This is a genomic window from Flavobacterium sp. B183 (assembly GCF_023539155.1).
GTDB classification, from domain to species: Bacteria; Bacteroidota; Bacteroidia; order Flavobacteriales; family Flavobacteriaceae; genus Flavobacterium; species Flavobacterium tructae.
The window spans coordinates 5,361,931-5,419,601 of the sequence record NZ_CP097434.1 but is presented as its reverse complement, the minus strand read 5'-3'; the positions used below and the strand labels follow the sequence as shown (position 1 = coordinate 5,419,601).

The 57,671-nt window shown below is 35.2% G+C and carries 51 protein-coding genes and 1 pseudogene (2 of these 52 only partly in view); 27 read left to right on the top strand and 25 right to left on the bottom strand.

Annotated elements, in window-relative coordinates:
* On the bottom strand, positions 1-1,013 hold the 5' portion of the coding sequence (gene purB, locus M4I44_RS22255; RefSeq protein ID WP_017495141.1) for an adenylosuccinate lyase. 334 nt of this gene lie to the left of the window's left edge; the window shows 1,013 of its 1,347 coding nt (coding positions 1-1,013); the start codon lies at positions 1,011-1,013; the stop codon falls past the left edge of the window.
* Positions 1,014-1,255: 242 nt separating this feature from the next.
* A complete protein-coding gene (locus tag M4I44_RS22250) occupies positions 1,256-1,948 on the bottom strand; it encodes an NAD-dependent deacylase (RefSeq protein WP_017495142.1) in 693 nt (230 codons plus the stop codon).
* A 175-nt stretch (positions 1,949-2,123) separates the two neighbouring features.
* Here M4I44_RS22250 and cysC point away from each other — a divergent pair.
* The 4 genes and pseudogenes from cysC (at position 2,124) to M4I44_RS22225 (ending at position 5,170) form a co-directional block, all read left to right on the top strand.
* A pseudogene (cysC, locus tag M4I44_RS22240) lies at positions 2,124-2,656 on the top strand (adenylyl-sulfate kinase).
* A 123-nt stretch (positions 2,657-2,779) separates the two neighbouring features.
* Positions 2,780-3,460: an aspartyl/asparaginyl beta-hydroxylase domain-containing protein gene (locus M4I44_RS22235; protein ID WP_249966144.1), complete on the top strand. Its 681-nt coding sequence runs from the start codon at positions 2,780-2,782 to the stop codon at positions 3,458-3,460.
* 13 nt (positions 3,461-3,473) lie between these two features.
* The gene (locus M4I44_RS22230) at positions 3,474-4,442 is read left to right on the top strand and encodes a sulfotransferase family protein (protein WP_249966143.1); all 969 of its coding nucleotides are present in this window, start codon (positions 3,474-3,476) and stop codon (positions 4,440-4,442) included.
* Positions 4,443-4,507: 65 nt separating this feature from the next.
* Positions 4,508-5,170 carry an RNA methyltransferase gene (locus M4I44_RS22225; protein ID WP_017495146.1) on the top strand — a complete coding sequence of 221 codons (663 nt, stop codon included), beginning with the start codon at positions 4,508-4,510 and terminating at the stop codon, positions 5,168-5,170.
* Between the two features lie 329 nt (positions 5,171-5,499).
* On the opposite strand, the gene M4I44_RS22220 is transcribed toward M4I44_RS22225, so the two are convergent.
* From M4I44_RS22220 to M4I44_RS22175, 10 genes are all read right to left on the bottom strand, one after another.
* Entirely contained in the window at positions 5,500-6,321 is an 822-nt protein-coding gene (locus tag M4I44_RS22220) for a YARHG domain-containing protein (RefSeq protein WP_017495148.1), read from the bottom strand.
* A 62-nt stretch (positions 6,322-6,383) separates the two neighbouring features.
* Positions 6,384-6,950: a DUF2306 domain-containing protein gene (locus M4I44_RS22215; protein ID WP_157495776.1), complete on the bottom strand. Its 567-nt coding sequence runs from the start codon at positions 6,948-6,950 to the stop codon at positions 6,384-6,386.
* 275 nt (positions 6,951-7,225) lie between these two features.
* Complete coding sequence (locus M4I44_RS22210) at positions 7,226-8,185, bottom strand: hypothetical protein (RefSeq protein ID WP_026109839.1); 960 nt, start codon at positions 8,183-8,185, stop codon at positions 7,226-7,228.
* Between the two features lie 166 nt (positions 8,186-8,351).
* A complete protein-coding gene (locus M4I44_RS22205; protein ID WP_249966142.1) occupies positions 8,352-9,392 on the bottom strand; it encodes a cytochrome-c peroxidase in 1,041 nt (346 codons plus the stop codon).
* A gap of 228 nt (positions 9,393-9,620) precedes the next feature.
* Positions 9,621-10,424, bottom strand: a complete 804-nt coding sequence (locus M4I44_RS22200) for an MbnP family protein (RefSeq protein WP_026109841.1) — start codon at positions 10,422-10,424, stop codon at positions 9,621-9,623.
* 279 nt (positions 10,425-10,703) lie between these two features.
* Positions 10,704-11,048 carry a hypothetical protein gene (locus M4I44_RS22195; RefSeq protein ID WP_051041428.1) on the bottom strand — a complete coding sequence of 115 codons (345 nt, stop codon included), beginning with the start codon at positions 11,046-11,048 and terminating at the stop codon, positions 10,704-10,706.
* Positions 11,049-11,259: 211 nt separating this feature from the next.
* Positions 11,260-14,601, bottom strand: coding sequence for a preprotein translocase subunit SecA (gene secA, locus M4I44_RS22190; protein ID WP_017495155.1), 3,342 nt, complete (start codon positions 14,599-14,601; stop codon positions 11,260-11,262).
* Positions 14,602-14,688: 87 nt separating this feature from the next.
* The gene (locus M4I44_RS22185; protein ID WP_007138072.1) at positions 14,689-14,910 is read right to left on the bottom strand and encodes a DUF2795 domain-containing protein; all 222 of its coding nucleotides are present in this window, start codon (positions 14,908-14,910) and stop codon (positions 14,689-14,691) included.
* Positions 14,911-15,096: 186 nt separating this feature from the next.
* A complete protein-coding gene (locus M4I44_RS22180; protein WP_089076597.1) occupies positions 15,097-15,666 on the bottom strand; it encodes a cob(I)yrinic acid a,c-diamide adenosyltransferase in 570 nt (189 codons plus the stop codon).
* Between the two features lie 69 nt (positions 15,667-15,735).
* Positions 15,736-16,440, bottom strand: a complete 705-nt coding sequence (locus tag M4I44_RS22175; RefSeq protein WP_249966140.1) for an ABC transporter ATP-binding protein — start codon at positions 16,438-16,440, stop codon at positions 15,736-15,738.
* 303 nt (positions 16,441-16,743) lie between these two features.
* Between M4I44_RS22175 and M4I44_RS22170 the strand changes: the two genes are divergently transcribed.
* Positions 16,744-17,403, top strand: coding sequence for a DUF6565 domain-containing protein (locus tag M4I44_RS22170; protein ID WP_017495158.1), 660 nt, complete (start codon positions 16,744-16,746; stop codon positions 17,401-17,403).
* A 76-nt stretch (positions 17,404-17,479) separates the two neighbouring features.
* On the opposite strand, the gene M4I44_RS22165 is transcribed toward M4I44_RS22170, so the two are convergent.
* The 4 genes from M4I44_RS22165 to M4I44_RS22150 all read right to left on the bottom strand — a co-directional run bounded on the left by M4I44_RS22165 (position 17,480) and on the right by M4I44_RS22150 (position 21,813).
* Positions 17,480-18,331 (bottom strand): alpha/beta fold hydrolase, encoded by an 852-nt coding sequence (locus tag M4I44_RS22165; RefSeq protein WP_249966139.1) that lies wholly within the window; start codon positions 18,329-18,331, stop codon positions 17,480-17,482.
* A 49-nt stretch (positions 18,332-18,380) separates the two neighbouring features.
* Entirely contained in the window at positions 18,381-19,172 is a 792-nt protein-coding gene (locus M4I44_RS22160) for a class I SAM-dependent methyltransferase (RefSeq protein WP_249966138.1), read from the bottom strand.
* 159 nt (positions 19,173-19,331) lie between these two features.
* Positions 19,332-19,790, bottom strand: a complete 459-nt coding sequence (locus M4I44_RS22155) for an FKBP-type peptidyl-prolyl cis-trans isomerase (RefSeq protein WP_017495161.1) — start codon at positions 19,788-19,790, stop codon at positions 19,332-19,334.
* A 160-nt stretch (positions 19,791-19,950) separates the two neighbouring features.
* On the bottom strand, positions 19,951-21,813 hold the full coding sequence (locus M4I44_RS22150; RefSeq protein WP_249966137.1) for an ABC-F family ATP-binding cassette domain-containing protein: 1,863 nt from the start codon (positions 21,811-21,813) through the stop codon (positions 19,951-19,953).
* A gap of 158 nt (positions 21,814-21,971) precedes the next feature.
* Between M4I44_RS22150 and M4I44_RS22145 the strand changes: the two genes are divergently transcribed.
* The 4 genes from M4I44_RS22145 to M4I44_RS22120 all read left to right on the top strand — a co-directional run bounded on the left by M4I44_RS22145 (position 21,972) and on the right by M4I44_RS22120 (position 29,941).
* Positions 21,972-23,114: an AraC family transcriptional regulator gene (locus M4I44_RS22145; RefSeq protein ID WP_249966136.1), complete on the top strand. Its 1,143-nt coding sequence runs from the start codon at positions 21,972-21,974 to the stop codon at positions 23,112-23,114.
* Between the two features lie 60 nt (positions 23,115-23,174).
* Positions 23,175-24,020: an alpha/beta fold hydrolase gene (locus M4I44_RS22140; RefSeq protein WP_249966135.1), complete on the top strand. Its 846-nt coding sequence runs from the start codon at positions 23,175-23,177 to the stop codon at positions 24,018-24,020.
* Positions 24,021-24,599: 579 nt separating this feature from the next.
* Positions 24,600-28,940: a PKD domain-containing protein gene (locus tag M4I44_RS22125; RefSeq protein ID WP_305881775.1), complete on the top strand. Its 4,341-nt coding sequence runs from the start codon at positions 24,600-24,602 to the stop codon at positions 28,938-28,940.
* A gap of 11 nt (positions 28,941-28,951) precedes the next feature.
* On the top strand, positions 28,952-29,941 hold the full coding sequence (locus tag M4I44_RS22120) for a PorP/SprF family type IX secretion system membrane protein (protein ID WP_249966134.1): 990 nt from the start codon (positions 28,952-28,954) through the stop codon (positions 29,939-29,941).
* Positions 29,942-29,991: 50 nt separating this feature from the next.
* On the opposite strand, the gene M4I44_RS22115 is transcribed toward M4I44_RS22120, so the two are convergent.
* Positions 29,992-30,957: a T9SS C-terminal target domain-containing protein gene (locus M4I44_RS22115; RefSeq protein ID WP_249966133.1), complete on the bottom strand. Its 966-nt coding sequence runs from the start codon at positions 30,955-30,957 to the stop codon at positions 29,992-29,994.
* 159 nt (positions 30,958-31,116) lie between these two features.
* Here M4I44_RS22115 and M4I44_RS22110 point away from each other — a divergent pair, with 159 nt between their 5' ends.
* Complete coding sequence (locus tag M4I44_RS22110) at positions 31,117-32,535, top strand: undecaprenyl-phosphate glucose phosphotransferase (RefSeq protein WP_249966132.1); 1,419 nt, start codon at positions 31,117-31,119, stop codon at positions 32,533-32,535.
* A gap of 6 nt (positions 32,536-32,541) precedes the next feature.
* Here M4I44_RS22110 and M4I44_RS22105 read toward each other — a convergent pair whose 3' ends face one another.
* The gene (locus tag M4I44_RS22105; protein ID WP_249966131.1) at positions 32,542-33,279 is read right to left on the bottom strand and encodes a tyrosine-protein phosphatase; all 738 of its coding nucleotides are present in this window, start codon (positions 33,277-33,279) and stop codon (positions 32,542-32,544) included.
* 115 nt (positions 33,280-33,394) lie between these two features.
* Here M4I44_RS22105 and M4I44_RS22100 point away from each other — a divergent pair, with 115 nt between their 5' ends.
* Positions 33,395-34,579 carry a DUF5009 domain-containing protein gene (locus M4I44_RS22100; RefSeq protein WP_249966130.1) on the top strand — a complete coding sequence of 395 codons (1,185 nt, stop codon included), beginning with the start codon at positions 33,395-33,397 and terminating at the stop codon, positions 34,577-34,579.
* A gap of 127 nt (positions 34,580-34,706) precedes the next feature.
* Here M4I44_RS22100 and M4I44_RS22095 read toward each other — a convergent pair whose 3' ends face one another.
* Positions 34,707-35,096 carry a hypothetical protein gene (locus M4I44_RS22095; RefSeq protein WP_249966129.1) on the bottom strand — a complete coding sequence of 130 codons (390 nt, stop codon included), beginning with the start codon at positions 35,094-35,096 and terminating at the stop codon, positions 34,707-34,709.
* An 11-nt stretch (positions 35,097-35,107) separates the two neighbouring features.
* Positions 35,108-35,689 (bottom strand): hypothetical protein, encoded by a 582-nt coding sequence (locus M4I44_RS22090; RefSeq protein WP_249966128.1) that lies wholly within the window; start codon positions 35,687-35,689, stop codon positions 35,108-35,110.
* 219 nt (positions 35,690-35,908) lie between these two features.
* On the opposite strand from M4I44_RS22090, the gene M4I44_RS22085 reads away from it, so the two are divergent.
* From M4I44_RS22085 to ftsY, 10 genes are all read left to right on the top strand, one after another.
* Positions 35,909-37,072, top strand: a complete 1,164-nt coding sequence (locus tag M4I44_RS22085) for a glycosyltransferase family 2 protein (protein ID WP_249966127.1) — start codon at positions 35,909-35,911, stop codon at positions 37,070-37,072.
* An 84-nt stretch (positions 37,073-37,156) separates the two neighbouring features.
* Positions 37,157-38,470, top strand: a complete 1,314-nt coding sequence (locus tag M4I44_RS22080) for a dihydrolipoamide acetyltransferase family protein (protein ID WP_070907463.1) — start codon at positions 37,157-37,159, stop codon at positions 38,468-38,470.
* 217 nt (positions 38,471-38,687) lie between these two features.
* Complete coding sequence (locus M4I44_RS22075; protein ID WP_017495175.1) at positions 38,688-39,458, top strand: 3'-5' exonuclease; 771 nt, start codon at positions 38,688-38,690, stop codon at positions 39,456-39,458.
* Between the two features lie 91 nt (positions 39,459-39,549).
* Entirely contained in the window at positions 39,550-40,161 is a 612-nt protein-coding gene (locus M4I44_RS22070; protein ID WP_017495176.1) for a fumarylacetoacetate hydrolase family protein, read from the top strand.
* On the top strand, positions 40,161-40,505 hold the full coding sequence (locus tag M4I44_RS22065; protein ID WP_017495177.1) for an Hpt domain-containing protein: 345 nt from the start codon (positions 40,161-40,163) through the stop codon (positions 40,503-40,505). Before M4I44_RS22070 ends, M4I44_RS22065 begins: the two co-directional genes overlap by 1 nt.
* 124 nt (positions 40,506-40,629) lie before the next feature.
* On the top strand, positions 40,630-41,883 hold the full coding sequence (locus tag M4I44_RS22060) for a CinA family nicotinamide mononucleotide deamidase-related protein (RefSeq protein WP_249966126.1): 1,254 nt from the start codon (positions 40,630-40,632) through the stop codon (positions 41,881-41,883).
* Positions 41,884-41,954: 71 nt separating this feature from the next.
* The gene (gene rpmB, locus M4I44_RS22055) at positions 41,955-42,191 is read left to right on the top strand and encodes a 50S ribosomal protein L28 (protein WP_008468080.1); all 237 of its coding nucleotides are present in this window, start codon (positions 41,955-41,957) and stop codon (positions 42,189-42,191) included.
* A gap of 27 nt (positions 42,192-42,218) precedes the next feature.
* Positions 42,219-42,401, top strand: coding sequence for a 50S ribosomal protein L33 (gene rpmG / locus M4I44_RS22050; RefSeq protein ID WP_017495179.1), 183 nt, complete (start codon positions 42,219-42,221; stop codon positions 42,399-42,401).
* Between the two features lie 50 nt (positions 42,402-42,451).
* Positions 42,452-42,604: a DUF4295 domain-containing protein gene (locus M4I44_RS22045; RefSeq protein ID WP_008468081.1), complete on the top strand. Its 153-nt coding sequence runs from the start codon at positions 42,452-42,454 to the stop codon at positions 42,602-42,604.
* 168 nt (positions 42,605-42,772) lie between these two features.
* The gene (gene ftsY, locus M4I44_RS22040) at positions 42,773-43,726 is read left to right on the top strand and encodes a signal recognition particle-docking protein FtsY (protein WP_017495180.1); all 954 of its coding nucleotides are present in this window, start codon (positions 42,773-42,775) and stop codon (positions 43,724-43,726) included.
* 271 nt (positions 43,727-43,997) lie between these two features.
* Here ftsY and M4I44_RS22035 read toward each other — a convergent pair whose 3' ends face one another.
* Positions 43,998-45,068, bottom strand: coding sequence for a serine hydrolase (locus M4I44_RS22035; RefSeq protein WP_249966125.1), 1,071 nt, complete (start codon positions 45,066-45,068; stop codon positions 43,998-44,000).
* A gap of 263 nt (positions 45,069-45,331) precedes the next feature.
* On the opposite strand from M4I44_RS22035, the gene M4I44_RS22030 reads away from it, so the two are divergent.
* Both M4I44_RS22030 and M4I44_RS22025 read left to right on the top strand, forming a co-directional pair.
* Complete coding sequence (locus tag M4I44_RS22030; RefSeq protein WP_017495183.1) at positions 45,332-45,772, top strand: hypothetical protein; 441 nt, start codon at positions 45,332-45,334, stop codon at positions 45,770-45,772.
* The gene (locus M4I44_RS22025) at positions 45,753-46,049 is read left to right on the top strand and encodes a DUF721 domain-containing protein (protein WP_017495184.1); all 297 of its coding nucleotides are present in this window, start codon (positions 45,753-45,755) and stop codon (positions 46,047-46,049) included. The genes M4I44_RS22030 and M4I44_RS22025 overlap by 20 nt, the downstream gene beginning before the upstream one ends.
* Positions 46,050-46,199: 150 nt before the next feature.
* On the opposite strand, the gene M4I44_RS22020 is transcribed toward M4I44_RS22025, so the two are convergent.
* The 3 genes from M4I44_RS22020 to bshC all read right to left on the bottom strand — a co-directional run bounded on the left by M4I44_RS22020 (position 46,200) and on the right by bshC (position 49,801).
* Entirely contained in the window at positions 46,200-46,619 is a 420-nt protein-coding gene (locus tag M4I44_RS22020; RefSeq protein ID WP_017495185.1) for a nucleoside-diphosphate kinase, read from the bottom strand.
* Between the two features lie 212 nt (positions 46,620-46,831).
* Positions 46,832-48,103: an acyltransferase family protein gene (locus tag M4I44_RS22015; RefSeq protein WP_249966124.1), complete on the bottom strand. Its 1,272-nt coding sequence runs from the start codon at positions 48,101-48,103 to the stop codon at positions 46,832-46,834.
* 108 nt (positions 48,104-48,211) lie between these two features.
* On the bottom strand, positions 48,212-49,801 hold the full coding sequence (gene bshC, locus M4I44_RS22010) for a bacillithiol biosynthesis cysteine-adding enzyme BshC (RefSeq protein WP_249966123.1): 1,590 nt from the start codon (positions 49,799-49,801) through the stop codon (positions 48,212-48,214).
* Between the two features lie 343 nt (positions 49,802-50,144).
* Here bshC and M4I44_RS22005 point away from each other — a divergent pair, with 343 nt between their 5' ends.
* From M4I44_RS22005 to M4I44_RS21990, 4 genes are all read left to right on the top strand, one after another.
* The gene (locus M4I44_RS22005) at positions 50,145-51,422 is read left to right on the top strand and encodes an MFS transporter (protein WP_249966122.1); all 1,278 of its coding nucleotides are present in this window, start codon (positions 50,145-50,147) and stop codon (positions 51,420-51,422) included.
* Positions 51,423-51,530: 108 nt separating this feature from the next.
* Positions 51,531-51,785, top strand: coding sequence for an autorepressor SdpR family transcription factor (locus tag M4I44_RS22000; protein WP_070907456.1), 255 nt, complete (start codon positions 51,531-51,533; stop codon positions 51,783-51,785).
* A gap of 3 nt (positions 51,786-51,788) precedes the next feature.
* Positions 51,789-52,451 carry an SdpI family protein gene (locus M4I44_RS21995; RefSeq protein WP_249966121.1) on the top strand — a complete coding sequence of 221 codons (663 nt, stop codon included), beginning with the start codon at positions 51,789-51,791 and terminating at the stop codon, positions 52,449-52,451.
* 54 nt (positions 52,452-52,505) lie between these two features.
* On the top strand, positions 52,506-53,882 hold the full coding sequence (locus M4I44_RS21990; protein ID WP_249966120.1) for a S9 family peptidase: 1,377 nt from the start codon (positions 52,506-52,508) through the stop codon (positions 53,880-53,882).
* A gap of 41 nt (positions 53,883-53,923) precedes the next feature.
* Here the strand turns inward: M4I44_RS21990 and M4I44_RS21985 are convergent, their stop codons facing one another.
* Positions 53,924-57,671, bottom strand: partial view of a T9SS type B sorting domain-containing protein gene (locus M4I44_RS21985; RefSeq protein WP_249966119.1) — the 3' portion only. The gene runs 329 nt beyond the window's last position; the window shows 3,748 of its 4,077 coding nt (coding positions 330-4,077); its start codon lies off the right edge, out of view; the stop codon is at positions 53,924-53,926.

Below are 57,671 nucleotides of genomic sequence, written 5' to 3'. Positions count from 1 at the left end.
GTTAAATCACGCTGCAATCTAGAAACCGGTAATTTTGCGGCTAAATGCTCAAAAATAGCATTCGCAATTCCTAAGTTTCCTTCTGAATTTTCGAAATCAATTGGGTTTACTTTATGTGGCATAGCAGAGGAACCAATTTCTCCTGCTTTGATTTTTTGTTTGAAATAATCCATCGAAACATACGTCCAGATATCACGATCTAAATCGATGATGATCGTATTGATTCTTTTTAAAGCATCGAAAAATGCAGCAAAATGGTCATAATGTTCGATTTGAGTGGTAGGGAAGGAGTGGTGTAAGCCAAGATCCGTTTCTACAAATTTATTACCAAACTGTTTCCAGTCGATCTGTGGGTAAGCTACATGATGTGCGTTGTAATTTCCGGTTGCACCACCAAATTTAGCCGCAAACGGAATATTAAATAACAAACGCATTTGTTCTTCTAAACGCTCTACAAAAACTAAAATTTCTTTTCCTAAACGAGTAGGCGAAGCAGGTTGTCCGTGTGTGCGTGCCAACATTGGAATAGCAGCCCATTCTACGCTTAGTTCTTTCAATTTAGAAATTAAAGCAATTAACGAAGGCATATAAACCTGCTCAAACGCTTCTTTTGTTGAAAGTGGAATCGCAGTGTTGTTGATATCCTGAGAAGTTAATCCGAAGTGAATGAATTCTTTGTATTGAGATAAACCCAGTTTTTCGAAAGCATCTTTGATAAAGTATTCTACGGCTTTTACGTCGTGATTGGTTACTTTTTCGGTTTCTTTAATCCAAAGAGCATCTTCAGTAGAGAAATTTTTATAGATGTTTCTTAAACTTTCAAATAGATCAGGATTTACGTCTGAAAGCTGTGGCAAAGGTACCTCGCATAAAGCGATGAAATATTCAATTTCAACCAGTACACGGTATTTGATTAAAGCTTCCTCAGAGAAAAATGGTGCTAATGAAAGGGTTTTATTTCTATATCTTCCGTCAATTGGAGATATAGCATTCAATTCGTTTAAAGTAGTCATTGTTATGTTGTTTGTTCGAAAGGCACAAATATAAACAGAATTTGTGGATAAAAAAGAGTTAAAAGTTAGATGTTGGATGTAAGATGTTAATTGTGAAATGTTAATTGTGAAATGTTGGAGGCTGGATGTAAGATGTTACTCTTTGCTCTTTACTCTTTACTCTTTGTTCTTTGTTCTTTCTTCTTTGCTCTTTCTTCTATTGACTAAGGACTAGGGACTAATAACTAAGTACTAATCAAAAACTAGAGCCCGGATTTTAAGCGATCTCTCAATGCCGCCACGCCTTTTGAGGCTACTTCGGCAATTACTTCTACTTTATTACGAAGGTTTGGAATGCTGATTGGATTTGGATCAATATAGAAAACAGGTGTGACAGAAGGCGTGTATGAAATTAATCCTGCCGCAGGATATACTTGTAACGATGTTCCGATAACGGCAAAATAATCGGCGGTTTCGGTAATGTCGATGGCTTCTTCAAGAGCAGGAACATCTTCGCCAAACCATACAATATGAGGACGCAGCTGATGTCCGTTTTGATCCAGATCACCGGTATAGAGATCTTCTGTCCAGTCTAAAATTAAGTTGCGATTTTGTGTGCTTCGTACCTTTAGTAATTCTCCATGTAAATGCAGGACTTTGGAGCTTCCGGCACGTTCGTGCAGATTGTCTACATTTTGAGTGATGATGTGCACATCAAAATCACGCTCTAATTCAGCTAGAATAGTATGCCCTGAATTGGGTTCTACTTCCTTAAGCTGTTGGCGTCTTTTGTTGTAAAAGTCCAGAACCAATTCCTGATTTTTCCTCCAGCCTTCAGGAGTGGCAACTTCCATCACATCATGACCTTCCCATAAACCATCACTGTCACGAAAAGTTTTGATCCCGCTTTCGGCACTAATTCCGGCTCCGGTTAAAACCACTAATTTTTTTTTCATTGTATTGTAATTAAAGGATAAAAATAGTGATTTCTCCATTTAGTTTCAGAATAGTGGCATTACCATTATAATTTTTTTGATAGTTTAGATAACCGATAAAAGCGTATTTATACTTATTGTTTCGGTCTTACAAATTATCTAGTTTTAGTGAGCAATAAAAGAAAAGAGTTTTAAAATGATTTTAATACAATTTACGGGATTATCGGGTTCGGGTAAAACAACATTAGCTGAAAATGTTCGACAGCTTTTAATAGAAAAAAGTATAAAGTCGAGATAATTGATGGTGATGTATATCGGAAAACCATCTGTAAAGATTTGGGGTTTTCTAAAGAAGACCGCTGCGAAAATGTCAGACGTCTTTTTAATGTCGGACGAAATTTTGTTGTATCGGACACGATCGTTTTGATGTCAGTTATAAATCCGTATGAAAACCTGAGAAACGAATTGCGCAATCATGAATTTGTCAGAACCGTATATTTAGATTGTTCGATCGATAATTTAATCGAAAGAGATCCTAAAGGACTGTATAAAAAAGCATTATTATCGGATAATGATCCTGATAAAATAAAGAATTTTACCGGAATAAGCGATATTTTTGAAACTCCGTTACAGCCAGATTTAGTGCTGAAAACCGATATAGAAACCGTTCCCGTTTCGACTCATAAACTGTATCATTTTATTTTAAACAGTTTGCCTGATCTGGCTTGACCTTTTAAAAGTCAGGTTTCCAAATTCTATTTATTTTACTTATTTCTTTGATGATAAAGCGTTTGTAATTTTTTATATTTACAAGCCCCAAAGCATACTGTCTAATTTAATTTTTTAATGCCTATGAACCCTTCTTCCAGTAAACTCTCTGTTTCTTTTTCGATAGATCAACTACAAAAAGACCTTAAAATATGTGAAAATGACCTGTGGACGCCTCACTTTAACACAGGTGACTATAGCGGTAATTGGACAAGTGTATCTTTAAGGTCACAGTCCGGTTTGATAAACGATATTACCTCTTTTGCTAACCAAGAGTATAAAAACACAGAATTACTGGACAGATGTCATTATTTTAAGGAGATCATGGATTGGTTTCAGTGTGAAAAGGAAGCTGTGCGATTATTAAGGCTAGGGCCTCAAAGCGAAATAAAAGAACATACAGATAACGATACCTCATACGAAGAAGGTTTCTTTAGAATTCACGTTCCTATAATTACAAATCCTGAGGTACTTTTTTATGTGGATAAAAAATTGGTTCCGATGAAAGAAGGAGAGTGCTGGTATGCTAATTTTCAGCTGCCGCACAGTGTAGCGAATAAAAGTTCTGAGGCACGTATTCACCTTACGCTTGATTGTCTGCGAAATGACTGGTCCGATCAATTGTTTGCTGAAATGGGATTCGATATTCATTATACTCCAAAAAAAGAACCATATTCTGATGAGGTAAAACAAATGATTATTGAAGAACTTTCCCGAAATCCGTCGGCAGCAGGAGCTCAGATTATTGCCGATTTGCAATCATAATAAATACCGAAGAATGGAAAACACAAATCATCCTTTATTAAATTGGATTCCTTATAAGTTAATCGAAAAAGAAAATGAAGTTTATCTGGAATGGCTTTACCTGGCCGATAAAAGATATGTCGATCCTTTTTTTGATGAAACCATTTCGAAATGTAAAAGTCATGCTTATAATTCAACATCATTTAAAATTGTTAGTACGGTAGAAAATTTAGTAGAGTGGTCAAACGAATTGGTTTCGGCAGATCTAAAATCACTAGTATTTCATGTGTCCCGATGTGGTTCTACAATGCTGAGTCAATCGTTGGCAACTTCGAAGGAGAATATTATGATTTCGGAAGCACCTCTTATCGATGAAATTTTAAGAAGTCATAATTTTGGAACAGATAAAAAAAGCGAGCTTTTACAATCGGCTTTGAAATTCTTAGGTCAAATAAGATTTCCGGAACAGAAGAATTTAATTGTAAAATTAGATGCCTGGCATATTTTTAAAGCCGGATATTTAAGATCAATATTTTCCGAACTGCCTTTTGCTTTGCTTTTTAGGAATCCGGGTGAAGTCTTAAAATCGCATCAAAAAATGATGGGGATGCATATGGTTCCCAATTTATTACCACCTGATGTTTTTGGAATCTCTGCTAAAGAAATTAGCGAGATCAGTTTCCAGCAATATGGAGCCTTGGTTTTAGAGAAGTATTTTCAGGGTTTTCTGGATTTTTATGAAACAGATCAGAATGTTGTAAAACTCAATTATAACGATGGTATGAAAAGCATCATCGAAAAGTTTATATCCTTTATTACTATTGATTACAGTGCCAATGAACTTGAAAAAATGTATGAAAGACTCAACAGACATTCTAAAAATGAAAATGCCGTTTTTAAAGGCGATTCGTTCAAAGAAGAACTTCTGGAGGTCGATTTGACATTGGTAAGCAGTTTGCATAAAAAGCTGGAGAATGTTCTTCTGGAGGATGTAACAACTTGAAAATAGTTCTTAATTTTTCTTTCTGTTTTATTTAAAATGTATTTTTGTGGCAAATTAAGATTGAAATGATTGATTTAGATTACCTCGCTTTCCTTGAAAATATATTAACAGACAATCGCAAAGAACGATTTTTGGATGTTCTGGCCAATCGCACCAAACATTTTACAGTTGCTGTAGAAGATGTTTTTCAGATGCACAATACAAGTGCTGTAATGCGCAGCTGTGAGGTTTTCGGGATTCAGGAACTTAACATTATTGAGCAGCGTTTCGGAAAAAGAATCGATAAAGAAATCGCTCTGGGAGCACAAAAATGGGTTGATATCAATCGTTTTGATACCGTAAACGGCTGTATAACTTCTTTGCGAAACCAAGGATATCAAATTATTGCGACAACTCCGCATGAAAACGATTGTTTAATTCAGGATTTCGATATCACAAAACCAAGTGCCTTATTTTTTGGAACTGAAAAAGACGGATTATCTCCTGAAATTATGGAACAAGCAGATGGTTTTCTTAAAATTCCAATGGTAGGTTTTACAGAAAGTTTAAACATTTCCGTTTCGGCAGCCATCATTATTCAAAACCTGACCAACCGATTGCGAAATTCAGATATCAAATGGCAATTGTCAGATGAGGAAATCCTGGAGAAACGTTTACTTTGGGCAAAAAATTCCATCAAAGATATTAAGCGCATCGAAGCCAGATATTATGAGGATAATCCCCGATAAAAATAGTTAGCCACGAATTCACAAATTTTAGTAAAAATGTATTCTTGAATTCACAGCAAAAAACCTTTGCTCCTCTGAGCCTTTGCCGCTTTGAACCTTTTGAAGATAATAGCAGAAAAAAATAGCCACGAATTCACGAATTTTTAAAAGCATCTGTGAATACGTGGCTAAAAACCTTTGCTCCTGTGAACCTTTGCCGCTTTGAACCTTTTGAAGATAATAGTAGAAAAAGAATAGCCAAGAATTCACGAATTTTTAAAAGCATCTGTGAATACGTGGCTAAAAACCTTTGCTCCTCTGAACCTTTGAAGCTTTGAACCTCTACAAAATCATCTTCCAAAAGAATCATAATTGTCTTCGGCGTATTTTTCAAAGCGTTTTAATAATACAATGTTATCTTTTTCGGTACTGGTTAGTTCATTGTTTACGTTGTCTGAAACAGGAATATACCATTCTACACTATCAAAAAACTGACGAACTGTTTTTGTTTTAAAAGTCAGTCCATGTCTTGCGAAAATGGTGTTTCTTAGAATCTCTAAATCAATTTTTTTTAAATTTTTTAAATCTGATTCTTTTAATTTTTGCGTAGACGAATTTATCGTCATAATACTTTCTGATGCTGCTCTGAATACTGCTTCTATGTAGGTTTCAGCTTCTTCTCCCTCTTCACCTTCTAAATTGGTTACTTGTTCTTCTCTTGGATTTTCATAATCAATATACATTCCGTCTTCCGGAAGCATCACATTAGGATCATACTTAAAATCTTTTTTAATAAGTTCAAATTTCCTTTTAGAGACTTCTTTTTTAGGATTATTGGCTACCCAGATTCCGGTTAAAAGAGTGTCGTTTTTGATCTCGAAATCAAAAACACCGTCATTTTTGTCATCACCAGGTTCTTTAAGTATAAAACGAAGGGTGCTTCCTTTTGTCGTCATTGTACCTGTGAGAGGCCTGCTATTTCCAGCAACAATACTTTGTCCTATAACTTTTGAGGATGTGATTTTTTTGATCACAATATTAATTTTATTGATATAATTTTCTTTTTCAGGTCCTGTGGTATCGCGTTCTAGAATTGTAAAATCACCTACATAAGAGCCATATAAATCGGTTCTGATTTCTTTAGGCAGATCTTTGGTAATGTCTTTTGTCATTTTTTTCTCTTTAGAATTACAGGAAAAAAGTAATATTGACACTAGTAGACAAAAAAGGTTTTTCATTTTTTTAATTGGTTATAAAGATAATACTCAACGATTAATAAATTGGGGATCCAACCCAGCCAAGCAATAATCTGATACAAATCCATTGGTGCGGGATGAAACAAATATACAAGAATAACCTTCCAAAAACGTAATGTTACAGCAGAAAAGGTTAGAGCAAAACTTCGTAACATAAATGCCTTATGTTTTGCAATGTTTTTGTTTTTTATAGCCGTAAAACCTTTGAGTGTGAAGTAAAACCAATAAATTGACAAGGCGACAAAAGAGATCTTAGCGAAAAGTCCACCGTTGGCGAAAAGACCGATAAATAATCCCGACGGGGCACTAAAAAAGAGCACTGTCAAAACATAAAATTTTCCAATACTTCGATGAGTTGCAGGATATTTTTTTAATAAAGTGTCACTGAATTGGAAAAATCCGGTGAGCAAAACAAAAATTGCCGAATATACATGTATGTAAAAGAAAGTAATGTAAAATGGAATTTCAGAAACTTCAGTCTGCTTGATTTGAAGAAATGCAATGTTTTTTTTTAGTGGAACATATTGTAATGTCAGCTGTAACATTAAAACAAAGAAGTAACTAAAAAGGAAAGTCCAAATTAATTGCAATGAAAACCGAAAATTCTTTTTCAATCTTTTTTTTGTAAAGGATTTATTAGCTTCCAAATATAAAAAAATCCCCAATCGTAAAAGCGATTAAGGTTAGCTATTTTCAAAATTCCCTTTAAAAAATTAGCCACATATTCACGAATACTTTTTAGAAAATTCGTGAATACGTGGCTAAAAACCTTTGCTCCTCTGAACCTTTGCAGTTTAGAACCTCAGAGATTTAAAACCTCTTACAAAGTATAATTCAAATTAATACTCCATCTGTAATTGGCTTCCATATTACCATTTGACAGGTTTTGGGTAATTGGCAGCATCGCATTTACACCAATCGAGAATTTGTCTTTTCCCGCTTCAAGACCAAATTTTCCAAACAAAATATCGCCGGCAGTATTGGGTAAATTCAGATTATGTTGTTTATTGGTTTGATAAAGTTCTCCTGCGAGGCCGGCTTGCGGAACAATCTGAATTGATTTTGTATTAAACAAATAAAAGAAAGTGGCAGCATAATTAAATTGGTCACCGTACTGATAATTTTTGTTGTTTTGGGTTTTAAAAATATAATTCAGCGTCGTGTTTAGTCCCAGATTTTTACGTTTTACCACATACTCAGTGGCCAACGGAAAATCCCAGCTCCCGGTTCCCAATTGAAAACTTTGGTTAACACTTCCTGCGTTATTGGCTTCCGTAAATTTTCCGGTCGGAATTTTAACACCACCGCCAAGGTTTATTTTATGCGTAAAAATGGTACTGTCTTTTTGAGTTTCAAAAACCGTATACAAAGCCATTATCGTAATATCACCCAAACCGGCAATACTTTCGGTTCCTGCGGTTAATTGTCTTTCATGAAAATGATATGGAACCAACACTGAAATTTGTACTTTTTCTGTAACTGGTATACGTGCCCATGCCTGAACAGTATTGAAGTTTTCGTCAATCCACGGAGAGTTTGCAAAGATTCCATCACGGCTGGTATAACTTTGTTTGAAATATCTCAACCCCACAAAATTATTGTTCAGCATAGAGCTAAATCCCATGCTTCCGCCACTTGCCGAACAACCACAGGCATCACAATCAAAATCTTCCATCAAAGCCATACGCTGAAAAGTGAAGGCAGAAATACTATCTTTTGAAGTAAAACTAAAAGCTGATAAACCAGTCAAAAGGGTGAACATTACTATTATCTTTTTCATCTTAATTATTTTTAGAAGCTAATCCCGCTTTCGGCTTTATCTTTTCGGGTGAAGAAAAATCACCCAAAAAGGATACCGCCTCTATCGGGGCTAGGACTTCGGTTTTCATTATGTTTTTTGTCGCAGCTTATACATTTCTGTAAAGCAATAAGCTGCGGCTGTATTTTTAAAATTCTGCGAAACGTTTATCGGTTAGATATTCCGTATCGGTCAGTGTTTTCAGGAAAGCTATGATTTGCTTTTTATCGGTTTCGGAAAGTGTGATTCCCAATTTTCCGTTTTGTTTTAATATCGGATCCAGAGTTGGTGAGGATTCGATTCCTCTTGCATAGTGATCCAGAACACCTTCCAGGGTTCCGAATCGTCCGTCGTGCATATAAGGTCCGGAAACTTCTACATTTCGTAAACTGGGCACTTTAAATTTGTAATAATCGCTCGCCAGTTCGGTGACTTTGTATCTTCCGACATCATTTACCATTGGGTTTACAGCCAGACCATTGTTTCGAAACGAATTATCGGTTTGTAAATCAGTAGCATGGCAGGAAGCACATTTTGTTTTGAATAAATCATATCCTGCCAATTCGTCTGCAGTTAAAGTTCCGCCGGCTTCTTTACGTCTGTATTTGTCAAATTTTGAATTAGAAGAAGTGACCATAACCATAAACTGCGAAAGCGCTTTCAGCATGTTTTCGGTTGAGATTTCTTTGTCAGTAAAAGCCTGTCCAAATAACTTTTGGTATTCCTTGTCGGCTTTCATCATTTTTAGAATGGCATTCAGATTCCCATTCATTTCTATAATACTCGTCAACGGAATTATAGGCTGCAGGTCCAAATGATCCGCAGAACCATCGTACATAAATACAGACTGGTAAGCCAGATTTTGAATTGGTGGTGTATTTCGTGTTCCCTGAGCATCGTTTACACCATGACTAACCGTGTGTCCGTGATGAGTAAAGGCATTAGCCTGTATGTGACAAAAGCCACAGGAAACAACTCCGTCTGACGCTAAACGTCCGTCATAGAATAGTTTTTTGCCCAGTTCGAATCCTTTTACCGTTGGAGGATTCTGAGCAATATTGTACGCTAAAGCGGGGAAATTAGAAGGGACTTTAAATTCTAAAGGAATATTTACATATTCTTCTTCTTCATTCGAACAGCTCCATACTAGCGGGATCAATAGCCAAAGAAAGTATTTTATTTTCAGCATGATTTTTTGGGTGTAAAAAGAGTAAAGAGCATTTCTTATTACGACTTGCGCGAGTTAGCACAAAGTAGAACAAACTAAATTTTACCGGGATTACTCTTTGATTTGCAGAAGTACCTCTATTTTTTCCGTTACCAATATGCTCTTGTGTCCATTTTAGCAGACACAAAAGATATGGTATAGCGAATTGTTTAGGTTTTGCCTAAAGGTTTGTACTTCTTAAAAAATAAATTAATCGTTGTGTACGTGGTCTACTCTAAACATTGTTGAAATGTTTTGAGTGATTAATGGTAGTTTTGCACCACCCATAATCATGGCACCCATACCGCCCATATTATTATCGGAAAGTTTGATTTTGTTTTGACCATCAATTATTTTAGAAAGATCTGTTATGATATGAACGGCAGGAGTAATGTTAGAACGAACTAAAGCTTTTGTTGGAAAATCTACAGTTACCTCAGTGTAGTTGTAATCTGTTCCTGTTTTTCCGGTATGAATCATAAATGGGGTAGCAGTCGTAACAGTCGATGAGGTAAAAGTACCTTCGAAGGCAAGGAATTTATATCCGGCAGCCCATGACCACATCATACCGGCAGCGTCTGCCTGTGCAAGAAAATCTCCCTGACCCGCAGCACCCAGTTTCCATTGCGCTTCGTCAACTCCGATTCCGAATTTTACTTTCACATAATCACCTGCAGGAACATCTGTTAGTTTAAATTGCTGACCGGCAGCAGTAGATTCGTCAGCAATAAAATAGCTTTTGCTTTTTGGATAGGTAAAAGTCGTTCCGTCTGCTTTTGTGAAAACAACATTGCTCACGATATACTTTACAAGGTTGATTTTTAGTACTTCGTTGTTTGAAGTTATATTGCCTTGTGTGTTTAAAATAAGATCGTTTGCACCATAAGCATTGTCGAATTTTAAAGTGATGTTTCCATTTCCTGAAACAGTTTCGTTATTGTCGTCGTTTGAACAGGAAAATAAAGATATAGATAGTGCTACAATAGCAAGGGCTTTGTATAAAGTATTTTTCATTTTAAGAATTTTATATAATTGTAATTTTAAATTTTTGGGTGTGCGCAAGCACATTTTCATTGTTTTTTAGGCACAATGAAAGATCATTTCAATTGGTAATGAAACGGGATTTAAAAAATTATATGACTGTCCTCAATGCGCACCAAGAGTACTTTTTCACCACTGATTTTGCAGATCTACATAGATTTTATACACAATTAATAAAGAAATCTGTGGGAATCATTCTAATCTGTGGCTAATTTTACCAGCTTGGTATTAGTCACGAATAGTCATAAAAAATTATATAAAATAGGAGGGAGGATGAAAAGTAGTAATAGAAACCGAAATAGGTTTTTCATCTAAAGAAGCATAGATTTTTGCTTTAGATTCTATTGGTGCTACTAATTTAAAATCAGCTGTGGTTGTATTTTGAATGTAAACGATCTCTGATTTTTCTTTCAGGTTGTTTTGCATTTTCTTTTCGTTGTCGGCGTATTTTTTTAAACTTTTCTGAAGTTCGCATCGACCGTTACAGGTGTTAAAAACTAATTTACGCTGCACACAAATCGTTTTTACTATTTCGTCCTGATTTAATTTGAAAGAGGTATAAACAACAAAACTGCCGAATGAGGGCACTAGGAGCATACAGGAAAGAAATATGGTAAATAACTTCTTCAAGAGTAGATTTCGTTGTTTCGAATGCAAAAATACACTATAATCGTTTTTTGAACGAACAAATACTGGTTTTTTTTCAAAAAAAATATCCGCAGGTACTTTTGTACTTGCGGATATTTTAAAAACAACAAACCCGACAGGTTTTTGAAGCCTGTCGGGTTTACTTAATTAAAAGTCTTTATTATTTAACGATAACCCATTCGCCTGAGGCTACTAAAGATTCCGCTTTTTTAAATTTCATTGTTTCCGTTTTGCCGGTTGCAACTTCCTGAACGGTTACAGTGTCATTGCGGTTGATTTTTGGCATGTCTCTTACAATCGTTTCAGTAACCTGACGCTGTTGTGTTTCTCCGGCTTCACGGTTGATTTCTTCGCTGTTTACGATTTCGTCTTTGCTTAATTTGAAGTTTTCTTTTTGACGTACTTCTTTAGCTTCGTGAATTTCAGGAACGTTTTGAGCCGGTAAATCACCTTTGAACAAGAATGAGATCACTTCTCTGTTAACGTTGTCTAACATTCCTCTGAACAAATTGAAAGCTTCTAATTTGTAAATAAGCAATGGATCTTTTTGCTCGTGAACGGCCAATTGAACTGATTGTTTCAATTCGTCCATTTTGCGTAAGTGTTTTTTCCAGGCCTCATCAACGATAGAAAGAGTAATATTTTTCTCGAAATCGGCAATTAACTGAGCTCCTTCGCTGTCGTATGCTTTTTTCAAATCAGTTACCACATTCAGTGTTTTGATACCATCTGTAAACGGAACTACGATACGCTCAAAATGATTGTTTGGCTCTTCGTAAACTCCTTTAATGATTGGGAAAGCTTCTCTGGCGCTTCTTTCTGTTTTTTCAGTATAGAAAGCCAAAGTCTCTTTGTATATTTTTCCTGTAATTTCGATGTCTGATAATTTCGTAAAATCAGCTTCAGAAATTGGAGAAGTGATAGAGAAATAACGGATCAGATCAAATTCGAAAGTTTTGAAATCATTAGCTGCTTTATTCTGACTTACGATTAGTTCACAAGTATCGTAAAGCATGTTTGCGATATCCAGTTTCAAACGCTCACCAAACAAAGCATGACGACGACGTTTGTATACTACTTCACGTTGAGAGTTCATTACGTCATCATATTCTAATAAACGTTTACGAACACCAAAGTTATTTTCTTCTACTTTTTTCTGTGCACGTTCGATAGATTTCGTCATCATAGAATGCTGAATTACTTCACCTTCCTGAAGTCCCATTCTGTCCATCACTTTAGCGACTCTTTCAGAGCCAAATAAACGCATTAGGTTGTCTTCAAGTGAAACATAAAACTGAGAACTTCCCGGATCTCCCTGACGTCCTGCACGACCACGTAACTGTCTGTCTACACGACGAGAGTCATGACGCTCTGTACCCACGATTGCTAAACCTCCGGCAGCTTTTACTTCAGGTGTTAATTTAATATCGGTACCACGACCAGCCATGTTGGTTGCAATCGTTACTACTCCGGCTTTACCCGCTTCTTCTACAATTTGTGCCTCTTGTTTGTGCATTTTAGCATTCAAAACGTTATGTGTAACGCCTCTCATTTTCAACATACGGCTTAATAACTCTGAAATCTCTACTGAAGTTGTTCCAATAAGAACTGGTCTTCCTGCATTTGATAATTCAGTAACGTCTTCAATTACAGCATTGAATTTTTCACGAGTTGTTTTGTAGATATAATCTTCTTTATCTTGTCTCGCAATCGGACGGTTGGTTGGAATTTCAACAACGTCTAATTTGTAAATCTGCCATAACTCGCCAGCTTCTGTAACAGCTGTACCGGTCATACCACCTAGTTTGCTGTACATTCTGAAATAATTCTGTAACGTAACAGTTGCAAAAGTTTGTGTAGCAGCTTCGATTTTTACATTTTCTTTAGCTTCGATCGCCTGGTGTAAACCGTCAGAATAACGACGGCCATCCATGATACGGCCTGTTTGCTCATCGACAATCATAATTTTGTTGTCCATGATTACGTATTCTACATCTTTTTCAAAAAGAGCGTATGCTTTTAAGAGTTGAGTAAGAGTATGAATACGCTCGCTTTTTACTCCAAAATCCTGGAATAATCTTTCTTTCGCTTCTGCTTCACCATCTTTGTCTAGTTTTTGCTTTTCAATAGCGGCAATTTCAGTTCCGATATCCGGAAGTACGAAAAAGTCCGGATCAGTATCTCCTGAAAGGTATTGGATACCATTATCCGTCAATTCAACCTGATTGTTTTTTTCTTCAATTACAAAATACAAAGCTTCATCCACTTTATGCATTTCGCGATTGTTGTCCTGCATGTATTGATTTTCGGTTTTTTGAAGCAATTGTTTGATTCCTTCTTCACTCAAAAATTTAATTAATGCTTTATTTTTAGGTAAACTTCTGTAAGCTCTTAACAATAAGAATCCACCTTCTTTAGTGTTTCCTTCTTTGATTAATTTTTTTGCTTCTGCTAAGAAACCGTTTGCCAACTGACGTTGTTGTGCTACTAAGTTTTCGATTTTTGGTTTAAGCTCATTAAATTCATGACGGTCTCCCTGAGGTACCGGTCCTGAAATAATAAGTGGTGTTCTGGCGTCATCAATCAATACAGAATCGACCTCATCGACAATAGCATAGTTGTGCTTTCTTTGTACTAAATCGCTTGGCGAATGTGCCATGTTATCTCTTAAATAGTCAAAACCAAATTCGTTATTGGTTCCGTAAGTGATATCGGCGTCGTATGCTTTCTTTCTTTGTTCTGTACTTGGCTGGTGATTATCGATACAATCAACAGTTAAACCGTGGAATTCAAATAAAGGTGCTTTCCATGTACTATCACGTTTGGCAAGGTAATCATTCACGGTTACTAAGTGAACTCCGTTTCCGGTCAAAGCATTTAAGTATAATGGAAGTGTCGCTACTAAAGTTTTACCTTCCCCTGTTTGCATCTCGGCAACTTTACCTTCGTGCAACACCATACCACCAATTAACTGAACATCATAGTGAATCATGTCCCAGGTGATGTCTTTCCCGGCAGCATTCCATTTGTTAGCCCAGACAGATTTTTCTCCATCTATAACAACGTATGGTTTTGTTGCTGAAAATTCGCGGTCTTTTGCAGTTGCGGTAACTTCAATATGAGAATTTTCTTTGAAACGACGAGCCGTTTCTTTTACTACAGAGAAAGCTTCAGGAAGGATTTCCAATAAAGTTTTTTCTGAGATTTCGTAAGCTTCTTTTTCAAGAGTATCAATCGCATCATAAAGATCTTCTCTTTTGTCGATGTCTTCGATGTTTTCTACTTCTGCTTTAAGCGAAGCAATTTTAGCATCTTTATCAGCTCTGGCTTCTTTTATTCTTTCCTTAAAAAATACAGTTCTAGCCCTTAATTCGTCGTGAGACAAACTCATTAAGCTGGTTTCGAATGTTTTAATTTTGTTTAAGTAAGGCTGTAAAGCTTTGACATCTTTCTGTGATTTATCACCTACAAAGACTTTAATAATACTGTTTATGAAACTCATGATTTATTGTATTTCTATTTTATGTAAATGTGTATTTGAACCAAAAAAAAAGCCTCGGTGATGAGACTTTTTCCTTTGGTTTATTTTTTAATATTCATCCTCATTCCAAAGATAATCTTCGTCTGTTGGATAATCAGGCCAAATTTCTTCCATTGATTCATATATCTCGCCTTCGTCTTCAATCGACTGAAGGTTTTCTACTACTTCTAATGGAGCACCAGCTCTAATAGCGTAGTCAATAAGTTCATCTTTGTTAGCAGGCCATGGCGCATCACTTAAATAAGATGCTAATTCTAATGTCCAATACATCTGTTATCTGTTTAGTTTTGTGCAAAAATAAATTTTTTACTGAAAAAGACAAGTAAAATTTAATTTATTTTAATAAAATTTAAGAACGTCATCTTTAAACTCCAAAAATCAAACTCCAAATACCAAAAAATGGTGATGAAATTTTGTTGGAATTTGGGATTTGAAAAATTGTAATTTCCAGAAAATTTATTTTCTGGGGATCCATTTTACTTCCTCCGCGTTTAGATCTGAGGACAACTTCCGTGCCAAGACAAAAAGGTAGTCAGAAAGTCGGTTTAAGTATCGAATTGCGATTTCAGGAACAGCTTCATTATGGCTTAAATGTACTGCCAAACGCTCGGCGCGACGACAAATACAACGTGCTATATGACAATGTGACACAGTGGGATGTCCTCCAGGTAAAACAAAATGAGTCATTTGTGGAAGACTTTCTTCCATTTGATCAATTTCATTCTCTAATAATTCGATATCTGTATCGATAATTCCAAGGTTTTTTAGACGAAGTTCTCCATTTTTAAGAACCTCTTTTTCTGCCGGAGTAGCCAAAATGGCACCAACGGTAAACAAGCGATCCTGAATTTCAATTAAAATAGTCTTATAATGCGCATCCATTTCCTGATCACGAATAAGCCCTATATAAGAGTTTAGTTCGTCTACAGTACCGTAACTGTCAATTCGGATATGGTCTTTAGGAACACGGTCACCGCCAAACAGAGCGGTAGTTCCTTTGTCTCCTGTTTTTGTATATACTTTCATTTTTTTTAAAGATGCTAAGGTTCTAAGGTGCAAAGGTTCAAAGTTTTTTCTTTGCGATTAAACGATTAATCAACTAAACGATTTAACTTCTTTTTGGGTGTCACTTTCGATTAATCCGTCTCTTAAGCGTATTACACGATGTGCATAGGCTGCGATGTCTTCCTCGTGTGTTACCAGAATTACGGTGTTTCCCTGTGCGTGAATGTCGCCAAAGAGTTTCATGATCTCTACAGAAGTTTTACTGTCTAAGTTTCCGGTTGGCTCATCGGCAAGAATAATAGAGGGTTTATTGACCAAAGCTCGTGCTATGGCAACACGCTGACGCTGTCCTCCTGATAGCTGATTGGGCTGATGATCCATTCGGTCGGCAAGATTTACCTGCTTTAAAACTTCTTCGGCTCTTTTAACACGTTCTGTTTTGGAGTGACCGGCATAGATCATAGGCAATGCAACATTGTCTAAGGCTGTAGTTCTCGGCAGCAGATTGAAGGTCTGAAATACAAAACCAATTTCTTTGTTTCGAATTTCGGCCAGCTCATCATCACGCATTTGACTGACATCTTTTCCGTTCAGTACGTATTGTCCGGAAGTTGGCGTATCCAAACAACCCAGTAAATTCATTAAAGTTGATTTTCCGGATCCGGATGGGCCCATTAAAGCCACATATTCCCCTTTGTTGATTTGCAGGTCGATTCCCTTTAAAACATAAACAATTTCATTACCCAGAACGAAATCTCGTTTGATGTTGGTTATTTTAATTAATGGATTTGCCATTTCGATTTACAATTTTGGATTTAAATGTACAAAAGACTTTTCAATAAAAGTATGAGTAGTCGAGATTTGGTTTTTGTTACAAATTGTCATTTGTTTTTTGTTCATCTGAAAATAATCAAAAATCATATCTTTTTTCGACAGAAGAGCGTTATGTTATTTTTGGTATATTTTGCATAATTAACATTAAATCTTGTATTTTATAGTTTTAGTATGTTTTTAATATTTAAAAGATGATAATTGTGTAATTTTTTATAGTAGGTTTTAGGTAGATTTGTTAAGATAGTAACTAAAACAACTGAGATTATGAAAAATATATCATTATTATCCGGAATTGCGGTAATCGCATTAGGTTTTGTATCCTGTAAAGATGAAAAACAAGAACAGGCCGAAAAAACAATCGATTCTTATGTTGCCTATGTCGACTCTGTTAAAAATGTTAAGGCTGATGATTTAAAGGCTGATTGGAAAGCGGTTGAAGCCGAGTATGAAAAAAGAGCTGCGAATGCTCAACTGGCACTTGCTGATATTAAAGAAAATAATGCCGCAACAGAGAAAATAAATACGAGTAAGATCAAATACGAAGAATTTAGAAATAATATGGTGACTATTCTTGCTCCTCCGGCCCCAAGTCCAAAACAGCAATTGCGTAATGCTTTATTTGGTGAAGGAAAGATTGGGGAAGATATGAGTTTTGCCTGGGTGAATGCTAAAAACATTCATAGTGTTTACCAACAGTTTGTGCATACGGTAGAAAAAAATAAAGACAGTTACTCCCGTGAAGACTGGGACGAAATTAAATTGATGTATGAAGCACTTGACAGCCGAAAAAATACAGTAGAAAAAGAAGGCTTAACAGGCGAAGACAATCGTAAAATTGCCGGTCTGAAATTAAAATTTGCGCCAATGTACACTTTAAACAGAATGGGGGCGAAGTCTGAAGAAACGGCAGCGGCTAAGAAGTAAGTTTTTAAATTTTGAATTAGTAAAAAATGGCAGCCGGAATTGGTTGCCATTTTTGTATCTACTATTTTGTAAATTATTAGGATTGAAATCTTTTTAAATCTTCTAAAAAAATAGGCCAGATAGTATCTTTAAACTGACTTCTGAAAAAACCAAAATGGCCTATGTCTTTTACGCCAAATTCTTCTGCTTTTAAATGAATTCTGCTTACTTCAGATTTTTTAAATTTGGAAGCAATCCAATCAATTGCCGATACAGTGGCGTAAAAATCATTGTCGATACTATAAGATTTAATGCTGCAGTTTATTTTATCGTAATGTTCTTTTGCATCTTCGATACAGTCAAAATGATAGTTGGGTTTCTTGCACCATTTGGCCCATTCAATCGCCATTCCTTTTGGCAAATCTTCCATTCGGGTGAAGTGACTGGAAGGGAGATAATTGAAGATTTTAGTAAAAGACGGTATAATTGCATACCACAAAAACTGCATTTTTAATCGGTCAAATCCTTTCCAGTGTATCCAGCTTCCGGATTGTGATGCCACCATTACAATACCATCAAATAAATGATTAGAAGGAACTAAACCTATTAGTTGACCGCCAATACTATGGGTGATCACAAATAATTTACTGTGAGGATTTTTCTCTTTGACGTATTGGACTACCGTTTCGAAATCATTTTTGGCCCAATCCGAAGCAGTTGTTTTAAATTTAGAAAGCGGTGCGGACTTTGAGTCGCCAATTCCGCCATAATCAAAAGTAAAAACAGAATAATGATTTTCAGAAAGATACGTTGCGAAATTGTAATAATAATTTTGTTTAACACCGGTGGCCGAAGCTATAATCACACAATTGTCGCTCGGAGCCGTGGACTTAAATTCTGTTACAGCTATAGGGTATTGTAAAGGGGTGTCGATTTTTATCGCATTCATAAATGTATAAGTATAGAATGTAATAAAAGTATCATTTTAAAGTCATTTGTCAAACGCGAATCATAAAATGTTCTTTTTCCTGTTCGTATCTAAAAAATACAAATCCCCATTGAAAAGTATCTATAGTGACTTTTACTTTTGGATGATTTTGGATGATTCCCCAGGCTTCTTCCATTTCTTCTGACCAATGAATGTCGTCAAAGATCCAAACCGAATCATTATTGATTGTTGGCAATAAAAGATTGAAATATTCCAGAGTTGCTTTTTTGGAATGATTACCGTCGAAATAGATTAAATCGAAGGTCTCAGTCTCCGTTTTTAGTCTCAATTGAATATCCTGAAGATAGTTTTCAAATTCTGTTACAATTGAATTTACATTCAAACAATCAAACTCTGTAAATTGATTTTGAGCAACATTTGCTGTATTTGGACAACCTTCTAATGTAACAACTTTTGCTTTTGAATTCCCTAAAGCCAGAGCAGCAGTTGCCAAACCTAATGATGTTCCAATTTCTAAAACATTTTTAGGCTGAAAATAATTGGTCACACGAAATAACAATTCGGCCCGTTTTGGAGAGATTCCGGCTGTTTGGGCAATCTTTGAAATTTGCCTGCTGCTGGATTTAAAAACTTTTGAACCCGCTCCAAAATCCGTTACTTCGATGAAGTTTTTATTTTCTAAAAGTGATTTTCGATATTTTTTTAGAATTAAATATTCCGGTTTTGGTTTCCTGTCGTAAAAACATTTCGTCAATAGATGGAATACAAACGGAGAATGAACAGCATGCTCGTTTTTAGAGTTCCAAAGAAATTTGAGATATGATTTTATTGTATGTAGCATTTTTTTGTTTTGCAGAGATTCACAGAGAAATGCAAAGATTCACAAAAAAAAACTTTTTTAAGCTCGCTTTTTTGCGAATCTCTGTGTAATTGTTTGAGTATTTGATTCTAAATTAAAGTAGTTAATTGATCTTTATAGAATCATTTTGTCAATTGAAATTTATTTGTTTACCTTGATTAATTTAACATCAAAAATAAGTACTGAGCCTCCGGGGATTTTTTTATTTCCTTTGCTGCCATAGCCCAAATGCGAAGGAACAAGAAGAATTCCGCTTCCACCGGTTTTAAAATAAGGAATGCCTTCTGTCCAGCCTTTTACAACTTCATCTAAATAGAACGAAATTCCATCTGAATTACTTTGATCGAATACCGTTCCATTGGTAAAAGAGCCTCTGTAAGCTACGGTTACATTAGATTTTGCCGTTGGCTGAGTTCCGGTTCCCGGAACATCAATAACATAGTAAAGTCCTGTGCTGGTTCTTTGTGCTGTTAGTTTATTTTTGGCAATATAATCCGTAATTTCTTTTTCGTTTTGAGCGGTGTAATCCTTTTCTTTTTCATCTTTTGAACAAGAAATAAAAAGCATTACGGCAAGTAGTGAAGTTAAAAGGTATTTCATAGAAAAATAATGTAATATGGGGTTAATAAAGTCGCTAATATAAAAAATACTATGCTTTTTTTGTTGCACAAAGATTCACAAAGAAAAACAAAGATTCACAAAAGAAAAATAAAGCTTGGTGTAGCTCTGCGTTTCTTCTTTGTGAATCTTTGCGGAATAACTATCCTTCAATCTTAGCCGAAAGCTCGAACCAGCGTTCTTCTTTCTGATCGATTTTGTTGATGATGTTTTGTAATTCGTTTGCCTTTTTCTCGATATCAGCATCGGCAACTTTTCCGTCAGAGAATAATTGTTCGATTTTAGTCTTTTCGATTTCTAAATCTTTGATTTCTCTTTCCAGTTTCTGATATTCTTTTTGCTCGTTGAAACTTAGATTTCCGGTTGGATTGTTTTGCTTCCAGTCTTTCTTTTCGGCCTTGTTTTCTTCTTTTTGAGCCACATCGGCACTGTCTTCGTAGGCTCTGAAATCAGAGTAGTTTCCGGGGAAATTTTCGATTTCACCCTGTCCTCTGAAAACAAATAAATGATCGACAATTTTATCCATGAAATAACGGTCGTGCGAAACTACCAATAAACATCCCGGATAATCCAATAGAAAGCTTTCTAAGACGTTTAGCGTCACAATATCTAAATCGTTTGTAGGCTCATCTAAAATTAAAAAGTTAGGATTCTGAATCAGAACCGTACACAAATACAAACGTTTTAATTCTCCACCACTTAATTTGTCAACGTAATCATATTGTTTTTCGGCGTCAAAAAGAAAACGCTCCAATAATTGTGAAGCCGATATAATTTTGCCTTTGGCTAACGGAATATACTCTCCGTATTCTTTAATAATATCGATAACTCTTTGTCCCGGTTTCGGATTGATTCCGCTTTGTGTATAGTAACCAATTTTGATGGTGTCGCCTTTTACAACACGACCGCTGTCTGGTGGGATCGTTCCCGTAAGAAGATTTAGAAAAGTAGATTTTCCGGTTCCATTTTTACCAATAATTCCAATTCTTTCAACACGCTGAAAATCAAAACTAAAATGATCGAGTATAACTTTGTCTTTGAATTTTTTAGAAAGTTTGTGAAGCTCAATAATTTTGCTTCCCATACGTTCCATATTAATTTCAAGCTCTACTTTATTTTCTTTACGACGGCTTTGTGCCTTTTCTTTGATCACGTAAAAGTCGTCCTGACGAGATTTCGACTTTGTAGTTCTTGCCTTAGGCTGACGGCGCATCCATTCTAATTCTTTAACGAATAAGTTTTTGGCCTTGTCAACACTGGCATTTTCAGAAGTAATACGTTCCTCTTTTTTCTCTAAATAGTAAGAGTAATTTCCTTTGTATTGGTATAATTTCCCGTTATCAAGTTCGATAATTTCGTTACAAACACGCTCTAAAAAGAAACGGTCGTGTGTTACCATAAAAAGGGTAATGTTTTCTTTGGCAAAATAACTTTCCAACCATTCGATCATTTCTAAATCAAGGTGGTTGGTTGGCTCATCCAGAATTAATAAATCCGGACGATTGATCAAAATGATCGCCAGTGAAAGACGTTTTTTTTGTCCACCCGAAAGATTTTTTACTTTCAGTTTAAAATCCTCCAGTTTTAGTTTGAATAAAATCTGCTTGTATTGTGTTTCAAAATCCCAGGCATTGTGCTGATCCATTCCGTCAAAAGCTTTTTGGTAAGCTTCTTCATCATTTGGGTTCTCTAATGCTTTTTCATAAGCCTCAATAATCTTAAGCGTCTCATTATCGGAAGCAAAAATGCTTTCTTCGATAGTCAATTCGTCCTGCAGGTTATTGTCCTGAGAAAGAAAAGCCATTCGGATGCCTTTTCTTAGAACTACCTGTCCTGTATCGGGTTCGTCCAAACCATTGATAATACTCATAATGGTCGTTTTTCCGGAACCATTTTTTGCGATGAAGGCAATTTTTTGATCTTTATTGATTCCAAAAGAGATGTTTTCGAATAAGGTTTTTTCGCCAAATGATTTGGATATGTTTTCTACAGATAGGTAATTCACTTTGTATATTGTAAGTTATAAATTATGAGTTATGAGTATTTTAGAAAACATAACTTTTTGCAAAAGTAAACTTTTATCTTACGATTTGCGAATTGTTAATCTTATTTAAGTTGAGTAAGACAAACTTAATTACTTAGATTTGTGATCAAAATTGTTTTATGTACTCGATATTCAATGCAATAATTTGCGGTGCAGCATTTTTACTGACATTTATAATATTTGTAAATCAAAATAAGATCAATGTAAAAGCCAATCGCTGGTTTGGATCTTTTATGGGCTGTATTTTTTTAATCGTACTTGAAAATGTTATTGTAGACGGCAAAATACTCAGAGAAGATGATATTCTGAATCAATTAATAAACATCTCCAGTTTTGTTGTTGCTCCTGTATTTTATCTAAGTGTGAGCTATTATATCGAGCCCGTTAGAAAATGGAAAGCAATTGATTATTTACATTTTAGTTTCGCTTTCCTGGTCTTTATTCTTCTTATGAGTTCCTGGGTAATAGACGACAACCATAAACCCGAAGATATAAGTCCGGAAATTGTACAGAAAACCATAGTCATATTTAATTTTATTTTCAGCCTGTACGTTTTTATTTATTGTTTTTTGGCTTATCAAAAAATTGTTAAACATGAAAAAACGATTAAATTTTTAAATTCTACTTCTGAGAATCTGGATTTAAAATGGCTGAAAAATATTATTGTCGGCGTTATTTTTATCACGATTTTTTGGATTCTTGATATTGTGTTTCAAATTTCGGAGGGAAACAAAACTTTTGATATTCTAACAAGTTTGATTTATTTTTTAGGTATTCTTTACATCACGTATTACTGGCAGAAGCAAAAAGAAATTTTCCCTTATTCATTAAAAGAAAAAGAAGAAATAGAAAATATTATTGTTGAAACTTCTCTTCCGGAAAGCAAAAGAAAACAATTATTGACTCCCGAAGAATTGGAAGAACAAAAAAGCAGGTTGTTACAATTAATGAATACCGAAAAACCTTTTTTAGATTTTGATTTGAGCTTGGTAAAATTGGCTTCTTCTATGAATGTATCGACACATGTTCTTTCCTATGTAATCAATAACGGATGCAATGAAAATTTCTATCAATTTGTAAACAGATATAGAATTGAAGAAGCAAAAAAACTTATGGCCAATTCTGAAATGGATCGTTTAAGTTTACTTGGGATTGGATTTTCTGTAGGTTTTAATTCAAAAACTGTTTTTAATACCACATTTAAAAAACTGACCGGACAAACCCCCTCAGGATATAAGAAACAAATAGGTTCTGCTTTATAAACCCGAACGACCAGCCTTTGTTTTTATGAGATTTTTGCTGAAAATTTTAATCTTAAAGAAATGAAATCAGCAAAAAACGGTATCGTAAAAATGGGTCTAAGTTTATTCTTTGTATTTACTTCCTGCGACAAAGACAATGACACTTTAAAGAATGACAAGGAAACAGTAAAAGAAACAAGAGTCGATTTAGGAACTCATAAAGTAATGACTTATTCGATTATTCATAACACAAAATATTTGATTGTTTTTGAATCCGGACTTGGAGACGGACATTCGGTTTGGGACGAAAAAAAAATACCTGCACAATTAAACGCCAAATTAGATATTGTAAGTTATGACAGAGCCGGTTATGGGAAATCTGATAAAGATTCAAAACCAAGAAATATAAATCAATTAAGAAGTGAACTCGAAACTGTAATTAATAATTTTTCGAATGGTAGAAAAGTTATTCTTGTCGGACATTCGCTTGGTGGAATGATTATTAGAGATTATGCTGTTAAAAATTCTTCTAAAGTTGCCGGATTATTATTTATAGATCCATCACACGAGTATTACAATCAGCCTACGCAAGAGGAGGAGGATATGCTTTATAATCTTTTTAAGACCAATTTTGGAGAAAATTTTGGAGGAACACTCGAAGCCAGAGAAATAATAGAAGATTCTCAATATATGGCGACACTTCCACATTTGCCAAATATTCCTGTAATTGTAATTTCGAGCTTAAAAGTCGATGCCTCTATTTCTGAATCAGATAAACAAAAATGGTTTAAGGCGCATGAATTATTAAAAGACGGAGTTTCTGATTTTACACACGTTTCGACTACAAAATCCGGACATTACATTATGTACGATGAGCCAAATTTGGTAATCGATAATTTTAATTTGCTATTGTCTAAAATTAAATAAAAAGGTTTTGCGGGATTTGGTTTGATACAAAATCAAATCTCGTAAAAGTTTTATTGGTCTCAAAGTTGGGTTTAAAACGCATAGTACCTGATAGTAATGCGAAAGAATATAATGTATTTCATCGAAAAAAATGGACTAAAAATGGACTGATTTTTACAGATGTAATTGTTGAAATTAGATATATTTTAATCATTTTATAACCAAGTATCCGTTAATCCTGCAGCTCAGGATCAACGGATATTTGCATTAATGAGGCATTATTAAATTTTACAATTATGGATACTGATATCTTCACTAATAGGAACCATCTGAGTACTCAAATAAATAGAGAGGCACTAAGTAAAACCAATTTATATGTTAAATCATTTTTTTTGATAGCATACCCCACAGGTTTTATAAATATTCTGTTTCATCATAGTTATGTGTTAAAAGAGACCAATTATTACATCAAAAGACCAAGTAATACATTTAAATAAGAATCAAGTTTTATTGTAGCTAAATTCGTTCTTTTTTGAAGATGTATTTAAGTGTTATTATTTATAACTCTCAAAGCAATATCTAACTAATGTGAAAATTTTCATGAAGAAACTTCCTTTTTTTATACTCTGTTTTTCATTAGCTATTACTTCTTTTGGATATGGTTTTAATAGTAACATTGCCTTTAGTAATCCTATTTCAATAGCTCCCAGCATCGATTTTAGCTTCACCAATGACAACTCTTGTTCAGGTACCCTTATTGCATTTACTTCGGCTGTAAGTGGTAATGGTCCTTTTCAATATTCTTGGGATTTTGGAGACGGAAAAACTTCAACCAGTATTAATCCCACTCATACTTTTGAAGCGTTAGGTTGTGGGACACAAAGTTTTATCATAAAAATGACCGTTACAGATGTCAATGGTGAAGTAAGTGTCGTCTCAAGAACTATTTTAGTAAAACAGAAGCCAAATTTAAGATTTACAAACTTAGATAACTCAGGAGCAGCTTTTGAAAAATGTGGAGATAACCTGAATCCTAAATACACTATTAATGTTGGCAATATATCTAATTCAGTATCATGTATTTCATCCTATAATGTGGATTGGGGAGACGGAAGTTTAGAAACCAATATTACTTTTCCTAAAAAGCACGACTACTTAAAATTAGGATCTTATAAGATGGTGATTACCGGAATGGGAGTTAATGGCTGTAATAATTCTGCTACCTATATAGTCAATAATTCGACGAGTCCAAAGGGAGCTCTTATAACTCCGGGTAATACTACTAATTTATGTCTTCCGGTTGATACAATGGAATTCGCAATAGCTTCGTGGGGGGCTAATCCATCAGATACAAAATATGAAATTAATTTTGGAGACGGTACCACTGAGAAATATAGTCAAAAAGATTTAGAAAGTTCCACACAATATAATTCTGTGAACCCTTCGGCCTCTCTAAACTTTCCCGTATTACATAAATTCACAAAGGCAAATTGCCCATTGGGAAATACGGTCAGCTTAGATATAACGACCGGATGCGGGCGCAGTACTCTTACAGTAGGTCCTGTTATTATATTAGATATCCCTAAAGTAGATTTCGACATTAATGCTATCTTATGTTCTAATACATCTATAATATTTACCAATAAATCTAGCGCAGGATATGGTAATAATTGCAGTACTGCAGGTATTTACACCTGGGATTTTGGAGACGGAAACATATCAAATGAAGTTAATCCAACACATATATATACAACACCGGGTAACTATACCATTAAATTAACAGCAAGAACAGCTTGTGGAGCAAGTAATGAAGTCACAAAAACAGTTTGTGTTGAACCGGTATTACAACCTCAATTTACCTACAGTAATGCATGTGCTTTGAAAGATGTTATTGTTACAAATAATACAGATGCAAGTCAGGGATGTAGTATTGAAAGTTATAATTGGGAAGTTATAAGATATAGTGAAGGATTTTGCGGGAAATCAGCAGCATGGAATTTTGTAAACGGAACCAATGCGTCATCTAGGAATCCGGTTTTTAATTTTGCAAATCCGGGAACATACTATGTACAGCTAACTACTAAGAACGCATGCGGAATTTCCCGGTCTGTAACAGAAATGATACAAGTAAAAAATCCTCCTGTCATTACGTTGAATCCAATTCCTGATTACTGTAATTCTATAACCATTAATCCCGTTGCTACTGTAGATCAAAATTGTTCTCCGGATTCAGAAATCAGCTATCTCTGGAGTTTTCCCGGAGCTACACCTTCTTCATCTACATCGCTTAATCCCGGGGCGATAAATTATTTCAACAGTGGTAATTATACTGTCACATTTAGTGTAACCAACAGTTGTGGGACTACTACAAAAACAACTCCTTTTTCGGTAGCTTTAACCCTTAAGCCTATTATAAGTTCAAAGACAATAAAGGTATGCAGCAAAAATACCTTTCAGGTTACACCGGTCACTAATACAACCGAAAATGTACCAATAGGGACTACTTATATTTGGTCTGAACCTGTAATTTTTCCAACAGGATCTGTAAGTGGTGCAAGTGCACAATCTTCGCCAAAAGATAATATTAGTCAGACTTTAGTAAATAATATTGGCAGTCCGGCGACAGTAACTTATACAGTAACACCTATGTCAAAAGCTTGTATCGGAGCAAATTTTACCCTAACAGTTACGGTTGATCCATTAATAAAAGTAATTGAAACTGTAAAAAATAGTATCTGTTTTGGGGAAAATAACGGTTCTATTGATCTGAGTGTAAACGGAGGTATTCCTTTTGGAAGCGTAAATCCGTATACATTTCTATGGACAGGTCCTGATAGCTTTACAAGTACTAATGAAGATATTTCGGGCTTAAAACCCGGTGATTATATTTTAAACGTAACTGACAATGGTAATTGCCCCTTCACAAAGACTTACAAAGTTACTGAACCGGAATTATTTCAATTTTCGGCAATTAAAAATGATATAAGCTGTTTTGGTTTGAATGATGGAAATATCAGGTTATCGGTTAAAGGGGGAACACAACCTTACACCTATGTTTGGACAAAGAACGGAAATCCTTATCCGAAAACTGTCGAATATATAGATAGTCTCGAGCCCGGAACTTATGATGTAACAATTACAGAAGTAAACAATTGTAACATACTTAAAGGAAGTTATACAATCGAAGAGCCTCCAGTATTAAAAGTAAATCTGATCAAACAAATGAATATCTTATGTTATGGATCTTTTACAGGTGAAATCGAAATAAATGCAACCGGTGGAAGACTTATTGAAACTTCTTCAGGAGTGTTTGATTACAAATATAATTGGACAGGTCCGAATGGATTTACAAGTAACCTTCAAAATTTGAAAAGTTTAGCTGCAGGGACTTATAATCTGATTGTTACAGATAAATCAGGTTGTACAGATCATCTGCAAGTCATATTAACCCAAAATGCAGAAATCATTTTTAATTACACTAAATCTGAGATGTCGTGTTTTAATTCTGCAAATGCTTCTATTAGTATTGACAATATAAAAGGAGGAGTTCCTTTCACTACCGGGGATCCCTATAGTATAAAATGGAGTAATTTGGGTACTGGAGCTACACAAAATAATTTATCAGCTGGATCTTATATCATTACAATTAAAGATTCATTAGGCTGTTCAAAAGAAGCTACAATAATTATAGAAAGTGCTCCCGTTTTTAGTATAAAACCGGATATTAAAGACGTTTCTTGTTTTGGTGAAAAGGATGGTTCTATTCATTTAAATCTTTTAGGAGGCAAAGCGCCGCTGACTTTAGTTTGGGATGATAATCCATCAGCCGGAATAGAACGGAATAATATAGGACCCGGAAAATATAGCGTTACAATTACAGACTCTAAATTATGTGTAATAAAACAAACCTTTACTATTTCGGAGCCTTCATTATTGGAACTAAATGCTGATGTTTCGAACCCGTTAGATTGTGCAGATGCCAATACAGGTATTATTAATTTAATTGTAACGGGAGGGAAAGCTCCATTTACATACGCATGGTCCAATGGTGCCAAAACCGAAGATTTATATAAACTTCCACCTGGAACCTATCAGGTAACCGTTACGGATATTAATGGCTGTCAAAAATCGGGCGAATGGAAAATAACCCGTTTTGAACAACTAACACCTACTATCGAAGTTAAAACAGATTTTAATTGTGAAACTAAGTATGCAAATCAAACATATATCGGACATGTAAAAGGAGGAATTCCTCCCTATAAATTAAGTTGGTCTGATGGGATTGTCACAGGCGATAACAATGAAATCATGAATACCAATAAAGACGGACTGATTGTATTAAGTGTAACGGACAGTTTTGGCTGTACAGCTGCTGTCTCTTACAATGTTAAAAAAACGGTTTTAGGTATCGCCAATTATACCACGGGTTCATATGCTAAAGATGTTTATGATATATATTCTGTTTATGACCCAATTTTATTCACAAATTTAGCTACAGGAGATTTTATAAATACCTCTTGGGATTTTGGGGATGGTAATTTTTCTAATGAAGAAAATCCAAAACACATTTATACAAGAGAAGGGACTTATAGTATTACACAGACAGTTACTTATCCCTTTGGATGCGAGTATAAATTTACATCAACATTGATCATTAAAAAAGGGTATAGTATAATGATGCCGAACTCTTTTACTCCAAACAATGATGGTTACAATGATACATTTGCACCCATATTTTCTGGCTTAGAAGATATTACCATTACTGTTTTTGATAGCTGGGGAGGTGTTATATATACCGAAACGGGAAAAAATATTAGTGGATGGAACGGGAAGATAAAAGATGTGGATGCCCAGAATGGGAATTATTATTATAAACTCACCGCCAAAACTTTTTACAATCACACAGTAACCGAAAAAGGAGCATTTACATTAATAAAATAAAGTAGCACTGTATGAAATTAAATCTTTTTATCGTAATTCTTGCAGGTTGCTTTTTTTCAGAAACGAGAGCACAAGATCCCATTTTTACACAGTATTTCTTAATTCCGGAAACACTTAATCCTGGTTTCAGTGGGTTTAGAGAAACTACTTATGCCGGTATTATTCATAGAGAACAATGGCCGGATTTAGATCTTAAAATCGATACCGATTACGCCTTCCTTAATACTTGGAACGAAAATATGAACAGCGGTTATGGATTGAGTATTTTGAATCAAAGACAAAATTTAAACAACTATAATTATACACAAATTAATGGGAATTATGCTTATCGAGTGGAGCTTAATGACACCTGGACTTTTCGACCGGCAATTGAAGTAGGTTTTGGGTTAAAATCATTCGGTTTTCAAAATCTACTGCTTGGAGATCAGATAAACATAAAAACAGGTACAATAAATCCAACCTCAATTGATCCGATACTAAAAAATGATAAAATTAATTTCTTTGATGTATCAGCAGGAATGGTTTTCAATACCGAAAGTCTATGGATTAGTTTGTCTATGAAACATCTTAACAGACCTGGAATATCTTTTGCAACCAACGGAAAAGCACGTTTAGACTCTTTCTTTTCGTTAAGTTCAGGTTACGAATTTCTATTGGCTGATTATGTAGATGTAGTATTTTTGCCGTATGAAACCAAAATGCTTATTACATCAAACTATATGCAACAAGGGCGTTATAACCGATTTGATATAGGTACATCAGTCCTGTTCGGGAAAATATATTTTGGAGCAACAGCAGCTACTAACCCGTCAAAAAACGGTATCGGGAATCAATTACTGACTTCGATAAATTTTTTTACAGGACTACAGTACGAAAAGCTGAAATTAGGTGTTTCTTATGATATGAATACCTCCAAAATTGGAAGGACAGGGGGTGTTTATGAAGTTTTATTGACCTATCAATTTGATTCCTATGCAAAATGTTTCGGCTGTCCGCATTAAACGGAGAAGTAATCGTTTCAATTTTCATTGATTGTAAACCTGAAAAGATATTATTTATGAAGGTAGAAACTTAGTACGGGACTCAAATCAAAATAATGAAGCTGCTGTGGTACATTAAGGATTGGTTTTCGAACCAGAGCTTCATTGGTTACGTAATAATGCAGTCCATCTGATGTTGCAATTCCTTCTATTTGATGAAAGGGAAGTTTTAGATGGATTCTTCGTTTGTTTCCCGACAGAAAATCAGTGTTTTTGAAATCGTATAAAAGGTACAAAAAGGGTTTGCCAAGTTTCGAGTATCCACAAAGAACAATTGTTTTTTTAGATGCTATATAAGTTGCTCCGGTTACCAGACCTTTCGTGTTTAAGGAATGTTTTAGTCGTGCAACGTGAGATCCCGCCCGGTTAGGCAAAACGTAAATATTGGTTTTAGAGGCTTTCCATTGTTTGGTAAACAAATAAATACTGTCTTTGGACACGATGAATGCCTCGCAGTCAAAATTAGCAGTGTTTGGTTTTTTTGCAGAAAAATCAGTTTGGTCGGCATATTGAAAGGAAATTTTTTCAATTGCCGGATTTCCTTCCAGGAATGATTTTTTCTCTATTTTTAAAATGTTTAGATCAGTTCTGTTACCGGAGAGATTGTTCCCGAAATCACCAAGGTATATAAAAGAGCTGTCTTGTGAAATCTCTTCCCAGTCGTGATTGATGACCTGTTTCAGAATAACTTTTTTTTGAATTCTTCCCAATGAATCCAATCCGTAAATTGTGGTGTCGTGATCATCGTTGTGTGTCCAAAGCAACTTGTTAAAAGCAATTAATCCTGAGGTTTCTTTGATAGAATCGCTGAGGAGTTTTGAATATTCTGGTTTTAGATGGATATTTTTATAACTGCAGCTTCCGTCGTTAACGGTTGCATTGGGATTGTAATTTTTGGAAAGAGGATCAGTACAGCCTGAAACCTGCGCATGGGCAAAGTGTAGCGTGAGGAAAAAAAATAAAATTATCTTAATCATGGTCTGCAATATTAAATTTGCATAACATAAAAGTAAACTTTTAAAGATAGATTTTAAATAATGCTGAAAAATATAATTAAAAGACTATTTTGCACTATTAATTTTTAACTGATTTTTAATCAGGTTTTATTTCGCTTAAAGTAAGAATAAGTCCAAAGTATGGAAGTTTTACAGAAACTGTCGCATTATCGTTTTTCTCGCTATTTCAAGCTTTTATTTGTCTGCGTTGATGTTGTGTTGCTAAATCTGGCAACAGTACTTTCTGCACTGACAAGATTTGGCAGTTTAGATAAGCTTTTATTAAAAGAAGAGCGTACAGTTTCATTATTGGCAATTTTAATTTGGGTAGCCTTATTGTTTCAAAATGATTCCAATCGAAGCGTAAGAGTAGAACCCATAGAATCGATATTGGTGAGAACCGTTAAGAAGTTAGTGATTCACGCTGCTTTGATTTCTATTTTTGTGGTGTATCTTAAATACAACGATATTTCAAGGCTCAGACTGCTTTCTTTTTATTTGATTTTTTTTGGATTATTGATGATTTCCCGTTACTTGTCTATGAAACTTTTAAAGTACATCAGAAGTCAGGGGTATAATTTTAAAACATTCATTATCGTCGGAGCAAACGAGTCCGGAGAAAGAATCCGTAAAATATTAGCAAAAGACCTGACTTACGGGTACAAATTTTTAGGTTTTTTTGATGAGAACAAAAGACCGTCAATTATTGAACCCAATACTGTGTTAGGTGATTTTAGTGCCGTTCATAAGTTTGTTGTCGAGAGAAAGGTAGACGAAATGTACGTGGCACTGCATATTGATCAAATTGAGGTTATTAATAAATTGACACAGATCTGTGAGCAAAACATGGTGCGTATTAAGTTTATTCCCGATTTTCAGCAGTATACAAAGTCCAGTAAGGTAGAAGTAACGTTTTATGAAAATACACCGGTTTTGATGTTTCGGACAGAACCTTTGGAGTTTGCCGTGAACCGACTGATCAAAAAAGTATTTGATGTTGTTTTTTCACTTTCTGTAATCTTATTGGTGTTTCCGTGGCTGTTTCCTGTTATTATGCTGATCATTAAAATTGAATCGCCAGGACCTGTATTTTTCAAACAGGAGAGATCGGGGCGCGACAACCGGTCGTTTATGTGTTATAAATTCAGGAGTATGCGTGTGAATCGTCTGGCCCATAAAAAACAAGCTGAGAAAGGAGATAGCCGTGTTACGAAATTTGGTTCTTTTATTCGTAAAACCAGTATTGATGAGCTGCCACAGTTTTTCAATGTTTTTCTGGGAGATATGTCGGTCGTAGGGCCGAGACCTCATATGGTGAACCTTGCCAAAGAATACAGTGATTTGATTAATAATTACTTAGTGCGTCAGTACGCCAAACCCGGAATTACCGGCTGGGCACAGGTCAATGGCTATCGCGGTGAAACCAAAGAATTGGTTGATATGGAAAACAGAGTGGAATATGATATTTGGTATATCGAGAACTGGAGCCTGATGCTGGATGTTAAAATCATTATAAAAACAATCATCAACATCGTAAAGGGAGAAGAAAACGCCTATTAGTATGCTCTAGAATTTAAAAAACTGATTGTTAGCAATGACTTCTTTTAAGTTAGCAATACTGTTGGTTTTTATTTTCTGATCAAAAGCTTTGATATGATTCATGTGATGTACATCGGTTCCGGTAAAATCATACATTCCCTTTTTAAGAAGTTCTTCAGCAGTTTTACAAATGTATTTTCCATAATAGCCCACTACAGCCAACAAATTTAATTGAAACAAACACCCCGCTTTTTTTAGTTTCTGATATTCATTAAAATCTTTTCGATAGTATACATAACGTTCCGGATGTGCCAGAACCGGAATGTATCCTGCCACCTGTAGTTCAAAAAGAGTTTTATACAAGTGGATGGGAGCGTTTTGATAGGAGATCTCTACCAGTACATAATTATCTTTTAAAGGGAGAAGCTTTTCATTTTTAAAATGATTTTCAAACCAATCATCGATAAAATATTCTGCAGCAGCCTGAAAAGGAATTTGAATGTGGTTTTCTTCCAATAAAAGCTTAGTTTCTTGCTGTTTTGCAGTAATAATCTGAGCCGAATTATTCCAGACATAATGATTGATATGCGGAGTGGTGGTAAATTGTGAAACTCCCATTTCCTGAAACGCACGAACAAGCTTTATGGTATCGGTTATGGTTTTCGCGCCATCGTCAATTCCGGGTAACAGATGTGAGTGAATGTCAACGTAAGGATCAGACAGCAGATCTTTTAAAAGAGGTTTTGATTTAAAAAAGGATAACATGTTGCAAAAGTATGCAAATATGAAGAATTTGTGATGGATTAATTTTAATGCAACTAATACAATTGGTCATTTCATAAAAATATTATATTTGAGATTCTTAAAAATCTGACATTTTATGAAAGTAAAAGAAAATTTATACAATCAAAGAATCATTTCGATAGACGCTTTACGAGGAATCACAATTTTTGTTATGATTTTTGTAAATGAATTGGCCAGCGTTGTAAATGTTCCTCAATGGATGAAACACATGCCGGCGGATGCTGATGCCATGACTTTTGTAGATTTAGTTTTCCCAGCTTTCTTGTTTATTGTTGGAATGTCAGTGCCATTTGCATTTAATGCCCGATTGATTAAAGGAGACAGCGTAAGAACGATTTGGACACATACCTTAAAAAGAGCTTTGGCTCTCATCATTATGGGAGTCTTTATGGTCAATGCATCCGACGGTTATGATGCTGCACAAATGATGATTGCACCTGCACTCTGGGGATTTCTGGCCTACGCAATGCCAATCCCAATTTGGAATAAGTATGGTAAAGATTTTCCGGTTGGGTTAAAAAGCATATTTCAATATGGAGGAATAGCAGTGCTGATAACGCTTTACTTTTTATATGTTCAAACTGATGGTACTATTGGAATGACGCCTCAATGGTGGGGAATTCTGGGGCTAATTGGCTGGGCGTATCTTATTTCAGTAATTTATTATTGGCTGGTTTCAGGCAAATTATGGGCAATGATTGTCTTTTTAGTAGTATGTGTTTCTCTAAACTCCGCTAATTTGACCCAAAGTTTACATTTACCGGAGTGGCTGCGTTTTATCGCAGGACATTTAACACACGCCACCTTGGTAACGGCAGGAATAGTAATCTCATTATTGTTTTTTGATCGAAAAATCGAAAAGAAAATCAATTGGACTGTAATTGGGTTCATTGCATTGTTTTTCTCATTCGGATTTTTTCTGCGTCAATATTATGGAATTTCAAAAATACACGGAACTCCTGCCTGGACATTGCTGTCAGCCGGAATTTGTACGGTTTTGTTCTATTTTCTGTACTGGCTTATGGAGCTTAAAAAACAAACCCAATGGAGTAATTTCTTTATGCCCGCTGCTGCAAATCCGCTATTGATTTACATTTTACCGGGTGCTATTTATTATTTCTGTAAAGCTTTGAATATTCATATTATTCCGGGTTATTTTCGTGAAGGAGTTCCGGGGATCATCTGGTCGCTGGTGTTTTCGACGATCATGCTTTATGTGATGAAAATATGTAACAAGTACAAGATTCAGTTGCATTTGTAGAGGGAAAGGATTTTCAAGTTTCAGGTTTCAAGTTTCAAGTTTCAAGTTTCAAGTTTCAAGTTTTAGTTTTTGGGTGCAGTAGGAACCTGAAACTTGAAACCTGAAACCCTTCAACAAAAACAAACGCTCAGCGTACCCTTTTAAACGAAATCGGTCCCGTTCTCTTTTTGTTGTCGATAAAAGTACCTTCCAGTGTATTTCCATCTTCAGACAAGATCAGAGTATGTGTTCCCTGATTTGCCCAGCCCTCAATAGGTAAGGTGACCTCTACTGTATAAACAATGGTGTTTCCGGTTCTTTTTCCTATGCCGCTTTCCACAAATTTTTGCCCTTTCCATTCCAGGTAATGTGAGAAAATTACTTTTCCGTTTTGTTCCGATACAATTGCAACGGCATTTTGTACACCCGGATTAATGTCTTCCCAAACGCCGTTAATATCGATTTTTTTCGATTGGCTATAGCTGTTATTTGAAAAGAATAGAACAGTAAAAAGTAAAAGACAAAGCTTTGTTTTCATATTTCTTAAGATTAAAGTGTAACTGTTTTGATTTCTAAAAAGGCTCCCGAAACCGGATAGTAATTCACAAAGTTGAATTTGCATAAATTATGAATGTTCAGAAGTTTTCCGTTTGGAAGACCGTCCTGTCTGAAATCCGTCCATTTAATTTTGATTGTTTTGAATTTATTAGGAGAAGCAGGTAAATCAACTCTTGGATGAGATCCGCCATGTATGCAGCCGGTTCCTTCTTCGTTTCCTTCGCGTGCCTGTAGTTTGATGAGGTGAGAAGATTTATACGTAATGCTCACAAATTTAGAAGCGTCTGATAAATTGGTCGGAGCACCGTCATTAGAATCATAAGGCGTAATCAAAACATTAAGTTCGATTTCACCCGATGGATTGTGTTTTGCTGTGACTTTTACAATCCCTTTTTCTTGCCGAACCCGGTTTATGGTTTCCTGACTCTCAACAGCAGGGCCAGCAATATACCACGTAGAGGTTTGAACTAAATTTATTTTCGGACTTTTAAAAAGGGTAAAGGCAGATAATAGAAAAACGATACTTGTTAGTACGAGTAAAGAAGGAACTTTTATTGGAGTTTTGATTTCCATGCAGAAGTTTTTTTATCAAAAATATGCTTTTTTGAATTGCGTTGCTGTTTTTCTTTCGGATTCAGTCAGAATGTTTCAAGTTGCTTTTTTACTCTGGTTTTAGTTTTTCGAGTTAGAAATCTGGTGACTTATTTTGATGTTTGTAAAATCGACTAATCATTATCATCAGGATTGGCTGAAAATTTCTAACTTTCCAAAAAATCTATTTCGTTATTTTTCATGCAATTATCGGTTATTATTCTCAATTATAATGTGCGTTACTTTCTGGAACAATGCGTTTTAAGTGTTCAGGAGGCTATTTCGTCACTTGATGCAGAAATTATTGTAGTCGATAATAATTCGTCAGACGAGAGTTGTTTGATGATAAAAAGCAAGTTCCCAACTGTAAAACTGATTCAGAATGATGCCAACTATGGTTTTCCAAAAGGGAACAATATTGGAGTAGCGGAGGCTAGAGGAAAGTACGTTTGCATTCTGAATCCCGATACTGTTGTTGCTGAAAATACGTTTAAGAAAATTTTAAATTTCGCTGACAGACAAGTCAATTTAGGAATTGTAGGTTGTAAACTAATCGATGGTACCGGAGCATTTTTGCCCGAAAGCAAACGTGGAATTCCAACTCCCTGGGTAGCTTTTACCAAAATTTTCGGGCTGTATAAGGTCTTTCCAAATTGGAAATTGTGTAATCAGTATTACGCCCAGCATTTAGGAGCAAATGAAAGCGGGGAAGTTGATATTTTAGTGGGAGCCTTCATGTTAATGACGCGTGATTTGTACGTTGAATTAGAAGGTTTTGACGAAAAATGTTTCATGTATGCCGATGATATTGACTTGTCGTATCGTGCACTGCAAAAAAAGAAATCCAATTACTATTTTCACGAAACGACTGTTTTGCATTATAAAGGAGAAAGTACGGTAAAAGACGAAAAATACATGAAACGTTTCCAGGAGGCGATGAATTTTTTCTATCAGAAGCATTTCAGAAAATCATGGTTTTTTGAATTTTTCATTCAAATTGGTATTTGGTTCTTTTCGTTTGTAAAAATGTTTCAGGGAAAAACAAAATCAAAACCCTTACCTGAAAGCGTCATTTTTTACTCTTCAAATCGAATTTTGTCTGAAAAATTACCTGAAATTCTAAAAAATAAAGTTCGCTTTTTAGATTTCAAAAAAGAAAAAATGGTAAATTCGTGCCAGCTTTTTGAGGGTAAAAGAGTTGAGATTATTTTGGATAATCAGTATGTTTCATTCAAAAAATGTATCAAAATCATAGAAACTCTTAAAGATAAGAACATTACTTTTAAGATTTTCCCCAAAAATGCAAATTTTATTATTGGGAGTAATTCACAGAATGACAGGGGGCAAATCGTAAAAATCGAGTAAAAAATTATATTAAGTGTAATTTATATTCAAAATATTCAGTAATTTCGCAATCTGAAAATCAAAATCACCTTTTAGATTAACAATATGGCAAGATTTGAATTGAAACTTCCTAAAATGGGAGAAAGTGTCGCTGAAGCAACTATTACAAACTGGTTGAAAGAAGTTGGAGACAAAATTGAAGCTGATGAAGCAGTACTGGAAATTGCAACGGATAAGGTTGACAGTGAAGTACCAAGCGAGGTATCAGGAGTTTTGATTGAGCAATTGTTCGGTAAAGACGATTTGGTTCAGGTAGGACAAACTATTGCAATTATTGAAACGGAAGGTGATGCACCGGCTGTGAAGGCAGTAGAGACTGCTGCTCCGGCAGAAGTTACTGAAATCGAAAAAACTATCGAAGTTGCGAAAGATGCTGTAGCTGCACCGCAGGATTTTTCAGGATCGGATAAATTCTTTTCTCCATTAGTAAAAAATATTGCTAAAGAAGAAGGTATTTCTGTTGCTGAATTAGAAAGTATTGCAGGTTCAGGTAAAGACGGTCGCGTAACAAAAGAAGATATTCTAAAATATATTGAAACCCGTAAATCAGGTGTTCAGGCTCCGCAAGCAGTTGTAGAAGCTCCAAAAGCAGTTCAGCCTGCAGCTCCGGTTCAAAAAAGCCAGCAAGCTGTTCCTGTATCTGTAAACGGAGGCGATGAAATCGTTGAAATGGACAGAATGCGTAAGCTGATTTCAGGTTACATGGTAGCTTCAGTACAAACTTCGGCACACGTACAATCGTTTATTGAAGTTGATGTGACTAACATTGTAAAATGGAGAGATAAAGTAAAAAGTGCTTTCGAGAAGAGAGAAGGTGAGAAGCTTACGTTTACTCCAATTATGATGGAAGCAGTGGCTAAAGCTTTAAAAGATTTTCCTGGAATGAATATTTCTGTTGATGGTGAGTACATCATCAAAAAGAAAAATATAAATTTAGGTATGGCGGCAGCTTTACCAAACGGAAACTTAATTGTTCCGGTAATTAAAAATGCAGATCAGCTGAATTTGGTTGGAATGGCAAAAGCGGTGAACGATTTAGGAAACCGTGCAAAAGCCGGAAAACTAAAACCGGACGATACACAAGGCGGAACTTACACGGTGACTAATGTTGGAACTTTCGGAAGTGTTTTCGGAACTCCAATTATCAATCAGCCGCAAGTTGGAATCCTGGCTTTGGGTGCTATTCGTAAAGTGCCTGCGGTTATCGAAACTCCGGAAGGAGATTTTATCGGAATCCGTCAAAAAATGTTCTTATCACATTCTTACGATCATAGAGTAGTAGATGGTGCTCTGGGAGGAAGTTTTGTGAAAAGAGTAGCTGAATATTTAGAAGCTTTTGATGTGAACAGAGATTTTTAAATTCTGTTTTAAAAATAATTTGAACCCCGGAATTTGGATAAATTCCCGGGTTTTTTGTTTTGTAAGAAAAGGTTAAGAAAACAAACAGAAGCCGACTTTGAGAATCCATTTAAAAGTTAAAATCGCTGGATTACGGCCCTTTTTGTTTAAAAAAGTCAAGAATAGAAGAGGAATTTCGGCTTTAAAAATTACATTTGTAATCTTATAAAAATTAAAAATGGAACTCAAACTCAACAAACCAATTTGCTTTTTTGATCTTGAAACAACCGGAATTGATATCGGTAAAGATCGAATTGTAGAAATTTCGATATTCAAAGTTTTTCCAAACGGAAATAAAGAAAGTAAAACCTGGTTAGTGAATCCTACGATTCCAATTCCGCCACAAACAACTGCTGTTCATGGTATCACAGATGAAAAAGTAGCAAACGAGCCTACTTTCGCAGAATTGGCGCCACAGGTTTACAATATGATTAAAGACAGTGATTTGGGCGGTTTTAATTCAGATCGGTTTGATATTCCGTTATTAGCAGAAGAATTGCTGCGTGCCGGGGTTGATTTTGATATGAAAAACAAAGTTTCAGTAGATGTGCAGACGATTTTTCATAAAATGGAAGAGCGTACTTTAAGTGCCGCATTGAAATTCTATTGTGGAAAGAGTCTGGAGAATGCGCATTCTGCAGAAGCTGATACAATGGCGACCTACGAAATCCTAAAAGCACAATTAGACCGTTATCCGGAATTAGAAAACGATATGAAATCGTTGTCTGAATTTACCACCCGTAAAAAAATCGCCGATTTTGCCGGAATGATTGCTTTTGATAAAGACAACGAAGAAATTTTTACTTTCGGAAAACACAAAGGTGCTAAAGTGGAGAAGGTCTTAGAAAGTGAGCCTGGCTATTTCAGCTGGATTCAAAATGCCGATTTTCCTTTGTATACCAAAAAAGTACTTACGGCTATTAAATTAAGAAAGTTAAATACGAAGTAAGGCTCTGAGTCCCTAAGGCTCTAAGGTGCTAAGTTTTTTTGCATAGTTTCTTAGAGTCTGAGTTGCTTAGAATCTTAGAATCTATAGAAAAATGAAAATCATCTGTATCGGTAGAAATTATACCAATCACATTGAAGAGCTAAAAAACGAGCGTCCCACAGAACCGGTGGTCTTTATGAAACCGGATTCGGCAGTTTTATTGAAACAGCATCCGTTTGTAATCCCCGAATTTTCTGAAGAAATTCATCACGAATTAGAAGTAATTGTTAAAATTAGTAAGGTTGGAAAATACATCGAACCTAAATTTGCACACAAGTACTATGACGAAATTAGTGTTGGAATTGACTTTACAGCCAGGGATTTACAGGAAAAATTAAAAGCAAAAGGATTGCCATGGGAAAAAGCAAAAGCTTTTGATGGTTCTGCAGTAATTGGAGAGTTTTTGCCAAAGAGTGATTTTGTTTCGATGGAAAATCTTACATTTGAGCTGACGAAAAATTCTGAAACCGTTCAAAAAGGAAATACGAGTTTCATGCTTTGGAAAATTGATGAGCTTGTTTCGTATGTATCGCAGTTTTTTACATTAAAAATTGGAGATATTATTTTTACAGGAACACCGGAAGGCGTTGCTGCGGTTAAGCCGAATGACGTTTTAGAAGGCTTTTTAGAAGATAAAAAATTATTCAGAATACAAGTAAAGTAATGGCTTTAAAATACAACCTTTCGAAAGTATATGCACTTTCAGACAATGATCCGGAATTTGTAAATGAAATTCTTAAATTGTTTGTTACTGAAGTTCCTGAAGATTTAAAACAAATCAAAGAAGGGATTAAAAAGAAGGATCATAAGTATGCCTATTCTTATGCACATAAAATAAAACCTACATTGGACTTAATGGGGTTGAATGTTGCTTTTGAGGAAATTCTTCAGGTAGAAGCCTGGACCAAAGCCGAAGGCAAGAAAAAAGAAATTATCGAAACTTTTAAGAGTATTAAGTTACAGGTAAAAGAAGCCATCAAAGAGATTAAAAAAGACTTTGATGTGTAAATCTTTTATGTGATTCTTTTTTTTTTGCAAAAGCAAGCCGTATCTGGCATTCGTATAAAATCACGGCAATAATATTCTTTATTTTAATAATTGGACTTACGATAAGTAAAAATAATTCACAGCTATGAAAGCAAGCATTATTACTATTGGAGATGAAATTTTAATAGGTCAGATTGTAGATACTAACTCGGGTTTTATTGCAAAATCACTGGATCGCATTGGTGTCGAAGTTCATGAAATGATTTCGATAAGTGACGATAAAAAACATATTTTAGACACATTTGCCCAACTGCAGAACAAAGTTGATCTGGTTATTGTAACCGGTGGTTTGGGGCCTACAAAAGACGACGTTACAAGAAAAACATTTTGCGAGTATTTTGAGGATGAGCTGGTGGTGGATGCTAAAGTTTTGGCTCACGTGACGGAGCTAATTGAAGGTTTTTACAAACGCCCAATTTCGCAGTTGAATAAAGATCAGGCTCTGGTTCCTTCCAAATGTACCGTTTTGCACAACAAAGTAGGTACAGCTCCGGGCATGTGGATGAAGAAAGAAAATACTGTTTTTGTTTCACTTCCGGGAGTTCCGTATGAAATGAAGTATTTAGTCGAAGAAGAAATAATTCCTAAAATAATTCGCGAGTACAAACGTCCGTATATCATTCATAAGACAATTTTGACTTATGGTCAGGGCGAGAGTTTAGTTGCGGAACGTATCGAAGACTGGGAGAATAATCTGCCGGAATTTATCAAGTTGGCCTATCTGCCTAATCCAGGGCGAGTGCGTTTGCGTTTGTCGGCGAGAGGAATCAATAAAGAAGAGCTTGAAGCTGCAATTGAAGAAAATGTAAAATCTTTAGATGCTATAATTCATGATATCATAGTGGGTTATGAGGAAAACGAAACTATTGAAACAGTAGTGGGAAAAATTTTAACCAAACAAAATAAAACGATCTCAACTGCCGAAAGTTTTACCGGAGGAAGAATTGCTTCCATTTTGTCGGCAATTCCGGGAGCTTCTGCTTATTTTAAAGGCAGTGTGGTTTCCTATGCAACAGAGGCGAAGGTCAATGTTCTTGGGGTTTCGCAGGATTTGGTTGATAAGTTTTCGGTGGTAAGTGCTGAGGTTGCGTCGGCTATGGCTTTGAATGTGAAGGAGATGCTGAAAACAGATTATGCAATTGCGACAACCGGGAACGCCGGACCGACAAAAGGAGACTCTGAAGCTGAAATTGGAGCTGTTTTTATCGCTTTAGCAACTCCGGAGGGTATAATCGTAGAAGAATTCAACTTTGGTCAACCCCGTGAAAAAGTGATAGATAGAGCAGTGAATAAGAGTTTAGAAATTTTGAAGAAAGAAATTTTAAAAATTGTGCAATAATTTTTTGCTACAATGGTTTATTTTTCTTTTCTTTGCACCCTGATTTTGAATAACGATAAAAGTAAAGTATAATGTCAAGAGTTTGTGACCTTACAGGTAAAAGAGCGATGGTAGGAAATAACGTTTCTCACGCTATGAACAAAACTAAGAGAAAGTTTTCTGTAAACTTAGTTAAAAAGCGTTTTTATCTTCCAGAAGAAGATAGATGGATTACTCTTAGAGTAGCAGCATCTACGATAAAAACAATTAATAAAAATGGAATCACTGCTGTTTTGAAAAAAGCACAGTCAGAAGGATTTATCAAATAATCTTTTCCTAAATAAATATATAGCAAGATGGCAAAGAAAGGTAATAGAATCCAGGTGATTTTAGAATGTACTGAACACAAGACTTCTGGTGTTGCAGGTACTTCAAGATACATAACAACTAAGAACAAGAAAAATACTCCGGACAGATTAGAGATTAAAAAATTTAATCCAATCTTGAAACGTGTAACTGTTCATAAAGAAATTAAGTAATTAATTAGAGATTTTTATTTAAATTAAAAATTTCAAATAACATTTGAATCATGGCAAAGAAAACCGTAGCATCGTTACAAACATCTTCTAAGAGATTATCAAAAGCCATCAAAATGGTAAAATCTCCTAAAACTGGTGCATATACATTCGTAGAATCTATTATGGCTCCTGAAGAAGTTGATGAGTTCTTGAAAAAGAAATAATAACAATCACAGTATATAGAAAAGCTACTTTCATTCGGAAGTAGCTTTTTTATTTTTTATATTTGTCTAAAATTTAAAGAAACATGACTAATTTTAAGTTTCTTTAAAGATTAAAGATTATTTGGGTTTTATTATCCCATAATCTAAAAAACTAACAACCTATAAAAAATGAGTTTTTTTAAAAAATTATTCTCTACTGATAAGAAAGAGACTTTAGACAAAGGTCTTGAAAAATCAAAAACTAGTTTTTTCTCCAAGTTAAGCAAAGCTGTCGCGGGAAAATCTAAAGTCGACGATGATGTTCTGGATGATCTGGAAGAGATTTTAGTAGCTTCTGATGTTGGAGTAAACACAACGCTGAAAGTAATCTCCAGAATCGAGAAACGTGTTGCTGCAGATAAATATTTAGGAACAGACGAACTGAATCAGATTCTTCGTGAAGAAATAGGTGCTTTATTGTCTGAAACCAATACAGGCGAAGCAACGGAATTTGAGATTCCAAAAAATAAAAAACCATACGTTTTAATGGTTGTAGGAGTTAATGGAGTAGGTAAGACTACTACAATTGGTAAATTAGCGTATCAGTTTAAAAAATCCGGTTATAAAGTCGTTTTAGGAGCTGCCGATACTTTTCGTGCTGCTGCTATTGATCAATTACAGGTTTGGGCAGACCGTGTAGATGTTCCAATTGTGAGACAAAATATGGGTAGTGATCCTGCTTCTGTTGCTTTTGACACGCTGCAATCTGCCGTAGCACAAAATGCCGATGTGGTGATTATAGATACAGCCGGACGTTTGCACAATAAAATCAATTTGATGAATGAGCTTACAAAAGTAAAACGTGTCATGCAAAAGGTTGTAGAAGATGCTCCGCATGATGTACTTTTAGTTTTAGACGGTTCTACAGGGCAAAATGCTTTCGAGCAGGCCAAACAATTTACGGCTGCCACCGAAGTGACTTCTCTTGCTGTAACTAAACTGGACGGAACGGCCAAAGGCGGTGTGGTAATTGGTATTTCAGATCAGTTTCAGATTCCTGTAAAATACATTGGTGTTGGAGAAGGAATTGAGGATCTTCAGGTCTTTAATAAGTATGAATTTGTAGATAGTTTTTTTAAATAATTTATAATGGGTTTCGAATCTTTAAAAAATATATCAGCGATAGCTTTTTATTTTGCCAGTGTGATATGTTTTGTTTTAGCAAATGTATTGAAAGATAGTAATCTTTCCGTTTATTATGCTTTGCTGGTAATCGGAATAGTTTTATTCTTTTTAGGAGTTTTTAAAAGAATGCGAACTAATCGTTAATAGTATCACACAGATATTATTTCAAAAAAATAGTAAGCTTTAAATAGTAATGTTTTCGAAAGCATTTCTATTTAAAGCTTTTTTATTACTGATACAAAGCATTAATCTTCTCCCATAAAGTTTTGTCAAAATCAGATAAGGCCAGATTAACACTGTCCGCAGCATCTCCCATTCTGATGACTACCATTTTTTTACTGGGTATGACATATATTTTTTGGTCATTTTTACCTAAGGCCATAAATATATCGGTTGGTCCGCTTGGGATTATACTTCCCTGAAAAGTAAGTTGTGATTGAGGTAAATGATAAGAACTTTTTCCGTTCAGCCACCATAGATAACCGTATCCTAAATTGATATTCTGAGAAGTTGAGGTGGCCTCATTAAAATATGCCTCGTTGAGTATTGTGTTATTTTCCCATTTTCCTTTGTTCAGCATTAAAAGTCCAAAACGCGCCATACTTCTGGAGGTGCTGGTGTAAACACTATTGGCGCCAATTTGTACCCAATTTCCATTCATCCCGATTTTATCTCTTAATTTGGTGTTGAAATAATTTTCCCAGCTTTGCCCGCTTGCTTTTGCAACAACATCTTGTAGTTTTACATAAACATTATGATAGGCCCATCTTATTCCGGCGTCGGCTTTATAGACTAGATTAGCGGGATTGACATCGTCTGTGCTGTCATCCAGCCCGGAAGTCATAGTCAGTAAATGTTTACAGGTAATTAAATTTTCTTTGGGTAAAGTTTCACTTGTCCATCCTTCTCCCAAATATTGAGAAACTTTATTATTGATATTCAGTAAATTTTCTTGTTGGGCAATTCCTGTAACAGTAGAGGTTAACGTTTTTCCGGCGCTGGCCCAATACCAATTGGTAGTTGCTGTATGCTCGTTAAAATAGTTTTCTAAAACAATTCGCCCGTTGACCAGTATAATGAACGACTTGGAATGTTTTAGTTCCAGATAATCTAAAAGCGGCTGAACAGCAGCCTGATTCCATTTAAGATCAGCGATTGACTTTGTTTCCCAGTTTGTTCCGGTTATTGGAGGGAAATACATGTTTTCTGCGGGAACTGTAATTGGTTCTGATTCAGACGAATCTTTGCTGCAGCCTGTTAAGAGGATAGCAATCAGTATGGTGTAAATAGCTTTGGTCATGTTTTTTTATTTTGGTTTGGGGTTTGACCAGAAAGATATAAAATAGTTTAAATGGTTTTGTGATTTTTTGCTTCTTATGAGGTTTTTAAGTTAACTTTGTAGGTTCATCTTTCTTTTGAAAAGAGAAATTTCAGTCCGCTGGAAAACATTGTTTTTTTGGGTACTATTTACTGTAAAAATGAAGGGACATAGCGGATAATTGTTTTTTTGGACGGAGATTTTTCAAGGAGAAAAGAGAAGAATAGAATTTTAAAAATTATAGTATGAAAAACACTTTTATGATTTTGGTTTTATCGCTTTTGTTAGTAAGCTGTAAACAAGAAATTAAACCTGCTGATATTGCAAAACTGAATGGTTATTGGGAAATTGAGAAAGTAGTTTTTGATAAAGGAGAGGACAAAGATTACGGAATGAACGAAAATTTCGATTATTTCAATATTAAAGGAACTAAGGGGACACGTACCAAGGTGATGGCACAGTTGGATGGAACTTTTTTAACAACAGATACTTTTGAAGATGTATCGGTTCGATTTAAAGGAGATCAGGTTTTCCTCGATTATAAAACAGATTATGCAAAGTGGAGTGAAGAATTGATTTCAATTTCTGATGAGACTTTTGTAGTAAAGAACGATCAGAATAAAGAATATCATTATAAAAAAACCGGACCTGTAAATTTATTAAACGATGGCAAAAAGACTAAATAGTGAAAGCACGATTGGAGCTGTTTTGCAGCAGATTATCCAAGTGAATAAGTTAGGTGCCGGAATGGACCAGATTGATGTAAAAGAGGCCTGGAGGCAGTTGATGGGGAATGGTGTGAATACGTATACCAAAAATGTTGTTCTGAAAGGAAGTACATTGTATGTCGAGTTGGGATCGGCAGTTTTACGTGAAGAATTAAGCCACGGTAAAAGCAAGATTGTAAAAATGATCAACGAGGAGTTAGGTCGTGAGGTGGTTAAAGAAGTTGTTCTTCGTTAGACTTATTAGACTGGCTTAGATTTTTAGATGTTAGATTTTGGCTAGAATGTTATAAAAGAAAACCCGTTTCATTTGAAACGGGTTTTCTTTTATGCATTTTCTAAGATCTAAGAAGTCTAACATCTAAAAATCTAAGAAAGTCTAAAATTATTAGAATTGCTCTCTTCCTGCGAAGTGGAATGCGCCTTCGATAGCTGCATTTTCGTCGCTGTCAGAACCGTGTACTGCGTTTTCTCCGATTGAAGTAGCGTATGCTTTACGGATAGTTCCTTCAGCAGCTTCAGCTGGATTTGTAGCTCCAATTAAAGTTCTGAAATCTTCTACTGCATTGTCTTTTTCTAAAATTGCAGCAACAATTGGTCCGCGAGACATGAATTCAACTAATTCTCCGTAGAAAGGTCTTTCTGCGTGAACTGCGTAGAATGCTTGAGCATCAGCTACAGTAAGTTGAGTTAATTTTAATGAAACGATTTTGAAACCTCCATTAGTAATCATTGCTAAGATATTTCCGATGTGTCCGTTTTGAACTGCATCCGGCTTAATCATTGTAAAAGTTCTATTTGTTGCCATTTTATTGCTTATTTTTAATTTCGTGCAAAAGTATACTTTTTTTATGAATTGATTTTAATAAATTCATAATTAAAACTCTAACAGATGATGTTTTGGTAAAGAAAAATGAAAAATAGTGCGCTATGCGATGATGTCAATTTGTTTTGGAGTGAGGAAGAAAAAAAAGAGACGCGTTTTGCGTCTCTTGTAATCGAAATGGATATAGCTTATTTTTAAACTTTAAAAATCAGTTTGTTTTTGTAGAAAATCCATAATATAAAAGTCCAGATTCCAACATAAGTTAATGCTCCTGCTAACGAGGCTGTCATTGGATTGCTGAAGAAAGGAGCAATGCCGAATTGGTACAAATAATTTAAAAGATTGATCTGTTCTTCCGGATGATGCGGGTTCTTAAACTGGACCATCACTAAAGCCTGAGGGATGATCTGAGAGAAGAAAAATACAATCATCGGATTGACTCCCCAGATTAAAAACAATTTTAGACCCTTTTTGTAGGCTGCAATGTCAATGATGTAATATAGGAATGCTAAACAAGCAGTTGCCAGTCCTGTAGTGTATAAAACATAACTGCTGGTCCAAAGCGATTTGTTGATAGGGAAGAAGGCATTCCAGATTAACCCTCCAATGATTAAGGCAACACCTGTAGCTATCATTTTAACGGCTTTCTGCTTTTGTGTAATTTCGCGCTGTAAAATCTGACCAATCAATAAACCAATGATTCCGTTCACGATTGACGGAATGGTACTTAGAACTCCTTCAGGATCCCAGGTTATGGTTCCGCGATACATGTGTCCTTCAAGTAAAACACCATCGAGCCAAGAAGCTAGGTTGGTTTCTTTTTCTAAATTAGGCGCTCCTATTCCGGGAACGGGAATTAAAGTCATTATGGCCCAATAGCCCAGTAATAAAGTAATACCGGTTATGATCTGTGTTTTTTGAGTTGTTTTTAAATACAATAGAGAAACGACAAAATATACAATCGCAATTCGTTGTAAAACACCCGGTAATCGCACATCGTGGTAGGCTTCGATCCCGCTGTAAGCCAGAAACAGATAAACAAACAAAATTGAAAATGCCAGTATGTTTTTGATTTTCGAACTGAAATTACCCATCAAAGCATAGCCAACAGCCACAGTGATAATCAATCGGCCGATAAGAAGCGGAATTCCTTCAAGGCCGAAAAGCTGTATTTTTCCGAAATAATTAAAGAAAATCCCAAGACCGAGCATGCGTAGCGAACGAACCAGAATTTTGTTGAAGGTAGTGCTGTCCCAGTTTTTGGTTGGTATTGCCAGGGGTACTGCAACTCCCATAATGAAAATAAAAAACGGAAACACTAAGTCGGTTGGCGTACAGCCATGCCACTCGGAGTGTAGTAACGGGGCGTAGACATTTCCCCAATCTCCGGGGTTGTTTACAATAGTCATTAATAAAATAGTCAATCCTCTAAAGACATCTAATGATATCAGGCGCTCTCTGGTCATAATTTTGGTAAATAGGTTAATTTTTTTTTAAAGGTTACTATTTGGTTTGAGAGGCAATAATTTCAGAAGAGGTGGTTATTTATTCTGACGACTATTACTTTTTTATTTTTATATCGTGATAATATTAAAATTCGTTGCTAAAGGTTTTAAATTTTGTATTAAAAGAGGAATCAGGTTTTCTCCTTTTTCTAGATAAAATTCAGAAAAATTGGTTTGACGCTCCTGTAAACTCTGATTTGGAAACAATTCACATTGTAAATCAACAACACGTTGTATTTCCGAATCCAGTTTTCGTTTTTGTGCTTTCAATAATCTTTTCTCGAGATTGTCTAAGCCTTTCTTTTGCTTTACTTCCTGAGCTTTTACAGCTCCCGTGAAGGATTTGTCAGTTTGCTGTGCTAATTTGTAAAGATATTCAAATTGTTTGACCAGCATTTCTTTTTGTGGAGTTAAATCAATCGGAAAACCAGATAATTTATGTGTAATGGTATTTACTAAATCTGCGGGTTTAGTAAATAAATCTTTCCAGTGAAGTCCAAGTTTATCTGCTTTTTTAGCTTGTTTTTCGGTGCTTAAAAGTACTGAATTACGAACCAGTAACATGGGGAAAGTAATGTTCACAGCATCAAAAAAGGATTTTAATTCGAGCCAGTAAGCAATTTCTCCTCCGCCACCAATGTAGCATAAATTTGGAAGAATAATTTCCTGATACAACGGACGCATGATTACATTCGGACTGAATTTTTCGGGATTGCTTTCGAGTAGATTGAAAATTTCTTCTTTCGAAAATGATATTTTAGTATGGTTGACAACGTATCGGTCTTTTTCTAATATAATTCGCTCACGCAGTTGGTCTTCAATGTAAAACAGATTGATCTCACGAGGATTTACCTGAATGGTGTAATCATTAAATTTTGAGATTGTTTCCTGAACCGCTTTGAAAGCCGTTTGCTGTTCTAATTCTTCCTTAACATACGGAATGAAAGCGCGTTTTAAATCTGCTGAATCTGCGTCTAAAATCACTAAACCGTATGATTCGAATAAGCTGTTTGCCAGAAAACGTGTGGCATTGGCAAGATTTTCATGCTTAAGATAGGCTTCTTCAAAGAGTTTTTTTAAGAAGTTGGCATTTGTGCTTGAGCCCAAATCTTTGGAGTAGATTTCAAAAAAATCTTCTAAACCTTCTGTCGAAAGTCTTCCAACCGGACCGGTGCTTTCTTTGTTCCAGCGGAACTTTTTTCCTTTAAAATTAAAATAGTTAATCTCTTCAAAATCATGATCTTCAGTTGCCATCCAATAAACAGGAACAAAATTATGAGCAGGATATTTTGATTTCAGTTCCCTAGTGAGATTAATGGTCGAAATGATTTTGTATAAAAAATACAAAGGACCGCTAAACAGGTTTAGCTGGTGTCCGGTTGTGATCGTAAAAGTATTTGGGAGTGCTAAAAGCTCAATATTCTCTTTTGTTGAATTTGAAACTTGAATGTTTTGATATTGCTTTTTTAGCGTCTCAACAAGAGGAATACGGTTTGCATGGTCGAAATTAGCCTGCTTGTCAAGGATTTGTTTCTCAAAGTTTTCAAGCGTAGGAAAGTGATTGTACAGTGATTGTAATTCGGGTTTTTGATCTAAATAATCTTGTATCAATTTAGAGAAATATCCTGAGTTTTGGTAGCTGATACAGTCGGTAGGCATAGTTTTAGGTTTATTTTTGATAGCTGTAAATTTAATCAAAATATGTACTTAAATCCTTTTTTAACGAATGCTTAAGATTTGATTTTTACGCTTTGAATTAAGTGGTTGTAAATCAGTATCTTGGTTTTATTGCCTCTTTTTTAATTGTAAGAAATGTTTTGTGAATGATTAGAAGGATTGATTTGCTATTTTTGTTAAAATTTTGAGAGTAATTTAAAAGTATTGTTTGGATATATGTGTTATTAATAATTAAATTCTATTTTTGCAAACAAATATTTGTTGTGCAGAAGAAGCTGATTTATTTTTTGCAATAATAGTTAAAAGAAAACAATAGTAAAGCCGAATGAAAAATAACCCGAAACAGAAGAACTCCTTAAAACATGTTCTCTTTGGTTCCTTGATTGGAACCACCATAGAATTTTTTGATTTCTATATTTATGCCAATGCTGCTGTATTGGTTTTTCCACAACTATTTTTCCCCGGTTCAGACCCGACTATGGCAACTTTGGAATCTTTAGCTACGTTTTCAATTGCTTTTTTATCACGTCCATTAGGTTCCGCTTTTTTTGGACATTATGGAGATAAAATCGGGCGTAAATTTACTCTGGTGGCAGCATTATTAACGATGGGTATTTCAACAGTTACGATCGGATTTTTACCCGGTTATGCCAGTATTGGTGTTGCTGCTCCTTTATTGTTAATGCTGTGCCGATTTGGGCAAGGTGTGGGTTTAGGAGGCGAGTGGGGTGGTGCTGTTTTATTGGCAATCGAAAATGCACCTCCGGATAAACGTGCCTGGTACGGAATGTTTCCACAATTGGGCGCTCCTATTGGATTGCTGCTTTCGGGTGGAACTTTTTTAATTCTGACAGACACCATGACCAATGAAAACTTTATGGATTATGGCTGGAGAATTCCTTTCATAGCAAGTTCGCTTTTGGTTGTTGTGGGATTTTATATCCGAACAAAAATTACCGAAACACCTTCATTTGAGAATGCTAAAAAAGAAAAGGAAGAAGTTAAAGTTCCTTTTTTAACTTTGATTAAATCGTATCGAAATCAATTGATTTTTGGAACATTGTCGGCTGTTACCACCTTTTTGGTTTTTTACCTGATGACCGTTTTTACTTTAAGCTGGATCACTTCAGATTTAGGGATTACCAAAAGAGATGCATTATTGGTTCAGCTGTTCTCTGTTTTGTTTTTTGCACTTTTTATTCCGGTTTCGGCAGTTGTTGCCGATAAGATCGGACGACGTAAAATGTTAATTATTGCGACCGCAGCCATAGCGCTTTTCGGGTTTTTGTTTTCTTCTTTTTTAAGCAAAGGAAATATCATTCTAATTACCACCTTTGCCTGTACCGGAATGGCTCTGATGGGATTCACTTATGGGCCTTTAGGAACTTTCCTTTCGGAATTATTTCCAACAAATGTGCGTTATTCCGGAGCTTCCTTAACGTTTAATTTGGCAGGAATTCTTGGTGCGGCGTTTGCGCCTATGATCGCCATTTGGTTGGCCAGTACTTACGGTTTAAGTTATGTTGGTTTTTATCTGACCGGAGCTGCCTTAATTTCGTTGGTTTCCTTTTTAGTGGTTTCTAAAAAAGTGCATCAGTTTTAAGATCCAATCAAAATATTAAATTCTCTAAAGAGGCTATGATTTAAAATTATAGTCTCTTTTTTTTGCTAATTAGAAAAGTATTTAGATATTTGTCTAAATATATAAATGATGAATGACATTTTTAAAGCCCTTAATGATGCAACGCGAAGAGAAATTCTGGAGCTTTTAAAGCATAAGGATATGTCTGCCGGAGAAATTGCAGATGCTTTTAATATATCAAAACCCAGTATTTCGCATCATCTAGATATTTTAAAACGTGCCGATTTGATTACTTCTGAAAAAACCGGGCAATTTATTATCTACTCCATCAATACCACCATTATGGAAGATGTTTTGCAATGGATATTAACTTTTAAAAAATAAAAAATGAATTTAGAATTGAAAAAAGAGCTTCCAATTATTGGAATTGTTATGATTCCGTATGTATACTTAGCATTTATCTGGAACAGTCTTCCTGAAAGAGTTCCAATTCACTGGAACATGAACGGTCAAATTGACGATTGGGGAAGTAAAGTTTTTTTGATTGTATTGGTTTTTCTGTTACCGGTTCTGACTTATGCAATAATGTCTTCAGCTGCACTACTTGATCCTAAAAAAAGACTTTCTTTAATGGGAAAAAAGTTTTATCAGTTGAAATTTTTCATGGTTCTGTTTATGTCTTTACTGGCGTTATTTCTTTTATATGTTACAAAAAATCAATCTGTTTCAAACCCAAATTTGATTTATGTTTTAGCGGGAATTTTAATTATGGTTTTGGGAAACTATTTCAAAGTAATTCAGCCCAATTATTTTATTGGAATTCGCACACCATGGACCCTCGAGAATCAGGAAGTTTGGAAGGCTACACATGCATTTGCAGGTAAACTTTGGTTTGTGGGCGGGATTATCATCATTTTAGGAGGATTGATTTTTTCAGGTTTTGTTTTCTCAAAGGCCTTTGTCACAATCGGGATCGTTTTAGCTTTCGTGCCGGTAGCGTATTCTTTTATCAAATTCAAACAATTGGAGAAAAAACAAGGGAAGTTGTAATTCCTGATCATCAACAAAGCAATCTTATTTATTTATTTATTTATTTCAATAAAAATGATAAAAACAATACTCACTTTACTAGTAGCTTTAGCTTCTTATATAATGAATGGACAAGAAATTTCAGGGCAATGGAACGGACTTTTAAAAATACAGGGGACTCAACTTCGGGTTGTTTTTCATATTGCTAAAACAGAAACGGGATATATTTCTACAATGGATAGCCCGGATCAGGGAGCAATAGGAATTCCTGTTACAAAAACCTCTTTTGAGAATGCTGTTTTGAAATTAGAAATTGCTGCTATAAGAGGTTCTTATGAAGGAATTTTAAACAGTAATAATGTTGTTGTGGGAAAGCTTACACAAGCAGGAAAATCAGTTGACATCAACTTATCAAAAGAAATAACTCAGAAAGAAGTGTCTGCGAAACCTCAGGAGCCTGTAAAACCATATCCGTATTATACCGAAGATGTGAAATTTGAAAACAAGGTAGCCCATTTAACTCTTGCAGGAACATTATCTCTGCCTAAAAAGGAAGGAAACTTTCCGGCGGTAATTCTAATTACAGGTAGTGGGCCTCAAAATAGAGATGTAGAAGGCTTAGGGCATAAAACATTCTTAGTATTATCGGATTATTTGACTCAAAAAGGAATTGCTGTTTTGCGTTTTGACGATCGAGGCGTTGGTGAATCTACGGGAGATTTTTCGAGTGCAACAACATTTGATTTTGCAGAAGATGTTCAGGCAGGAGTAGAGTATTTAAAAACAAGAAAAGAAATTAATAAAAGTAAAATAGGCTTGATAGGGCATAGTGAAGGCGGAATAATAGCTCCGATCGTTGCGGGAAATTCAAGAGATATTGATTTTATTGTTTTATTAGCCGGTCCCGGACTTAAAGGGGACAAGTTACTCTTGCTGCAAAAAGAATTAATTGAGCAACAAAGCGGAATGCCTGAAGACGAAATTCAAAAAGGTCAGGAGATTTTTAGAGGTGCTTATGATATTTTATTGGCTTCTTCTGTTTTTGACGATACTTTTAAAAATAAAATTACGAGTTATTTCAAATTTAAATTTCCAGGTTCCAAAAATGATGCTATGGCAAAATACTGTGCTGATTTCATCAATAATATTTGGTTTTATAATTTTATAAAGATCGATCCGGCTTCTATTTTAGAAAAAGTAAAATGTCCTGTTTTAGCACTTAACGGAGGTAAAGATGTACAGGTTCCGGCCGAAGTAAATTTAGAAGTTATAAAAAAGACTCTACTGAAATCAGGGAATAAAAAAGTGACTGCTAAAATTTTGCCTGATATGAATCATTTGTTTCAGGAATGTAAAACCGGTTCGCCAAATGAATATGAGAAAATAGAACAAACATTTTCTCCAATTGCGTTAGACGCAATTTCTAGTTGGATTTTGCCGCAGGTAAAATAATTATAACATAGAAAAGCCCTTTCACTGAAGGGCTTTTCTATTTATCGTTTCAAAGTAAAATGACCTCGGTATTCCTTACCGTTGGAACGAGTAGCTGTAAACCAATAATCTGAAGTAGGTTCATTTTTACCGAGGTACGTTCCGTCCCAATAGGTATCCTTAGTTAGTTCTTTAATGAATTTTCCGTAACGGTTAAATATTTGAATCACTGTATTAGGTGCCAGATATCCAAAATCTATTGTCCAGGTATCATTATAGCCATCATTATTTGGAGTAAAAAAGTTAGGAAAAGGAAGTTCTTCAACTAAGTGGATACAGTTTTGATTCGTTGCTTCAAGAATATTTATAACAACTGAAATTCGGTCGCTTTCACAATTCGCAATGGTTTGAGAGGCGTAGTAGGTCATGCCATTTTTAAGCGGAGTTGATTCTAATAACGTTACAGTAGAAACGTTATTTTCAAACCATTTTATATTTTGTCCAACAATATTAATGTCTTTTATGGAAGCATTCTGCTGGAAACAGAACGTTTGTCGGGAATCAGCTATTGGTTTTTGAGTATCCTGTATTTTTACGGTGATGGCAAGTTTTTCGCTTTCACAATTGTTTAGTGTTTGTGAAGCATAATAAATGCGATTTTGTAATAGGGAAGTTCCTGGTAGAATACTTCCATTCGTTGCTGCATCATACCATTTAATAGCTGAACCGGAGATAGCAAGATTGGCAATGGTAGCATTTTCATCGATACAGAATTGTTGATTGCTATTCCCCGTGGGTAAAGCAGTGTCATTAACCTGAACTAAAATTGGAGTTCTGTCACTCTCACATCCAATAGTTTGTGATGCATAATAGGTCTTATTTTCCAATAAAGTTGTATTGGGTAAAGCGCCAGCTGAGAAACTCGTGTCGTACCATTTTATATTTTGCCCGATAATTTGAATTTCTTTTAGAGTGGCATTCTCGCTTTTACAAAATTGTGGATTGGCATTTCCTGTTGGTGCAGAAGGCGTACTTACGATTGAAACTGTAACTCCAAATCGCGGGCTTTCGCAGCCGTTGATAGTCTGAGAGGCATAGTAGGTTTTTCCGTCAGTTAAATTTGTTGTTTCAACTAACAAAGAGCCATTATGTAACGAATCGTACCATTTTACGGCATTTCCATTTGTTTGAATATTAGCAATCGTTGGATTCTGACCTGTACAAAAAGGCTGATTTGCATCCCCTGTTGGAGCTGCCGTATTTTGAATGTTAACAGTAACAGGAATTCTTTCGCTTTCACAACCGTTAATCGTTTGAGTTGCATAATAGGTTAGCCCATTTTGAAGTAAAGTTGTATTTGATAAAAGTGTTCCGGCTGTCTGGGCGTCATACCATTTGATGTTGTTTCCGGCAATTTGAATACTGGCTAAGGTTGCATTTTGCTGGATACAGAAAGTTTGTGGTGAGTCTGCGATGGGAAGTGGTTGATTAGTAATTTTTACCGTTTGGTTTTGCGTTGATGAATTTCCGTTTCCGTCATTATAATTCCATACAATTGAGTAAGTTCCAGGAAAACTGTAAGAAAGTGGGGCGGTTGTTGTACCTGTAATTGTACCTGCACATGTATCTGTAGCAGTTGGTATTGTATTTATCAACGTATTACAATCTCCAGTTATAATTGGTAATGTTAGTATATTGGGAACTGGAGCTTCAATGTCTCCAATAATAACAGTAATTTTTTTAGTATCATCGCAATCCCCACCTCCAAGAATTGTACAATTATAGTCTCCACTATTTGCTCTCGTTACATTTGTAATTGTTGGATTTTGATCTGTAGATGTGAATCCGTTTGGACCGGTCCATGAATAAGTGGTTCCCCCGGAAGCTTTAAGTTCAAGTAATTTCCCGATACATATTGGAGAATTTGAGGATGCAGTTGTTATTGAATTACAATCTTTAAATTTTACTAAAAAAGCATCTCCGGTATTTAAAGTGTAAAAATTAGTATCTGGATATAAATTTTGTTGGTACGTTCCTGCTGTAGCAATACCGGTTTTACTATTTGTTATTCCAGATAGATAAATATTAGAATGGTTATCAACTTCAGTTATAAAAGCATTATCTGCCCCTTCTCCACCAAAGTAGGTGGCCCACTCCCTTTGTCCAGTAGTGTTAAATTTTACTAAGTAAGAACGCCCTCCGGTACTTTGATAAACATTTGGAGTAGGGAGAAAGCCACTTTCAACTCTTCCTGTGAAATAAATAGAGCCATTTTTCGTAACAGATCCCCCTAATGTTTCTGGAAAAAAATACGTCCCCCATAATTTAGAACCATTAGTATCAAACTTAAAAATACAACCACTTCTTTTAGTAAGGGAGCTTTGAATATAATTTTCTTGAAAAACCCCTGGCGTACTTATGTTTGATGTACTTTCAGTTTCGCCAAAACAATATGCATTGTTAAAAGAATCTATTTTAAGAGTAACAAAATACTCTGCTTTTTTGCCTCCAAAATAAGTTCCCCAAATTCGATTTCCATTGAGGTCAAACTTTACAAGAAAGCCATCAGGTTCAGAACTTGAAATTAATTCCTGATGAGTATTTGAGGTTGCAATGTTGTCATTACTATGAGTTATTCCTAAAAAAAGGATATGGCCATTTGAATCTAATTCCGAATCAAAAAATGCGTCCTTATTGCTACCTCCATAATAAGTTCCCCATTCTCGAACACCATTAGATGAAAATTTCGCAATAAATGCATCTACATAAAGATTACCAAAGGGTGATAGATTACTATTTATACTTGGTTGATAAGAACCAATCGTTCCTATGTTTGTACTACTGTCTGTTTCTCCAGAAATAAAGAGATTTTCGTTAGGATCAATTGTTAAACCTTGAATGGCATCGTAATCTTGTCCGCCATAGTAGGTAGCCCATTTTCTCATTCCATTGCTGTCGAATTTAGCTAAAAAACCATCATATGAATTGTAAAGGGGGTGACCTGGATTCGGTTGATGGCTACCTGGTGTGGAAATATTAGTTCTGCTTAACGTGTATCCGGCAATATAAATATTATCATTGTTTGAAACTTTTATTTTTCTTATTACATCTGCATAAAGTCCTCCAAAATATGTTCCCCAAACTCTCGTGCCATCAGAATTTAGTTTGGTAAAAAAGGCATCATAGTCCCATGTTGAAATATTTATATTTTGATAGGCACCGGAAGAAGCTATATTATTAGTACTATAGGTTGCTCCTGCCATGTAAACAAAGCCATCTTTTGTAAATATTGAAGAGGCAGAATCGGTTTTTTCACCTCCATAATAAGTCCCCCAAAGTCTTACAGGTACAGGATCAATTACAATTGTTTTTCCATTAACAGGATTGGTTGAATCAAATCCATAAACATTTTTTTTAATTTTTCGATACCCAACTGCAATCTCTCTTTTACTATTTCCTTCTTCAATCCAGCTTGCCGGAAGTGTTTCTTCCATTTTTCCAAAACGAACATTCATTTGAATTTTATTATCAACTAAATCAGTTTCGGCACCATTAAATTTTAATTGTATATCGGAGATTTTTCCTTTTGGATGAATGATAAAATTGTATTCAACGACTTTTTTTGGATCATTTGGAATCGTAAAAACAACGTCAATATTTGGATAAATGTTTTTGTAGGTAATTTGTTTGAATTGATAAACGCCCGTAATTCCTTCCGGTTTATTAGGAACATTATAGTAATTGTCAAAATCTTTTGATTTTTGTTCTGTAATTACTTCAACTTTTGAATTTGAATGTACAAAATCAATG

Coding starts and splice junctions, on each gene's coding strand:
- M4I44_RS22020 (WP_017495185.1), bottom strand. CDS start 46,619: ATGGCAACAAATAGAACTTTTACAATGATTAAGCCGGATGCAGTTCAA.
- M4I44_RS22005 (WP_249966122.1), top strand. CDS start 50,145: ATGAAAAATAACCCGAAACAGAAGAACTCCTTAAAACATGTTCTCTTT.
- M4I44_RS22215 (WP_157495776.1), bottom strand. CDS start 6,950: ATGTTACAGCTGACATTACAATATGTTCCACTAAAAAAAAACATTGCA.
- M4I44_RS21990 (WP_249966120.1), top strand. CDS start 52,506: ATGATAAAAACAATACTCACTTTACTAGTAGCTTTAGCTTCTTATATA.
- M4I44_RS22120 (WP_249966134.1), top strand. CDS start 28,952: ATGAAATTAAATCTTTTTATCGTAATTCTTGCAGGTTGCTTTTTTTCA.
- M4I44_RS22125 (WP_305881775.1), top strand. CDS start 24,600: ATGAAGAAACTTCCTTTTTTTATACTCTGTTTTTCATTAGCTATTACT.
- rpmG (WP_017495179.1), top strand. CDS start 42,219: ATGGCAAAGAAAGGTAATAGAATCCAGGTGATTTTAGAATGTACTGAA.
- M4I44_RS22145 (WP_249966136.1), top strand. CDS start 21,972: ATGTACTCGATATTCAATGCAATAATTTGCGGTGCAGCATTTTTACTG.
- M4I44_RS22035 (WP_249966125.1), bottom strand. CDS start 45,068: ATGACCAAAGCTATTTACACCATACTGATTGCTATCCTCTTAACAGGC.
- M4I44_RS22175 (WP_249966140.1), bottom strand. CDS start 16,440: ATGGCAAATCCATTAATTAAAATAACCAACATCAAACGAGATTTCGTT.
- M4I44_RS22155 (WP_017495161.1), bottom strand. CDS start 19,790: ATGAAATACCTTTTAACTTCACTACTTGCCGTAATGCTTTTTATTTCT.
- M4I44_RS22180 (WP_089076597.1), bottom strand. CDS start 15,666: ATGAAAGTATATACAAAAACAGGAGACAAAGGAACTACCGCTCTGTTT.
- secA (WP_017495155.1), bottom strand. CDS start 14,601: ATGAGTTTCATAAACAGTATTATTAAAGTCTTTGTAGGTGATAAATCA.
- M4I44_RS21995 (WP_249966121.1), top strand. CDS start 51,789: ATGAATTTAGAATTGAAAAAAGAGCTTCCAATTATTGGAATTGTTATG.
- M4I44_RS22080 (WP_070907463.1), top strand. CDS start 37,157: ATGGCAAGATTTGAATTGAAACTTCCTAAAATGGGAGAAAGTGTCGCT.
- M4I44_RS22185 (WP_007138072.1), bottom strand. CDS start 14,910: ATGTATTGGACATTAGAATTAGCATCTTATTTAAGTGATGCGCCATGG.
- M4I44_RS22085 (WP_249966127.1), top strand. CDS start 35,909: ATGCAATTATCGGTTATTATTCTCAATTATAATGTGCGTTACTTTCTG.
- M4I44_RS22030 (WP_017495183.1), top strand. CDS start 45,332: ATGAAAAACACTTTTATGATTTTGGTTTTATCGCTTTTGTTAGTAAGC.
- M4I44_RS22220 (WP_017495148.1), bottom strand. CDS start 6,321: ATGACAAAAGACATTACCAAAGATCTGCCTAAAGAAATCAGAACCGAT.
- M4I44_RS22235 (WP_249966144.1), top strand. CDS start 2,780: ATGAACCCTTCTTCCAGTAAACTCTCTGTTTCTTTTTCGATAGATCAA.
- M4I44_RS22170 (WP_017495158.1), top strand. CDS start 16,744: ATGAAAAATATATCATTATTATCCGGAATTGCGGTAATCGCATTAGGT.
- M4I44_RS22000 (WP_070907456.1), top strand. CDS start 51,531: ATGAATGACATTTTTAAAGCCCTTAATGATGCAACGCGAAGAGAAATT.
- M4I44_RS22160 (WP_249966138.1), bottom strand. CDS start 19,172: ATGCTACATACAATAAAATCATATCTCAAATTTCTTTGGAACTCTAAA.
- M4I44_RS22140 (WP_249966135.1), top strand. CDS start 23,175: ATGAAATCAGCAAAAAACGGTATCGTAAAAATGGGTCTAAGTTTATTC.
- M4I44_RS22200 (WP_026109841.1), bottom strand. CDS start 10,424: ATGAAAAATACTTTATACAAAGCCCTTGCTATTGTAGCACTATCTATA.
- M4I44_RS22210 (WP_026109839.1), bottom strand. CDS start 8,185: ATGAAAAAGATAATAGTAATGTTCACCCTTTTGACTGGTTTATCAGCT.
- M4I44_RS22060 (WP_249966126.1), top strand. CDS start 40,630: ATGAAAGCAAGCATTATTACTATTGGAGATGAAATTTTAATAGGTCAG.
- M4I44_RS22165 (WP_249966139.1), bottom strand. CDS start 18,331: ATGAATGCGATAAAAATCGACACCCCTTTACAATACCCTATAGCTGTA.
- M4I44_RS22115 (WP_249966133.1), bottom strand. CDS start 30,957: ATGATTAAGATAATTTTATTTTTTTTCCTCACGCTACACTTTGCCCAT.
- M4I44_RS22015 (WP_249966124.1), bottom strand. CDS start 48,103: ATGACCAGAGAGCGCCTGATATCATTAGATGTCTTTAGAGGATTGACT.
- M4I44_RS22065 (WP_017495177.1), top strand. CDS start 40,161: ATGGCTTTAAAATACAACCTTTCGAAAGTATATGCACTTTCAGACAAT.
- ftsY (WP_017495180.1), top strand. CDS start 42,773: ATGAGTTTTTTTAAAAAATTATTCTCTACTGATAAGAAAGAGACTTTA.
- M4I44_RS22045 (WP_008468081.1), top strand. CDS start 42,452: ATGGCAAAGAAAACCGTAGCATCGTTACAAACATCTTCTAAGAGATTA.
- M4I44_RS22075 (WP_017495175.1), top strand. CDS start 38,688: ATGGAACTCAAACTCAACAAACCAATTTGCTTTTTTGATCTTGAAACA.
- M4I44_RS22070 (WP_017495176.1), top strand. CDS start 39,550: ATGAAAATCATCTGTATCGGTAGAAATTATACCAATCACATTGAAGAG.
- bshC (WP_249966123.1), bottom strand. CDS start 49,801: ATGCCTACCGACTGTATCAGCTACCAAAACTCAGGATATTTCTCTAAA.
- M4I44_RS22100 (WP_249966130.1), top strand. CDS start 33,395: ATGAAAGTAAAAGAAAATTTATACAATCAAAGAATCATTTCGATAGAC.
- M4I44_RS22095 (WP_249966129.1), bottom strand. CDS start 35,096: ATGAAAACAAAGCTTTGTCTTTTACTTTTTACTGTTCTATTCTTTTCA.
- M4I44_RS22250 (WP_017495142.1), bottom strand. CDS start 1,948: ATGAAAAAAAAATTAGTGGTTTTAACCGGAGCCGGAATTAGTGCCGAA.
- M4I44_RS22090 (WP_249966128.1), bottom strand. CDS start 35,689: ATGGAAATCAAAACTCCAATAAAAGTTCCTTCTTTACTCGTACTAACA.
- M4I44_RS22105 (WP_249966131.1), bottom strand. CDS start 33,279: ATGTTATCCTTTTTTAAATCAAAACCTCTTTTAAAAGATCTGCTGTCT.
- M4I44_RS22205 (WP_249966142.1), bottom strand. CDS start 9,392: ATGCTGAAAATAAAATACTTTCTTTGGCTATTGATCCCGCTAGTATGG.
- M4I44_RS22225 (WP_017495146.1), top strand. CDS start 4,508: ATGATTGATTTAGATTACCTCGCTTTCCTTGAAAATATATTAACAGAC.
- rpmB (WP_008468080.1), top strand. CDS start 41,955: ATGTCAAGAGTTTGTGACCTTACAGGTAAAAGAGCGATGGTAGGAAAT.
- M4I44_RS22195 (WP_051041428.1), bottom strand. CDS start 11,048: ATGCTCCTAGTGCCCTCATTCGGCAGTTTTGTTGTTTATACCTCTTTC.
- M4I44_RS22025 (WP_017495184.1), top strand. CDS start 45,753: ATGGCAAAAAGACTAAATAGTGAAAGCACGATTGGAGCTGTTTTGCAG.
- M4I44_RS22110 (WP_249966132.1), top strand. CDS start 31,117: ATGGAAGTTTTACAGAAACTGTCGCATTATCGTTTTTCTCGCTATTTC.
- M4I44_RS22230 (WP_249966143.1), top strand. CDS start 3,474: ATGGAAAACACAAATCATCCTTTATTAAATTGGATTCCTTATAAGTTA.